The sequence below is a fragment of the Gilvimarinus chinensis DSM 19667 genome (genome assembly GCF_000377745.1).
Taxonomy (GTDB): domain Bacteria; phylum Pseudomonadota; class Gammaproteobacteria; order Pseudomonadales; family Cellvibrionaceae; genus Gilvimarinus; species Gilvimarinus chinensis.
In genome coordinates, this window is record NZ_KB898710.1 from 103059 (window position 1) to 160729 (window position 57671).

Sequence of the window (57671 nt, forward strand, 5' to 3'; positions counted from 1 at the left end):
GAGCTGGAGCTGGAGCTGGAGCTGGAGCTGGAGCTGGAGCTGGAGCTGGAGCTGGAGCTGGAGCTGGAGCTGGAGCTGGAGCTGGAGCTGGAGCTTTGGGGGGGCTCAATTATCGGTGGGGGAAGGCTGCTCGAGCTACTGCTGCTTTGCTCTGAACTCGAGGGGCTTGAAATACTGCTGGATTCTGCACTGCTGGTTGAGCTTGAAAGAGACGACGAGCTAATGCTGGATGAGGCAGGTTCTGAGCTGCTGCTAGACGCTAGACTTGAACTTTGTGAGCTGCTGGAAGTGGGAGTCGAATCCGAGTCTCCCGAGCCGCCACAAGCGCTGAGTGTAGCTAGAGTGAGAAAAATACCGCTGTATTTGTGCATAGGAAACTTTCGATAAGAATAAACCGGTCACCTTAAACCTAAGCGTTCACAACGCAAACGCCAATTCTCCATAGTGTGAGTTGTGCCTCACGCCGCTTCGGCTGCGTTAAAAAAAATCGATATAAACGGTGCTTGCTCACAGTTTAGGTGCGGGTTAGGCTAAGCGGCCAGAAAAACTGCGGAAAATTCGATGGAAGATGTGATTGAAGAGCTTCGTGAGCACAATATAGACGTACCTGTGCCGCTGGAGCTGCCCGAAGACGATACACTGGTGGTCGTAGAGGAAGAGCTCCTACTGCCGTTACCTCGTGAAATGCGTCACTTTCTTTTGACGGTAAGCGATGTCGTGTACGGATCGATAGAGCCGGTAACCGCTGCCGACCCTTACTCTCATACTTATTTACCCGAGGTGGCTTCTGTGGCTTGGGCTAATGGGCTACCTCGACACCTTGTACCGCTATGCGAAGTTAATGGTAACTATTACAGCGTAGAGCCCGAGGGCGAGGTGGTGTTTTGGCGTGACGGTGACTTAACCGATGAACGCTGGCAAAGCGTATGGCATTGGGCGCAAGAGGTTTGGCTGGAAAGTTAAACCGGTTTACCGCTTCTTTCTTTAGAAAAAAGGCCGACGTTGCAGTCGGCCTTTTTATTTTGTGGGGCTTTACCGACTGATTTTAGTACAGAAAAACAGCTCCCGCTGCGGTAGCCGAGTTATCACTGGCATCGGCGTCGCTGCCTGTACCGGCTCCCGCTTCGCGGTAAGCCGCACCGGCTAAGGTGCCACCATCAGCGCTAACAGCCACTGCCTGCCCAAAACGATCTTGATTGTCGCTGTGGCGAGCTTTAATGAAGCTCGTCTGAGACCAGCTATCCATCTCTTGGGTAAACAAGTAGACCGCACCAGAATTCGTGGCGGAGTTGTCTTCTTCATTACCGTTCACACCAATCGTGTTGCTGTCTTCAAAATAAGCGCCCACCGCCAAGATGTGTCCATCGTCTGAAAGGCTGATGGAGTGTCCAAAGCGGTCGTTGGCTTGTGGGTTCGACGCCTTAATGTAAGTCGTTTGCGTCCACTGGTCATTTGCATACTCAAAGAGGTAGGCCGCTCCTGAGCGATAAGCGGTGTCGGGTCTGTCCTCTTCTTCGCGGTTTTCGGTATAGTCAGAGGGGTCGCCGTTAATTCCTGTGGCTAAACTTCCCTCGCCATAGGCGCCAACGGCCAGCATGGTGCCTGCAGCATTGAAGTCAAGAGAGGTGCCAAAAATTTGGTATGCAAAGGTGTAACTGGATTTTATGTAGGCCTCTTGAGACCAGGTGTCTGCCTCACGAGAAAAGACAAATACAGCGCCAGAATCTACGGCCAGAGAATCGGTGGGGCGGTCTTGATTAACCCCTGTACCGGCGTAATCCTCGCCTGGAACACCGGCTGCTAAGCGGTTTCCATCAGCGGAAAGCGCTACCGTGGTGCCGAATCCGACTCCTCTATCAACTACGTCAGGCTTGATGTAGGCCTGCTGCGACCAGCCGGCGTCACTCTTAACAAAAATGTACGCCGCACCAGCGTTGGTCGCGTCATTATCTTGTTCGTCGCCATTGATTTCAGCGGAGGCACTGTCTTCACCGGGAGCACCTACGGCCAGGGTGTTGCCATCACCTGACAAATCCAGCGAGTAACCAAAACGGTCACCATTCGTGTTGGTACCATCATCTTCGCTGCTGCTACTGCTGCTGGATGATGAAGAGGAGCTTTCGCTGGACGAACTGCTTGCCGAAGAGGGGGTGTTAGAGGCTTTTACGTAGGCGGCTTGAGACCATGCATCGCCGTTGCGTTCAAAAATGTACACAGCGCCCGCATCGCTGGCTGAGTTGTCGTCTTCATTGCCGTTAATACCACGGGCATTACTGTCCTCGCGCAGAGCACTTACGGCCAAGGTGTTACCGTCGTTCGAGAGGCTTACATCGTAACCAAAGCGATCGTTGGAAATGTAATATTCCAGTGTTTCGCCATCATCGTTCTCAAGGGTGCGCAAGTTCTCGGTATTTGACGCCTTGATATAGGCCTGCTGGGACCAGCCGTTATCGTCCCGGACAAAAACATAAACAGCGCCGGTGGCGAAGTTGGAATTGTCGGCCTGATCGCCATTAATACCCGTAGCGACTGAGTCTTCTTGAGTGGCACCAACGGCGAGGGTTTTACCGTCGCTGGAAAGATCCAGACTCCAGCCAAACCAGTCATTAGCTTCGGTGTTAGAGGCTTTGAGGTAGCCAATGGCATCGGCCATAGCGTTTAACGCCACTGCCTCGTTGGAATTGCTGCAGTCACCTTCGCTTGCGCAGGCTTCTACCATATAACGGGCTTCGGCCCAGTTGGTTTGATGAACGCTGACGGTATCGTAAAGTTCAGGAGCCGTTAAGTTGCCACCTACTTGAGTAAAGCCACTGCTGCCGTCTGGATCTTTATAAACGCGGTAAAAAGCTGCATTTTCCACCGCATCCCAATAGATGCGCAGGGTTTTGGGTGCTGCACCTTCTATATTAATATCTGGCCAGCTAACGGCAACGCTAGAGCTTGAGCTGCTGCTTGATGTGCTGGAGCTGCTGGAGACACTCGACTGGCTACTGGAACTGCTGTTGGATGAGTCATTGTCATCGTCGCTGCCGCAGGCGGTTAACGCAAGTGCGGCGACCAGGCAAGGAACAGTGCCCAGTGTCTTAATAAAGGGGTACAGCGATTGTCTCATGCAGCAGCTTCCTGATTATTCATGTAAGCGGGGGATTCTGTCCGGTGAGGCTGAGTGTGTCAATGTTTGACTCTGACCCCAGGGCGAACCGGCAGGTATCTGACACAGAGGACGGGTGAAAATTCCCGCAGGGGATACCTGCGGGAAATCTTTGTGAGAGTTACTCATTAATAAAGGTAAATAGCGCCGCTGTCTTCGCCATCTTCATTCTCAGGAGCGCTGGCTGCCGAACTGTCTTCCCCGGTGGCAGAAACCGCTAGGGTGTTGGCGTCAGCTGATAAGGCCAGAGTTCGCCCAAAAGTGTCGTTGGCGTCGGTGTTGGTAGCTTTCAGGTAGTTGCTCAAGGTCCAGTGATCGGCCTCTGAGTACTGATACACATAGGCGGCACCGGCCGACGGTGCGCTGCTGTTACCCCAGTCAGTGTTGACGCCCATCTCTTCCGAGTCTTCGCGCGGCACGCCAATGGCCAGTGTGGTGCCATCTTCGTTGAGTTGCAGGGCCCAGCCAAATAAATCGTCCTCGTCCGCTGCTTCTGCTTTGATGTATCCGGTTTGTGCCCAGGCATTGCCAGCAAAATTAAATACGTAGACGGCCCCAGAGTCAGGCTCACCGTCTTCATTGAAGGGGGTGTTTAGGTTCGCCGTGTCATCGGGAATGGGTGACGAATGAACGCCAGATAGATTGCTGTCATCATAAGGGGCGCTGACAGCTAGGGTATTGCCGTCGCCCGACAGCGCTAGAGCATAGCCAAATTCGTCATCAATACCTGGAGAGCTCGCCTTAATGTAGGCGGTGTGCTGCCAAGCATTATCTTGATATTTCAAGATGTACGCCGCCCCCGAACTCTTAGCTTTAAAATCCCCTTGATCGCCATTTATTTGTCCATCCGACGAATTTTCACCAGGGGCCCCGATCGCTAGAGTATCCCCCGGGCCGTCAAAGGCTAGACCGTAACCGAATTTAGAGGGAGAGGTTTCATCGCACTCGATGCCAGGTGGTCTTGGATCAAAGCAAGGGCTGTCGTCCCAGGATGGAAAACTGGGCTTTATGTAAGCCTTTTGCGTCCAGCTGTCTTGCAAATGATAAACATACACCGCCCCCGCAAGCTCAATATCGTTGTTGGTTTGGTCTCCATTGATACCGGAGGCGTTGCTTGCTTCAAATGGAGCGCTGATGGCAATGCGGGAGGCCTCGTTATTGATCGTTGCTCGAACGCCGTAATAGTCTTGACGATCGGGGTTGCTTGCTTTCAAAAAGGCCTGCTGAGTCCAGCCAGAAGCTGTTTTGGAAAACACGTAGGCCGCACCTGAATCGGCTGAAGTGTTGCTTTGTTCAGAGTTGTTTATATCGGCAGAGCCGGAGTCTTCATAGGGTGCTGTGATGACAAGGTGGGAGCCATCAGCCGAGATATCAAGCGCATAGCCAAAGAAATCGTCTTTTCCGCCATCGCTGGCAGGGTTGTCGATACGCTCTGATTGTACCCAGCCGTCAGTGGATTTGGTGTAAATGTATACTGCGCCCGTGTCGTCGTGTTCGGCTGAATCAAAGCGAGGGCTGCCTACCGCCAGGGTGCTGCCATCCTCTGATATTGCCATGGAAAAACCGTAGGCAGATTTATCTTGAGGTGTGTCGGCTTTTAAGTAACCAATGGCATCCATCGCAGCGCCATCAATATAAACGTCTTCACTTGGGGTGCAGCCGACGCTGTTGCAAGACTCCACTTGAAAACGAATCTCGTCCCAGTTTGTCAGGTGGGCCGCTAAAGGGTACTTAAATTCAGTTGCGGTAAGATCTTCACCGATTTGCTCAAAACCTGAGGCGCCATCAATATCGCGATAGACCCGATACTCTGTAGCATTATCTACCTCGGCCCAAGACAAGTTTATTTGCTTGGTGCTGACTTCGGCGGTTACCTCGGCAGCGGCAGGCGCTGATTCAGGCGCGGTAGAGTTGTCGTCACTATCGCTGCCACATGCGCTCAGCAGTAGCGTACTGGCACTGGCTGCCAGCCAAATACCGGCGTGGCGTGATATCTGTATAGCCATGTTGTTTCCTCAAAGCTTTCATTTGATGACTATTAACTTAACAGCTAAGCCTCGGGAAAGAAGCCGATAATTTGTTAAAAATTTTACGAATCCGCTTACTCTGTTAGATATTCAATACCTGCAATCTTTTCTCCCCAAAACTTTGGTTTGTCGCCGTTGGCGCGGCCAGCTTCAAGCGTTAATCCCGAATTTCCGAAGCCCTGAAAATAACTGAGGGTGAGCGTGTGAGGCCCGGCACTTAATTCCCGGTAGCAGGACTGTTTGCTAAAAGGGCGATCTTTGGGGTAATGGCATAAGCGCTTGCCGTCGATACTCAAACTAAAGCCATCGTCACTGCCCACCATAAACCGATAGCGGTCTGGTTTTTTTACCTCAAATCGAGTTTCTATATCGGCATAGAAATCTTCCGTCCAGCCTAGCATGCCTAGTTTCGGATGCTTAAAGCGGTTGTTGTGGTGCAAATCTAATTTATCGATCATGACCGTGCGAGTAGCGGAAATATCCCGCTTGGCGTTAATGGCTGTTATGTTAATTTGGCTTTTACTGAGTACAAGAGTTAAATTTTCATCGACTGAAGGTGGAAGTACCCGAACAATTATTAATAGCGCGCAGCTGGCCAATAACACCGAAAAAACTGTATTTTTATTCATCAGCGCACGAGCTCCAATTTCCAGTAATTAAACCAGTTGCGCATTTCAAACTGCGACTCCGTAAGTTCCCAGCTGAAGGTGAATGGGGCAAAAAGAAAAAAGACTGCAGCGATTAATGCAATATAACAACCTAAGTTAATGTAGGTGTGGCGGCTGCCTTGCTGGAGCTTGTCGTAGAAAACGTATTGAAAAATCAGCGCTAAATTAATGATGCCAAACACCAGCGGCACAAGATAATGATACAAATACATGACCCGCTCAATTTGCAAAATGGCAATCATGTAGCTGATATACAATCCGCTGAACGCGCAAATCCAATAAAACAAAGCGGTATCTTTTACCGGGTTTTGATACACAAAACGGCTCAAGATAAGACCCGTGGATAACACTATGCCCGCCACGACGCTAAACCAGATGATGGGGTTGGCGACAATGTTGTGGTAGCGCACGTAGGTGACGCCGTCGGTAGTGTGTTTAGACCAACGATAATTAATGGTTTTGCTGCCCAGCGGCCAGTTCATTGCGAAGCTGCCGTTTTCACCTTCCTTGCAGACGTCCAGTCTCGGCACGCCATCGGCGTATTTGGCCATGTATTGCCAATTGTCTTTAAGGCCTTGACTGAATGCTGCAGCGCTCCAGGTTTGCTCGTTTTTTATCAACTCTTTGTACTCACGGCTGGCATCGTAATTCTTGTGGCTGGGCATGGTGCCCCCCAGGCCAATGTGGAGATAAAAAATGGCAAAAAAGACCGCAATAACGGGAAGCACGCCGCTTGGCACCGTTACGGCCAGGCGTTGAATAAGTTCGCCGAAGCGCCAGTTTCTAATCGCGTCCCAACGGTCTGCGCCGTAGAGCATGACAAACAGTAAGAGCAGCACCGCGCCATTGACCTTGACTGACACGGTTAAGCCAATCCAAACCCCAAGCCAAGCGTAATCGGTTAATCGTATCGCTCGGTTGTGGTGTACTTTTAGGGTGATGCTGCGCACGGTTTGGTATATGGCGCCGAGAATAAAAAATAACTGTATGCCCTCTAGCATCGCCGAGCGTGAATGAATCACCAGGGCATTATCAAAAATGAGTAAGAAGCTAAAGGCAAAGGCGAGGTGAGGGTTATCGCTGATTCGCCGAACGATACCGTAAAAAAACAATACCGCAAATGCCATTAGCAAAGCGGAGGGCAGGCGATAGGCAAAATAATGGATGCCGCCTTCAGGCATGTGGTGATCGCGCAGATAATCGGTATTGGAAAACTTGGATTTGTCTTTGTCGCTATTAAGGCCTAATGCCGCTTCACTCCCCGCCATCAATAACTTGCCCAGCGGTGGGTGTGGCTCCATATACATCACGCCATCAATGTATTTTTGCGCCGAGGCGATGTGGTAGTTTTCGTCCCAAAAAAGGGCGTTGGGATGGCCAAGACCAATGGTGTATACACACAATGAGCAAGCCAGCAAAATTGCCAAATACAGTTTGTGAAGGTGCCGGGAAATAAAATCGCGCATAGCTTTTTCGGTCGTTTTTATCTTGTGGTCGTTGTTATCTTGTGGCCATTGTTATATCGGTAAACGTTATGCCGTTAAACGCTGTTGTTTTAATGCGGCAAAATAGTAACCGATTGTCTAGGGTTTGCCCAATGCCTCGGGGTAAAGCTGTGCGCTGCCGCCGATTAATCGACAGGGTGCAAGTGAATTTGCCGCGTATCTATGCCGCGACGGGCAGGTGGCAGCGATGGATAAAGCTTTTGCATGACCTCCCAGGCCGTTGCTCGATAGGTGGTGAGTTTGCCGCCCATGACAGTGAGCACGCGCGGGTTGTTGCGTTGATCCGCCAGCATCATCACGTCGCGGCTGCGCCCAAATGCTGTTCCTTGAGTTTTCGGTAATACCCTAAGCCCCGCTAACGTTTCGGCTGAAGACGGCAGCACATGCAAATGCGGGAAATAGTGTTTGAGAATAGTGAGTAAGTAGTGGGTTTCGTGAGGGTGGCATTGCGCCGTTTCAGGCGCGTCGAAGTGTGGCGTTTCGGTGGTGCCCAGCAGTAATTTACCCTGCCAGGGCAGTGCAAATACCGCGCGGCCATCGCTGGGCGACTCCAGATAATAATGATGATGGAGAACCGGCGGCAGCAGCAAATGGCTGCCTTGCACTAATTCGACAGGTGGCAGCTCTGGTGTTGGGGTAATCCGTTTGTTTAACTCGCTTGCCCAGGGTCCCGCGCAGTTGACCAATACCCGGGTGGAGAGGCTTTGATCGCGCCCGCCATGCTGGTAGGTGACCTCCACATGCTTGTTGGCAATAGTGGCACCGTTAAATCTGGCGGGGTGCATTAGCTCGGCGCCCAACTCGCAGGCCGAGGCCATCACCGCGCGGGTGAGGGCGCGGTCGTCGGTTTGCGCTTCCTGGTAGCGGTATACCGCTTTTAACTGTTCTGTGCGGATGCCATCGAGATCAGGCCATTGAGCTTTATCGAGACGGCTGAACTTGGTGGTTGCATCCCAGCCGGACAATAACCGATAGAGGGACAGCCCTGTGTGAATGGTCAGGGGCGAGCGCTGGCTGTTTTTATAAATCGGTATGTGCAATGGGGCGAGTTTGACAAGCTCTGGGGCGATGCTCAGCAGAATTTCCCGCTCGAGCAACGACTCGCGTACCAGCGAGAACTGGAACGATTCAAGATAGCGTAAACCACCGTGAATCAGCTTGCTGGAGTTACTGGAGGTGGCGCCGCCGACTTCCGATGCTTCAAATACGGCTACCTTGTAGCCTGCCGCCGCGGCCGCCTGGGCAACGCCTGCACCGGTAATACCGGCACCAATGATGGTTATGTCGTAACTCACGGCACACTCCCTGCACGAATGAAGGGCTCACCGAGGCGGTAAGCCTTGCAAGGATGCTAAAAGATTGTGCGCCGGGAGTAAATTGGTCGCGCAGTTTTGCTGCACTTCGAGGTGCTAGCTATCGCTGGGCGCTATACCGCCGAAGGGGAAGGGGGTGACTTTTTCGCCTTTAAACTCGCTGACTTTGGCAGCGCCTTCTTTTTCTACCTCATCGATACGCACAATGGCGTGCATGGGCAGGTAAGAGCGCTTGACCCCGGCAAACTCGGCTTTCAGCTTTTCTTCGCCTGGATCGACCACCACCTGACTGCGCTCGCCAAACACAAACTCTTCTACCTCAATAAAGCCGTACATTTCGCTTTGGTAGATGGCGCGGGCGAAGACTTCAAAGACCTGTCCCTGATTGTGGAAAATCACCTTATAGATAGGGCGTGAATTCATGGTGTAAGACGACTATCTCTGCTGCTGAAAATGGGCGCGAAGAATAGCATATTCGCGCTTTAATGGAAGTTTTTTGCACAAAAAACAATCATTTTCTGCTTGCGGGCTATGGGATTTGCTCGGTGAGCTAGCTATAATGCGCGGCCTTAAATTTCGTCCCAACGCAGGCTTGCATTTATGTCCGCCACCGAGACACCGGTAAAGAAGCTCTACATCAAGACCCACGGCTGCCAGATGAACGAATACGACTCATCGCGCATGCGTGATCTTTTGGGTGAGTCCCACCAAATGGTGGCGACCGAAAACCCCGAAGAAGCCGATGTGGTGCTGATTAACACCTGCTCTATCCGCGAAAAAGCGCAGGAGAAACTCTTTCACCAGCTGGGGCGCTGGAAACAGCTGAAAGAGAAAAACCCGAATATGATTATCGGTGTGGGCGGCTGTGTGGCAAGCCAAGAGGGCGCGGCCATTGCCGAGCGCGCACCTTACGTAGATTTGATTTTTGGCCCGCAAACCCTGCATCGCTTACCCGAAATGATGGAGCAGCCTCGCGATAATGGCGCGGTGGTGGTGGACATCAGCTTCCCCGAAATTGAAAAGTTCGACAAGCTGCCTCAGCCCGATGCCGATGGCGTCAGTGCGTTCGTCTCAATTATGGAAGGCTGCTCTAAGTACTGTACCTTCTGTGTGGTGCCTTATACCCGTGGCGAAGAAGTCAGCCGTCCGGTGGCCGATGTGATGGCCGAGGTTGTGCACTTAGCCGCTCAGGGGGTACGTGAAATCAACCTGCTGGGTCAGAATGTAAATGCCTACCGGGGCGAATCCGACGACGGTATTGTCGATCTGGCGGAGTTGATTACCTTTGTCGCGGCGGTGGACGGTATAGACCGCATCCGCTTTACCACCTCCCACCCGGTGGAGTTTTCCGACTCGTTGATTGACGTTTACGCCGAAGTCCCCGAGCTGGTCAGCCATCTGCATTTACCGGTGCAAAGCGGCTCGGACCGTATTTTGATGGCCATGAAGCGCGGCCATACGGCCATTGAGTACAAATCCAAGCTGCGCCGTATTCGCGCCCACCGCCCGAACATCAGTTTTTCCTCCGACTTCATTATCGGTTTTCCCGGCGAGAGTGAAGACGATTTTGCTCGCACCATGAAATTGATTGGCGATATTGGCTTTGACACCTCTTTCAGCTTTATCTACAGCCAGCGTCCGGGCACGCCGGCGTCGGATTTGCCCGACGACACGCCGATGGAGGTTAAAAAGCAGCGCCTGAAAATTCTGCAGGACCGCATTACCCAGCAGGCTCAGGCGATCAGCCGCCGTATGGTCGGTAACGTAGAGCGAGTGTTGATCTCGGGTTACAGTAAAAAAGATCCGGGCCAGCTGTCGGGGCGTACAGAGAACAACCGTGTGGTGAACTTTCGCGCTGATGATCCGGCTCTCATTGGTAAGTTTGCCGATGTGCATATTGATCAGGCGCTGCCCAACTCGCTATTGGGTACCCTTATCAGTTCTGAGCTTGATGAGGCGTGAGGGTAAAGCGTAAAGGTTTCATGCTATAACCAGAGGTTTGTTGCCCTGATGTGGTAATAAATAATTTGCCGGTTGGTGGGCTTCCCCCGTGCTGGTGAATGGTTTAGGCTCTGAGTTGTCAGGGTTTAGCGATAGAGAAAACCCATGGCAACATCACATTTGTGTAACGCAACAAGAGACATTATCCATCCTTGAATAAACATGTCGTGCCCGATACCTCTCAGATTACGTGTGAGGTGACCTTAGAGCCAAATGACAACCGCCGCCTTGCCAGTCTTTGCGGTCAATTTGACCAGCACCTGCGCCAGATCGAACAGCGCCTGAATATTGAAATCCGCAACCGCGGAAATCATTTTGCGCTTATAGGCAGCCGCGCTGTGGCAGAAACCGCCGCTGAGGTGCTGCGCGAGCTGTACCGCGAAACCAGCGCCATCGAGTTGACCCCCGACGAAATCCATTTGGCGCTGCAAAGCGCAGGAATCGAACAGCTTATGCAACAAAACTCTGCCGACACTACGGCTGATACCGAACATACCGATAAAGACACCGAGCAGGGCGAGGAAAAAATTCCCGCCGGCACGGTGCTGATTCGCACTAAAAAGTGCACCATCAAACCTCGCGGTGTGAACCAGCAGCGCTATGTGCGCTCGGTGCAAACCAACGATATCAACTTTGGGGTGGGCCCGGCCGGTACCGGTAAAACCTACCTGGCGGTCGCCTGCGCCGTTGAGGCGCTATTGCGTGACGATGTAGAGCGCATTTTGCTGGTGCGTCCGGCGGTCGAGGCCGGTGAAAAGCTGGGCTTTTTGCCTGGCGATCTGGCTCAAAAAGTGGACCCTTACCTGCGTCCGCTGTACGACGCCTTATTTGAAATGCTGGGTTTTGAAACCGTTGGTAAATTGCTAGAACGTAACGTTATCGAAGTTGCTCCCCTTGCTTATATGCGCGGCCGCACTTTGAATAATTCCTTTGTGATTTTGGACGAGAGCCAAAACACCACCTGTGAACAGATGAAAATGTTCCTGACTCGAATCGGTTTCGGTTCCACCGCCGTTATTACCGGCGATCCCAGCCAGATTGACTTGCCGCGGGGTCAGAAATCCGGCCTTAAACACGTGATCGAGGTGCTCGATAACGTAGAAGGTATCAGTTTCACGCACTTTGGCTCTAAGGACGTGGTGCGTCACCCTCTGGTGCAGCGCATTGTTGAGGCCTACGACGCCTTTGAAGCGGCCAACCCGGATCGTGAGCGCTGAGCATGACGGTACAGGTGGATATTGATATCCAGGTCGATGACGACCAGTTGCCCAGCGACGACGAAGTCCACCGATGGGTGGCGGCGGCAGTCGCAGGCCATCGGGATCAAGCCGAAGTCAGCCTGTGTATTGTCGACGCCGACACCAGCGCCGAATTAAACGGTCAATACCGGGGTAAGCCATACCCCACCAACGTTCTTTCTTTTCCCGCCGATTTGCCTGCCGAGCTTGAACTGCCGCTTTTGGGCGACTTAGCCGTGTGCGCCGAGGTTGTTGAGCGCGAGGCCCGTGAGCAGGGCAAAACCCTCAAAGCCCACTGGGCACACATGCTTGTACACGGCACCTTGCATTTGCTAGGTTACGACCATATTGACGACGCTGAAGCCGAGCACATGGAAGCGCTGGAGACCGACATTATCACCGGGCTGGGCTTTGCCCCCCCTTACGCTGAAACCGCCACCGACAATGGTGCGCAAAAGTTTAATACGACAACGACACAGGAATCATCAGTGCCATGACGGACGACCCATCGAGTAGCAGCGCGTCGCGCCTCCAGGAGAAACCGGAAAAATCCTGGCTGGATCGAGTGCTCAACGCCTTTTCTGGCGAGCCTAAATCCCGCGACGACCTACTGGAAATTATAAAAGACGCCGCCGATAACAAACTGCTGGATCAGGAGGCGCTGAGCATTATTGAAGGGGCGCTGGATGTATCCAGCCTGCAGGCGCGGGAGATCATGATTCCGCGTACACAAATTGTCGCTGTTAAAATTGACGATAAACCCAAAGATTTCCTGCCCAAAATCATCGAATCTGGCCACTCGCGATTCCCGGTGATTGGCGACTCAATTGATGATATTAAAGGCATTTTACTGGCCAAAGATTTACTGCGCATGATGCTGGAAGGCAACAACGACTTCAGCCTTGAGCAAATTATCCGTACCGCCAATATTGTGCCCGAAAGCAAACGTGTCAATGTTTTGTTGCGTGAATTTCGCGAGCAACGCTACCACATGGCCCTGGTGATCGATGAATACGGCGGTATTTCGGGGCTGATTACCATTGAAGATATTCTGGAAGAGATTGTCGGTGAAATTGAAGATGAAACCGATGAAGAAGTGTCCGATGAGCACATTAAAAAGGTCAGTGAGACCGATTATGTGATCAAAGCTCTGACGCCCATCGATGATTTTAACGATTACTTTGAGGCGGGTCTGTCGGATGAGGATTTTGACACCATTGGCGGTATTTTGATGCAGTCTTTTGGTCACTTACCTAAACGCAACGAAACCACCGAGGTGGATGGTTTTACCTTTCGCGTCCTCTACGCTGATAACCGACAAATTCACTTGGTGCGTTTGACACTTGATCAGCACTGAAACCATCGTTACCGGTACCGTCAGTCGCGGGCTTAATCGCTTGCGCTGGTACAACGCCGCCGCTCTGGCACTGTTTGCCGGAGCTCTGCAGCCCTTGGCGCTAGAGCCTTTTAACCTTTGGCCGCTGGCGCTAGCGGGCCTCGCTTTTTTTCCGTTACTGTTGTTTAAAGTCTCCACCCGACGAGCGTGGACAGTCGCCCTGGCGTTCGGTGTAGGCTTCTACGGGGTTGGCGTTTCCTGGATATATGTGGCGATTCATCAGTTCGGCAATGCCTCTGTGTGGTTGGCCGGCCTGCTGACTTTACTGTTTGTGGTCTTTATGGCCGCTATTTTTGCAGTGCCGTTTGTTATTTGCAGAACGCTTATGGGCCATGGGCGTCTTGGCATCTTATTGGGGTTTCCCGCGTGTTATCTACTGGGTGAATGGCTGCGGTCATGGCTGCTAACAGGGTTTCCGTGGCTGTATCTGGGGTACGGCCATCTGCACACTCCCCTGGCAGGCTGGGCGCCTTTGTTTGGTGTCATGGGGTTGAGTTTTATCGTTGCTTTTACCGCTGCGACGGTGGCGGCCTGGGGCTTTTTTATGCGCCCGTCTGGCAACCTGTGGATGGCGAGCATTATGGCTTGCGCCCTGTGGCTTGTAGGTTGGCAGCTGCATGATGTGCAGTGGAGCACCGTTAACCGCGACCAACCGATCAGCGTTACCATGATTCAGCCCAATGTGGCGCAAGAACTCAAATGGGACCCGGCGTTTGCGCAGCCGACGCTGGATCGCTTGATGGATTTAAGTGAACCCCATTGGGACAGTGACTGGCTGATCTGGCCCGAAGCGGCCGTGCCGCTCACCTATAACCATGCTCTGGAATTTTTAAATCAGGTCAACCGAAAAGCGGCGGATACCAACACCGGCTTAATCACGGGCATTATTTACGATGATCTCAGCCGCCGTCGCTACTACAATTCGGTCAGTGGTTTTGGTGAGGCCATGGGCATTTACCATAAGCGCCGCTTAGTGCCCTTTGGTGAATATGTGCCGCTGGAAGAATGGTTGCGCGGCACCATCGAGTTCTTTGATTTGCCAACCTCTTATATCAATCGCGGTCCAGATGATCAAAGAGGGCTGCTGATTAACGATATCAGCATTGCCCCCAGCGTTTGTTATGAAGTGGTTTATCCTTCATTGGTGGCTGAGAGCGCCAGGCATCGTAACGTTTTGCTAACGGTCAGCAATGATGCTTGGTTTGCTGATTCAATAGGGCCTCTGCAGCATTTGCAAATGGCGCAAATGCGAGCGCTTGAAACCGGCCGGTACTTGCTGCGAAGCACCAACAACGGGGTGAGTGCGATTGTTAACCCTAAGGGTGAAATTGTTGCAAGAAGCCGTCAGTTTGTCAGCGCTACGTTAAGCGGTACTGTTTTTCCTGCTTACGGTGATACCCCTTTCATGCGTTGGCAAAGTTGGCCGGTGGTGATTTTGTCCTTAGGGTTACTGCTGGGGCTTTTGGCCTCGCAAAGGCGCTTTTAAGATGAGCCCTGGCTCGGGTTAATGTTGTATTCGGCCAAAACTGATCTCGTATTTGCCGGCAACGGTTTCGGCCTGAAAAACTTTAGTGTCCGGGTATTTCTGTTTTAACACCGTTAATAACCGCTGTTTGTCCTCTGTCGGCATATAAGCGCCAAAATAAACTGCGCGTAGTTCTTCTGCTGGAAAGGATTTATCGCTGTACCAGTCGCTTTCGTCGGTGGATTTTGCCGCTTCGGCGGCATCGACGTTGAAAAAGCAGCGCCACTCTTGTTCGCCTTTGGCCGCCGGTTGTTTACAGAGAAATTTGTCGGCAAAAAAATCCTGGGTGCGCAATGTTTCGTTGTGCAGTACCACGTTTAATTGCTCTTTGAGGTTGGTAATTTCTGGCCGTGCTGGGACGTACTGCATGGGTTGGGGTGAGGTAAGACTGGTGTTTTCTCCACATTGAAACTTCAAAACGGCTCCTTTGTGGCTGTTGGCGAAATATTGCCAAGCGGTCAGGTTGTCGGCCTTAGCTGAAAAGCTGCAAATACGTAAGCTGCGAGTGTAGCGACGCCAATCGCTCATCATTTCATCCAGTTCGCTCTGGCGCTGGTCGACCATCCGGGCCATGAGCTCTTGCAACACTTCTTCAGCCTCTTCAGGTGAGGCGAAACGCTCTTCATCGCGCCAGCGGCGAATCACCTGTGCCAGAGGGGAGGCGCCACGAGGGTCTTCACGAGCGAAAATCATGCCGCACGCCGTGCGTATTACACTGGTTAACAGGGTTTGCGGGTCAAAGGATAAAGTGGATCGGTGGTTGAGCTCAAAGGGGTCGCGATACAGTGCCGGCGCACTCCAGCGCAGGCGGCGCGATTGCAGTATATGTACCGCAGTGGTTGCATCCGTGTATTTGGAAAGAGTATCGGGGTGTTCGGGCACTTGTTGTCCTTATTGTTGGGGTTAGGGCATTTACAGTGGTATATCGGCCGCAACCCGGTTTTATAAAGTGTTTTAATGCGCCAATCAAGCTGTTTACTAAGATATTAATAGTGCGCAGAAAAGATTTATGCAAATTGATGGAGCAATGGAACACAATGATTCCACCGCGAAGGTAGGGACGCTAGAATAGGCACCCCACCCCAACAGGCAAAGGACATCACGTGATTTTTACTGGCTCTCATATCCTCTCCGTTGAACAATTTGAACGCGCCGACATTGAACGCATCTTTACCGTGGCCGATGCTATGGCGCCGTATGCCCTGCGCCGCCGGGTTACCCGGGTTTTAGAAGGCGCTATCTTGGGTAATATGTTTTTCGAGCCCAGTACGCGCACACGTATTAGTTTCGGGTGTGCTTTCAATCTGCTGGGGGGCGAGGTTCGAGAAACCACGGGCTTTGAAAGTTCGGCAATTGCCAAAGGCGAGTCTCTTTACGACACAGCCCGCGTGTTGTCCGGGTTTTCCGATGTGATTTGTATGCGCCACCCGCAGGAGGGATCGGTGGCTGAGTTTGCCGAGGCCAGTCGTGTTCCGGTACTTAATGGTGGCGATGGAGCCAACGAGCATCCCAGTCAGGCGCTATTGGATTTGTACACCATTCGCAAAGAGCTTGGCTCTAAAAATCGCGGTATAGATGGTCTGCGCATTGCCCTGATTGGCGACTTAAAATACGGCCGTACGGTGCACTCATTGTGCAAGCTGCTTTGCCATTTTAGCCAGGTTCACGTGACCCTGGTTTCACCCACTGAGCTGGCGATGCCGGAGTCAATTGTTGAAGAGATGCGTGCAGCCGGACACACTGTTATTGTCACCGAAGACTTGACCCAAAGTATCTCAAGCGTCGACATCGCTTACTCAACCCGGATTCAGGAAGAACGCTTTGCCTCCAAAGAGGAAGCGGATATGTATCGGGGTCGCTTTCGTCTAAATCAGTCTATTTATACCCAGTACTGTGAGCCCAATACGGTCATTATGCACCCGCTCCCTCGGGATTCCCGCGCTGATGCCAATGAGTTGGATAACGACCTGAATCAAAACCCCAACCTGGCCATTTTTCGGCAGGCCGATAACGGTGTCTTAGTGCGTATGGCCCTGTTCGCTTTGGTGCTGGATGTTGTGGATCAGGTCGACAAGTACGCCCGAGACGTTAACTGGTATAACTCGTTGCGTACTCTGTGACTTCAGGCGTGACTCGCTGTGGCTCAGTGCCCGAGTAATTGCCCGGCCATTTTCTGTAATTCTTCACAGTTGAGGGGTAGATCTACGCTGGGCCTGGGGGTTGGTGGCGGCTCCAACACATGGCCAAGGTAAAGCTGAGCAATGGTTGAGGTACGCTGCTGCTCTGCCAGAGTTTCGGCTAAGTATCCGCCTGCCGCAGTGGTAAGGGTAGGGCAAAGTATGATCAGGTCGGGGCGTATAGTGATGGCCAGCTCCAGGGCTTCATCGGCACTTTCAGCGGTAATAAGATTGTACAGAGGGCGAAGGCAGGCGCTGGCCTCAAGCAATACATGTTCACTGCTGTGAGCAATAATAACCGTTCGGTGCGCCGTCATTTCTTCCAGTGTGTGTTGGTTGCGGCCGGTATGCTTAGCGCGGTACAAAGCTCGGTCGGCGCACTTAATCAATTCTTCTAGGGTGCAGCTGCGAGGTTGCAGGCAGCAAGCGGCACCGATAGAGACGGTTACCCATGGCTCTACCGGCGAGACCTTGTGTTCAAGCTTCAGCTCGGACACCGCATTTTGGATGCAGGCGCACACTCGCTCAGCGCCCGCGGCGTCGGTTTCCGGTAGCAGCACCACAAACTCTTCACCCCCGTAGCGGCCCAGCAAATCGTAGGGTCGGTTTAGGCAGCTTTTGATGGCCCCGGTCACTTCTTTTAAGCAGGCATCGCCCGCGGGGTGACCGTAATGATCGTTGTAGAGTTTAAAGTGATCTACATCGATCATTAGAGCGCAGGTAGGCGTCTGTTTGCGTCCGGCCTGCAACCACTGCTGCTCGGCCTGCTCATTAAATGTGCGACGATTAAGTACTTGCGTCAGACTGTCTAACTGACTCAGCGCCTCCAGTTCGGTATTGAGGCGGTTGAGCTGGTCGCGCATGTCCGCAATACGCTCCATGGCCCGTATTTTGGCCGTAATAATCATTTTACTGACGGGCTTGATTAAATAATCGTCCCCTCCAGCCTCAATGCCCTGACGGTAGTCGTCATCCTCGCTCATGCCCGTAACGAAGATAATAGGAATCCAGTGACTGCCCAGCCATTCCCGGATCAGGGCGGTGGTTTCAAAGCCGTTAAGCCCGGGCATCTCCACATCCATAATGATCATATCCACCGGATTACCTTCCAGCAGCTGCAGCGCTTGCTCCCCACTTTCGGCAAGCAGGGGGGTGTGACCCGCATCGAGTACGTATTGGCTCATGGCATGGCGCAGTGTGGCGCTATCTTCTACCAGTAGTATCTTCATGGTGAGGCTCAGGCAGTGGGTTTTCTTTAGTACAAAGTTTACCCTGTGGTGGCGCTGAAAACATCATTTGTGTTCACAGTTTTAACAACTCGCTCTTTTTAGCGGTGAGCTGGAGGGGTTAGTTGCAATGATCAATGTAGCGCCAGTGGCCACCTTCGCGGCGAAATAAAGACTTTTCAAGATGCTGATGGGTTTGTTGTCCCTGCTGGTAGCGGGCACTAAAGGTAACAGTGCCTGTGTTGTCGTTGATGCCACCGGCTTCACAGCTGAGAATTTCCAATCCTAGCCAGTGGCAGCTGCTGGCCCACTCTCCAATGGCTTCTTTTGTCGTCCGGTTGCGACTGGCACTACTCCAGGTTGACCATACATAGTCAATCGCTAGTAATACATGAGCGGTGTAACGAGAGCGCATAAGACTTTCTGCGGTAGGCGCATGGCGACCTTCAAAAATCAATGGCCCACAGCATTGTGACGTGGGCTTACCCGAGCCGCATGGGCAGATAGTGGGGGCTGTGAGTGGCATTTTGCACCTCTTTTGGGTATGTTGTGCGCCTGTTTCTGGCCTCGCCCGCCTCCCGGCGTTAGTGGCTTCCCTTTTTATTGTGTGGTTCACCAATCTACGACCAAGCCGATGACCGATTTTGACGATATCCGACCCTATAATGATGACGAAGTGCGCCCTGTGCTGGACCGAATTTTGGCCGACCCAGAGTTGGCCGATGCGGTGGCCAAGCTAAAGTTTCCGCGTTTAGCCGGGCCTTTGGGTTTCCTTTTGAGACCTTTGGTGCGCCGGGTAATGACTCGTCAATTAGAAGGTGTGGACAGTGTAGATAAGTTTCAGCTGGTTGTGGAGAAGTACATGCGCCACATGATTGAAACCACGACCACCAAATTGACCAACTCGGGCCTGGATAAACTTGACCCTAACGAAGCCTACCTGTTTGTCAGCAACCATCGTGATATTGCGATGGACCCGGCTTTTGTCAACTGGAGTTTATACCACGCGGGTTTTAAGACCTTGCGCATTGCTATCGGCGATAACCTGCTCACCAAAGAGTATGTATCTGACTTAATGCGCCTGAATAAAAGCTTTATCGTTAAGCGTTCGGCCAAGGCGCCACGAGAAAAATTAAAAGCGGCCAAAAAACTATCGGCCTATATTTTTCACTCGCTGACCGAGGATAAAGCCAATATCTGGATTGCCCAGCGTGAGGGGCGAGCCAAAGACGGTAACGACCTGACCAACCCGGCGGTGGTGGGAATGCTGACCTTAAACCGCCCCAAGACGCAGGATTTTTCTGAGTACGTACGCTCATTAAAAATCGTACCCGTGTCTATCTCCTATGAGCAGGACCCTTGCGATCAGGCAAAAGCCCACGAGTTGCATGCTCAGCGCACCACCGGCAGCTATGAAAAAGGCGACCAGGAAGACGTGCAGAGCATTGCCAAAGGTATCGCCGGGCAGAAAGGCCATGTGCATGTGGCTTTTGGTGATGTACTCAGCGGCGAATACGCCGACACCGAGGCGGTCGCCGCTGAAATTGACCGGCAAGTCTGGTCGAAGCAGGTGTTACACCCCAGCAACTGTTTTGCTTTTGACGCCACCGGTGGCGAGGCGCGCTCTCTGCCGTATTCTGATAAAGCCAAGCCCTTTGAGCCTGGGAATCTGCGTGACGAACGCGCGAGCTTTGAGTTGCATGTGGCTGCCGTGCCCTCTGAATACAGAGACATTGTGATCGATATGTACGCCAACCCGGTGCGTAATAAATTAAAGGCGCAGCAGTCTTAAATGCTCACCGACGCTGTTAAAAAAGAGATTCAGCAAACCTATTCTGAGTTTCTAAAATCCCGCGAACTGGGGCCGCGCCACGGGCAAAAAATGATGATCGCGGAAATCGCGCGCACCCTGGGGGGAATCAGCTCCGATGCCGAAGGCGTGCGCAACAGCGACGGCCATGTGTGCGTGGTTGAGGCGGGCACAGGCACGGGTAAAACCATCGCCTACTTGCTGCCCTCGATTATTATCGCCAAGGCGCTGGGTAAAAAGTTAGTGGTCTCTACCGCTACAGTGGCTCTGCAAGAGCAAATTATTCATAAAGATCTGCCCGAGCTGAAAAATCACACCGACCTGTCATTCAGTTTTGCCCTGGCTAAGGGGCGCGGTCGTTATTTGTGTTTGTCAAAGCTGGATAATTTGATGGGCGAGTTTGCCACGGCCGATGATCCTACACGTGCGCTCTACGAAGACGAACTGCCCAGCGTTGATGAGCAGGGGATAAAACTCTACGAGTCAATGATGGAGGCGCTGGCAGCCAATAAATGGGATGGCGAGCGCGATTCCTGGCCCACCGAACTTGAAGCCGCAGACTGGCAAAGAGTCACCACAGATCATCGCCAGTGCACCGGCAGGCGCTGCTCTAATGTTTCTGTGTGCAGCTTTTTTAAAGCGCGCGATGCGCTGCATACCGCCGACTGTATCGTCACCAATCACGATTTAGTCCTGGCAGATTTGGCGCTGGGGGGCGGAGCGATATTGCCCGACCCGGAAGAAACTATTTACGTGTTTGACGAGGGCCATCATTTACCCGATAAGGCGCTCAATCACTTTGCCTGCCATGGGCGCATGCTCTCTACCAGCCGCTGGCTGGAACAGTGTAATAAGTCGTTGTCTGGCGTGCTGGGGCAAATCAGCGGCGCCGGGCGGGTGGATCACTTTGGCGAACAATTGCCGGGTCAGTTTATTCAGTGCAAGCGCGAGCTGGATATGCTGTACCCAGCACTGGATGAACTGATTCAAACACTTGCAGACGAGGGCCGTGAACGTCGTTCGACCCATTATCGCTTTGAGGGCGGCATTGTTCCCGAAGGCATTCGCGCTCAGGCAGAGCAGTTGCACATGAGTTTTGATCGGCTTAGCGACCTGCTGGGCAAAATGGCCAATGAAATCAACGAGGCCATGGAAGACGCTCACTGCCGTATTCCGAAAGTGGATTTGGAAAATAACTACCCGGTGATCGGTGCCTGGCAGGCTCGCGCCGAAGCGGGTGCCGAGCTGTGGTTGAGCTACGCTCGCACCGATGCCGAAACCAGTATCCCCAAGGCGCGTTGGCTGACGCTGGTGGACTTTAATGGCAACTACGATATCGAGGTGTGTTCAAGCCCCATACTGGCGGCGCGTACTCTGGAGTTCAGTTTGTGGAACCAGTGCTACGGCGCGGTAGTCACCTCGGCCACCTTAACCGCGTTGGGTAAATTTGATCGCTTTCAGATGCGCGCTGGCACACCCAACAACAGTCGCTACGCCGTGGTGCCCAGTCCGTTTGATTTTTCTCGCGGTGTTTTACGTGTGCCCGCCGAGGCGGTGGACGCAGGTGATAGTTATGCCCACACCCGCGCAGTGATCGATTATTTACCCGATTTACTTGAGCCCGATGAGGGGTCGCTGGTGCTCTTTTCATCGCGGCGGCAAATGCTGGACGTATTTGATGAAATGCCCGAGCACTGGCGTCGTAAAATTCAGGTGCAGGGGGTGTCGTCTAAACAGGAGATGTTGGTCGAGCACAAAAAACGCATCGATAAAGGCGAGGGCAGCGTGCTGTTTGGTTTGGCGAGCTTTGCCGAAGGAGTCGATTTGCCCGGCGATTACTGCGCCCATGTGATTATCGCAAAGCTGCCTTTCGCGGTGCCCGACGATCCCATTGAAGCCTCGGTGTCCGAGTGGGTGGAATCTCGTGGCGGCAATCCGTTTATGCAAATTACCATTCCCGATGCGTCCCTTAAATTGATTCAGGCCTGCGGTCGCTTGCTGCGCACCGAAGGCGATACCGGTCGCATTACTCTGCTGGATCGGCGCGTGGTGACTAAACGTTATGGCAAGGCGATTCTGGACTCACTGCCACCGTTTAAACGCCAGATTGAGCACTGAGTGCGCGGAGAGACTTGAGGTATCCTATGGGTGATAAACATATTGCCGTAGCCAACGTGCTGATAGACATTGAAGCGGCAATGCGCGAGCTGCAGCTGTGGCAGGCCGAGCCGCCATCGGCCGAGGCCCTTGCCAGTGACCAGCCCTTCGCTATTAATACACTGACTTTTGTTCAGTGGCTGCAATTTTTATTTTTGCCCCGTTTACAGCAACTGGTTCAGAGCCGAGGTGACTTGCCCTCAAGTTGTAATATCGCGCCGATGGCAGAAGAGTACTTTCGCCCTATGTCCCTCCCGGTTGAGCGGTTAATCATTGAGTTAAAAAGAATTGATACACTTTTAAACCAGTAAACGGCTTGCCTTGTTCAGGGCTTTGGCCTAATTTTGAATGATTAAAAATAGACCTCTCATTGGAGCAACCTTATGAATAAGCTCACCCTTGCGTTACTTTCTGCAGCTTTACTCTTAACGGCTTGTGCCACGCCCCCACCTCCGGTATCTCACGATGGCTTGCACTTGATGGATAACCGGGATTTGGATCAGGTGTACCTGAAGCCAGGAACGGAGCTGGACGTTTACACGGTCATTAATCTGCGCCCCTGTACCGTGGCATTTCGGGACGGTTGGCAGCGCGACCAGAACTCCAGTCGTTATACCGGTCGTTCGCGTGTTACCGAGGAGGATATGGAAGTGATTCAAGAGCGTCTGGGCGAAGCCTGTGACAAATACTTCCGTGAGGCGCTGGCAAAGGCCCCCGCTTATAAAATTGCCGAACAAAGCCAAGATGGTGAACGCGTACTTGATCTTCGCCCCTCGATTATAGATCTCGATATAACCGCACCGGACCTTAATGATGTCGGTATGACCACGACTTATACGACGTCTTCCGGGGAGATGACTCTGTTTTTAGAGGCCTACGATGGCACCACGGGAGAAATACTGGCCCGTGTCGTCGATCGCAAAGAGGACCGCGATGATATGTACCTGGAGTGGACTAACCGCGCAACCAACATGCGCGATGCCAACCGCTTTCTGCGCAGTTGGACCGACGATTTACGCGAGGCGCTGGATAAAGCTCGCGCACTCTAAAGAGCCGATGACAAGTTGATAAAAAGCCGCGTTAATCGCGGCTTTTTTATGGCGGTAGCCGATTAAGAATCGGCGTTAGAAGGGGTTTGATGGTAACGGCGAATGCCTGGCAGTAAGCATAAGCTCAGCGCTACCGAGCACAGCATAGCGATTGCTATGGGGGTTAGCTGGCCATTGTGAAATACACTGCCCGCTAGGCCCATGCCTGAGCCCATAACAAACATGGATACGGTTTGTATGGCGGCGGCGCTACCTCCCTGATGGGGCGGAAACATGCCCATAAAATGGGTGGCCCCGGCGGGGTTAATCACTCCCACACAGCTAACAATGATAATAATTAATCCGGCCGCTAGCGGTAGGTTCAGCCCCTGGGCAAGCGCCAGCAAAGTGAAGGCGAGCACAAGAACGGCCTGCAACAGAATAGTAAACATGAACACATTGAGGGCGCGGTAACGCTTGAGCATTATTGTGCTCAAAGAGTTAGCGGCGATCAGCCCAATGGCAGCCAAGCCAAATAGCACTGAAAAATGGCCTTCGCTGACACCGAAGTAGCTCATGTAAATAAACGAGGCGTGGGTGACATACACCAGCAATACGCCAGCGGCACTGCCCATACACAACGCAAAGCGCGTGGCGATCAATTTACCCTGCTGGCGGCGTAAAACAATCTCGCCGTATTGGCGAAACACCCGTGAGAACGACAGGGGTTGTTTGTCACTCTGTAAGGTTTCAGGAATTAACGGCAGCATAATGGCCAGCAGTCCGCAGGCATAAACAACCTGAAAAATAAAAATCGCCTGCCAGCCAAAAGTCAAAAGGCCGGTACCGATTAAGGGCGCAATCACAGGTGCGACCATCATTATCATCATCACTGTGGCAAAGCGAGGGCCTATTTCCTGTGCTGGATAAGCGTCGCGCACCTGCGCCATGGCGGTAATGCTGGCAAAGCCACCGCCAAAAGCCTGAGCCGCCCGTAACAGGTTGATGAGTCCGGCCGACTCGCTCATAGCAATTGCTGCACTGGTGACAATAAAAAGCACGGTGCCAATCACACACACCGCTTTGCGCCCGATTTGATCCGACAGTGGCCCGCCCAATAATTGCCCGGCGGCAAAGCCCACCAAAAATGTGCTTACCGACGCGCTCAGGGTTGCGATGGATACGCCTAAGGACTTTGCCATAGTCGGTAGCGCCGGTAGGTAGGCATCCATGGCAACGGGCCCTAGCGCAACCAGAGCACCGAGATACAACAAAAAGAAGCGGGGTAATGAGAGTTTCGTCATGGTGATGAGCAGTTTTTATCTTTGTGAGAGCAGAAAATCTAAATGGCAATGCGGATCACTATACAGAATTTGCAGGGTAATGGAGTCCTGCTAGCAAAACTTAATATCACTGCCTGTATGGGCTGTTTGCAAACAAGGTTTGCTGGTTACGCGCGGTGCGATTCGCCCTTGGCAAGCGATGGTGTAATTTCAATTGCGCCTTAACGAATACCGTTTTAATTTCCGGTAATTATCAAAGGTAAAAGCAAGTCACGTTTTTTGTGATTCGTTTTGTGTGCAGAGCGGTGAGATGGTAATTCTACCTATCCCTCTGACAACGTTGTCTTTTTTTGGGGGAGGGGCTCGCTGGGTAAGCCTCGGGCGTGCAGCTTTTTTAGCAAGGTGAATCGATAGGGAAGCGATGAGTGAGAGTACAACAATAAAACGCCACTGAAACCTGTTGCAGTGGTGGTAACCGATGAGGACATTTGAATGAAAAAGACATTATTTCTGAGTGCTGGTTTGCTCAGTTCTGCGTTTTATACAGGCGCGGTTCAAGCTTACGATTGCAGTAATTTAACCGGTTGGAATTCGGCTAATGCCTACCAGGGTGGAGATCAGGTGCAGGATGAAGGCATTGCTTACGAGGCCAAGTGGTGGACCCGCGATGACAAGCCTGCCCAGCATTCTGGCCCCTGGGACGAATGGTTACAGCTAGGTGTGTGCGGGGGCAGCTCGTCCAGCAGCTCGAGTTCGTCCGTTAGCTCGTCCAGCTCGGTTTCTTCAAGTTCAACCTCTTCAAGCTCTAGCACCTCGTCTCTGCCTGCGGATGATTGTACATCGCCGGTTTACAGTGCGGGTACCAGTTATGCCGCGGGACAGTTAGTACAGAATGCTGGCGACGAGTATCGCTGCGACATCAGCGGTTGGTGTTCGTCTAATGCCGAGTGGGCTTATGCGCCCGGCACAGGAGCCCATTGGGCCGATGCCTGGTCAGAGGTGCGCTCTTGCACCGCTTCGTCAAGCTCAAGCAGTTCTTCATCCAGCTCTTCGTCCAGCTCAAGCTCTTTGCCCGGCGGTGGCTACAGTGGCAATTTCCCCGACCACGCGTTGGTGGGTTACTGGCATAACTTTGTCAACGGCGCCGGGTGTCCTATCGACTTGTCGGATATTCCTCCGGTATGGGATGTGATTGATATTGCTTTTGCCGATAACGATCCGGCCAGTGATGGCACCGTACAATTTAATTTGTTCGACGGTTCTGGCACCAGTTGCCCCGGGTTAGATGCTGCGAAGTTTAAACAGGATATGGCCGACCTGCAGGCGCAGGGCAAAATTTTCGTGCTGTCTTTAGGCGGCGCCGAAGGCACCATTACCCTGAACAATGATTCGGATGAAGCGAATTTCGTCAGCAGCCTTACTGCGCTGATTAACGAATGGGGGTTCGATGGTGTTGATATCGACTTGGAAAGCGGCTCGCAGTTAGTGCACGGTTCGCAAATTCAAGCGCGGCTGCCAGGCGCTTTGCGTCAAATTGACAGCAACGTGGGCGGTATGGCGTTAACCATGGCACCGGAGCATCCGTATGTGCAAGGCGGGCACACGGCCTACAGCGGTATCTGGGGGGCATACCTGCCCATTATTGATCAAACACGAGATTTGTTGGATCTATTACATGTACAGCTGTACAACAACGGCGGCTTGCAAACGCCTTATGCCAGCCAGTCTTACCCGGCAGGTTCGGTGGATATGATGGTGGCTTCGGCGCGCATGTTGATCGAAGGCTTCCAAACCGCTGGCAGCTTGTACTTTGCTGGCCTCGACCCGCAGCAGGTTTCTCTGGGCTTGCCGTCAGGGCCATCATCGGCTGGCTCAGGTCAGGCGACCAATCAGGCTATTATTGATGCACTCGATTGCATCACGGCGGGGACGGCATGTGGCTCAGTGGATGCTGGGGGTGTGTACCCTGATTTTAGCGGGGTGATGACCTGGTCCATTAACTGGGATATTCACGATGGCTATATTTTTTCTGGCCCAATTGGGGATAAGGTCCACAGCCTGCCTTAACAGCTGTATTCATTGTGTAAAAATAAAAAAAGCGCCCCATCGCTGGGGCGCTTTTTTATTTTTGCGATGATGCGAGCGTGGTTGCTACATCTGCTCTGATACTTCAATGCCCAGCATATCCAGGCCGGTAGCGATGGTGCGTGCTACTAAGTGGCACAGGCGCAGGCGGCTGTCGCGGGTGGCGGGCTCTACGTCTGATTTTAAAATCGGGCAGGCTTCGTAAAAACGCATGTACAGGCTGGCAACGTCGTATAGGTAATTACACAGCACATGGGGCAGGGCATCTTCGGCCACTTGCGCCAATACTTCGCCAAACTGCAGCAGTTTAATGGCCAGCGCTTTTTCCTGCTCGGTGCCAATTACCACCGGGGCGCTGACGCTCTCGGGGCTGACACCGGCTTTGCGGAAAATGCTTTGTACCCGTGTGTAGGCGTACTGCAAATAAGGCGCGGTATTGCCTTCAAAGCTGAGCATGGTATCCCAGTTGAAAACGTAATCGTTGGTGCGGGTTTTACTTAAATCCGCGTATTTAACCGCGCCTATTCCCACTTTGCGGGCTACCTCATCGGCGCCTTCAAGCTCCGGGTTTTTCTCGGTAATCACCGCGCGGGCGCGTTCAACGGCTTCGTCCAACAGGGCCGAGAGCTTAACCGTGCCGCCGCTGCGGGTTTTAAAGGGTTTACCGTCGGCGCCCATCATGGTGCCAAAGGCGTGATGCTCCAGACTCACCTGATTGCTGACAAAGCCGGCTTTGCGCGCCAGGGTGAACACCTGTTGCATGTGCAATGACTGACGGGCATCAATAAAGTACAGAATGCGGTCCGCGTTTAAATCCACCGCGCGATAGCGCAGCGCCGCAAGGTCGGTGGTGGCATACAGAAAGCCGCCGCCTTTTTTCTGCACAATCACTGGCGAGGGGTTGCCCTCTTTGTCGGCCAGCTCTGACAAAAACACCACCTGCGCGCCCTGATCTTCGGTGCATAGGTTTTGCTCTTGAAGCTCTTTGACAATGGGCGCGAGGTCGTTGTTGTAAAAGCTTTCACCGCGCACGTCAGCATCACCCAGGGTGACGTTCAACTTTTGATAAATCTCGGCGCTGTGCTCAAGAGATACCTGCTTAAATTGGCGCCACAGTTTCAGGATCTGCTCGTCGCCAGACTGCAGCTTGACCACATACTCGCGGGCCTTATCGGCAAAGGTTTCATCGGCGTCAAAATGAGCTTTAGCCTGCTGATAGAAGACTTCTAAATCGGACAGCGCCATGCTTGCGCTTTCGTTTTCTGCCAGCTGCTCTTCCAGCTCGGCGATCAGCATACCGAACTGTGTGCCCCAGTCGCCAACGTGGTTTTGGCGGATGACGGTGTGACCCAAACGCTCCAGCACCCGCACAAGCGCATCGCCAATAATGGTGGAGCGCAAGTGGCCCACGTGCATTTCTTTGGCGAGGTTGGGTGATGAATAATCCACGACAATGGTTTGTGGTGCTTCGGCAGGGCGAATCGCCAGTGCAGAGTCACGCTCAGCGGCGCCGGTTTGCTCGGCCAGCCACTCGGGTTTTAGGTGAATATTGATAAAACCCGGGCCGGCAATTTCAATCTTCTCGGCCAGCTCGTCAATGCTCAAGTGCTCGACAATCTTGCCGGCCAGCTCACGGGGGTTGGTGCCCATTTTCTTTGCCGCACCCATGGCGCCATTGGCTTGATAGTCGCCAAAGCCGGCCTTTTTGGCGGCGGCAACCATAGGTTGGCAGTCGTCCGGGATGCCGGCGGCGGTCATGGCGGCGCGGACTTTTTCACTGAGTAATTCGCGGATATTCATAGTGTCAGATTCAGTAGTGCAAAAGCATCGATTGTATCACGGCGGCTAAGCCGCCGTGGCAGGCAAAAGAGAGTTAAAACTCGTAACTGACGCCTACGGTGTAGCGAAAGTCGTCCTGCTCGGGGAGGACACCATCGGCATCCGCCTGTGGGTACTTTATACGATCCCAGTAGGCGCTCATGCTCAAATCCAGTTTGTCGGTTAAGTCAATGTATAAACTGACCACGCCGTGATGCTTATATTTGCCCGACTCGTCATTGGTGGCCGTAAGTTGGTAAGTGGCGCTGACGTCCATGTAGTCTGTCAATTCTTGGTCGTAGATCGTATTTAAATAGAATGCGCCGGAGTCGACCGTGTTGTCCTGACCCTCGGGTACTTCTTTGTATTTGGTGTACATGTAGCCAGGGCCCGCCGAGGTGGTCCAGCTGGTATCGTCGTTATCGATTAAATAGACACCGGCGCCCATACCCGCCGTCCACTGGCTGGATATGTTTTGCAGTGGGGCGCTGTAAAATTCAAACTGCACCGGTTGCCAGAACCAGCGCTCAGAGCGGCGAATATACCAACTGCCAGTGGCGCGGTGTTCATTACTGGTTTCTTCGCCTTCGTCGTAAAACACATCGGCAATGTAACTTAAGCGTACGCTGGAGCGGGCCGTACGGCGCAGTAAGCTGGCGTTTGCGTTAAAGTCTTTTTGGTCGACGTTGCCAGTGCGGTAATTGACCCCGGCGCCAATTTTACCGCTCCAGCGGTCCAGTTCGCGCTTGCTGGTGCTGGCAACACGCATGACATCCTGAATCTCAAAAGGCCCCTGGTCGCCGATGTACAGCTTGCCGTCAACGGTTTCCAGTTTCCCCGTGTATAGCTTCTGGTTGGTCAACAAGACGTTTACCGACTTGGTGGTGTGTATCGCTGCAACCGACTCCCAGTCGATGGTTTCATCGCCCAGCTCGTCGCTGTCAAATTCCAGAGAGTCTTTTTCCATGGCGGTCAGCTCACCTTTAAGCCACTCACCGGAGGTGAGTTTTACCCAGTCCCAGGGGGCGTCAATTTCAATGGTCGCCAGGGTGGGTGAGTCTGAGTTTGGTGCAGCTAAGGCGGTGCTCGAGAATGCAGAGCAGGCGAGAACGAAAGCAAGGGCGTGGCGAGACGATGATCGGTAAATAAGGTTGTTCACAGTGAGGTCCTTGGTAAAACGTGTCCAAAGTGTTGATGCCTATCACAGAGGGCGCAGCTGGGCGGGATAAGCGTGCTAACAGTATAAGGTATCTGTTGTCTCAAACACACATGGGGCAGACAGTGTCACAAAAAAGTGGCTACACTTTTGTGGGTATCCATCGCTTTTCAATCTATAAATGACATAACTTTGATACTGCAGAACCGTTTTGCTTAGGAGAGATAACTTGAGCTTGCCAAATCTTTGTTCTCACATCAGCGCCGAATGTTCTCGTGGTCAGCTGCGCCTGACATTAAACCGTGAAGCGCAGAAAAATGCGTTATCGCTGGCAATGTACCAAAGTCTAACAGACGCGTTGCGCTGGGCTGCCTCCGAGGCGGAGGTTCGAGTCGTACGGCTGAGTGGCAGTGGTGACAGTTTTACCGCCGGTAATGATCTGGCGGATTTTATGAGCGCGGGTGAGTTAGACAGCCATCACCCTGCGGTGCAGTTTATGCGCGCTGTGCGCGAGCTTCCCCAGCCGTTGCTTGCTGAAGTGAACGGTCTTGCGGTAGGTATTGGCACGACTTTATTGCTGCACTGTGATCTGGTTTACGCCAGTGAAGATTCCTACTTTCAGCTCCCGTTTACCCGCTTGGGGTTGTGCCCCGAGTTTGGTGCCAGCACTTTGTTGGCCAAACGTATCGGCCACGCGCGCGCGCGCGAGCTGTTACTGTTGGGCGAGAGGCTGGAGGCGCTTGAGGCCGAACGCCTGGGGCTGGTTAACGGCGTGTATCCGCTGGAACGGCTGAGCGAAGAAGTGGACTGGGTGTGTGGTGAGCTGTGCAAGGTGCCACCTCAGGCGGTCGCCAGAACCAAAGCGCTGCTCAATGAGGTGGAAACCTGGCCGACGGATAAAGTGATTGAACGCGAACTCGCCGTATTTGCTGAGTGTTTGCAAGGTGATGAAGCTAAACAGGTGATCAGCCAAATGATGAAGAAGGGTAAATCATGAAATTGAACGGAGATTTTGCCGGAAAAACCGTGCTGGTAGTCGGCGGCACCAGTGGTATTTGTCGCGGTATTGCCGAGCGCTTTGCCGGCTTGGGTTGCAGTGTGTGTGTGATCAGTCGCTCACAGGATAAAGTGGACACCACTGTCTTAGCATTAACCGAAATGGGGGCGCAGGATGCCTGTGGTTACAGCGTCGATGTGCGCAAGGGCGACGAAATGCGCGAAGCGGTGAGTCAGCTGCACGCGCGCTGGGGCGCTCTGGATATCGTTGTCTCCGGCGCGGCGGGAAACTTCCCCGCACTGGCCAGCGGCTTGTCCGACAACGGTTTTGGCGCGGTGGTGGACATTGACCTTAAAGGCACCTTTCATGTCATGAGCGCCATCTATCCCTACTTGCGTAAGCCGGGCGCTTCGGTCATTAACATCTCTGCGCCGCAGGCTCAGTTAGCCATGGCCGGTCAGGTGCATGTGTGCGCCGCTAAGGCTGGGGTCGATATGATTACGCGAACGCTCAGCATTGAGTGGGGTGGTGAAGGCGTGCGAGTTAACTCTGTTATCCCGGGGCCTATCGACGGCACCGAGGGGATGGACCGCTTGGCACCGGGAGAGGACATGCGTAAAAAAATCGTGCAAACGGTGCCGTTAAAGCGGATGGGACGGGCCCGGGATATTGCCGACTGCTGTGTGTTTTTAAGCTCCGATCTTGCCAGCTATATCACCGGTGCGGTAATCCCTGTGGACGGTGGTTGGAGCTTGGGCGGTGCGGCCAGCATCGGTACTGGCATCGCGCAAATGCTGCAACAGCAGCAATAAGGCGTGGTTTGCAGCCAGATTCTAATGCGGGCGCTAAAGCGCCCGCTGTTTTTTAATAGTTACCTAAAGCATCCACAGGTATAATTCACCAAACCCTCAATGACAGGAAAACACTTTCCCCGTGTCTGATAAGCAATCCCAGTTCTCCCGCCTCGGCCTGCAACCACAACTGCAACACAATCTTAAATCCCTCGGTTACACCTCCATGACGCCTATTCAGGCCGAGAGTTTGCCTGCCATCATTGCCGGTAATGATGTTATCGGCCAGGGCAAAACAGGGTCGGGTAAAACCGCGGCCTTTGGCTTGGGGGTGCTGAACGCTCTTGAAGTTAAGCGCTTTTGTGTGCAGTCGCTGGTGCTGTGTCCAACGCGCGAGCTGGCCGATCAGGTGGCCAAAGAAATTCGTCGCCTGGCGCGGGCGATTCACAATATTAAAGTGCTAACGGTTTGCGGCGGCATGCCTTTCGGCCCGCAAATCAATTCGCTGGAGCATGGCGCGCACATTGTGGTGGGCACGCCGGGGCGGGTGGAAGAGCACATTCGCAAAAACAATTTGGATTTAAGTCAGTTATCGATGCTGGTGCTGGACGAAGCCGACCGTATGTTGGAAATGGGCTTTGCCGAGGCGCTGGACTCGGTGATTGCAGCGGCCCCGGTCAAACGTCAAACGCTGCTGTTCAGTGCGACTTACCCGCCCAAAATTGAACAGATTGCTAAGCGGGTGATGCGCGATCCGCTGCTGATAAAAGTAGAGTCCAATCACGATACCTCTAGCATTCAACAGAGCTTTTATGCCGTGACTGATGAGCCCTCGCGCTTGCGCGCTGTACAGTTGTTACTGCTGCAGCACCAACCAGAATCCGCAGTGGTGTTTTGCAATACCAAACGTGAAACCCAGCAAGTGGCGGATGCGTTATCGGCTGAGGGGTTCAGTGCTTTGGCTCTGCATGGTGATTTGGAGCAGCGTGAGAGGGATATAACCCTGGTGCGGTTTGCCAACAAAAGTGCCACGGTACTGGTGGCCACCGATGTGGCGGCTCGCGGCCTGGACATCGAAAATCTGGACATGGTGATTAACTATCAACTGGCCCGCGACAGCGAAGTGCATGTGCACCGGGTGGGGCGCACGGGTCGTGCGGGCGCGAAAGGTATTGCCTGCAATCTGCACAGCGATAAAGAGCACTATAAGCTGCTGTTACTGGAAGAAGAGCAGGGACTTGATGTGTCCAATACACCTTTACCTAAGATAGACGTGACCAATGCCCAGGCGCCGCAACCGGCCATGGTGACACTGCAAATAGATGGCGGTAAAAAGCAGAAAGTTCGCCCCGGCGACATTCTGGGTTGCCTGACCGGAGACAAAGGTATCGACGGCAGTGCCGTGGGCAAAATTAATGTTGCCGATAACTCATCGTTCGTGGCGATTAAGCAGGCGCAGATGAAAAAAGCGCTGGACAAGATTCGTAACGGTAAATTAAAAGGTCGGCAGTTTCGGGTGCGAGTGGTAAATTAAGTAGAGCTTAATAAGTAGGCTGTTTTTTATCGCCGCATTTTGTTTTGGCTGCGCAGTGAATAGACTGCGCAGCTTAGGGTTTATTCGCTGCGGTAGGGCGTAAAAATCATTTCAATATCATCCAGCAAACGGTCTAACTGTTTCACGTCGGGCGAGCTTTGAGCAAAAGAGCGGACGCCCATTACCTGAGTTTGTAACAGCCGCGCGAGACGCGCGCAGTCCACGTCTGCTTTTAGTTCACCGGCATTTTGGGCTTGCTCTAAGGCGGCCGTAAAACACTGCTCTACTTGCTGCAGCAAATGGCGCGCTTTGCTGCGCAGCGGGTCGGCGTCATCGGTGGATTCCAGCAGCGTTTTCACCACCAGGCAGGCGGGCGTTTCTGCCAGGGTGGATTGGTCATCGCCGAGCAAAAGCCAACGCAAATAGGCCATTACACCACTGATAACGCCGCTTTCGCGTTGAATGAACTCTTGCACATCAACTCGCATTTGATCGGCGTAGGTGTCGATAGCCGCATCAAACAGTTGCTGTTTATTACCGAACGCGGCGTACAGGCTTCCAGGGCGCATATCCAGCGCTTTCTCAATATCTTTCAGGCTGGTGGCATAAAAGCCGCGACGCCAAAACAAATCAACGGCGGCTTGCAGGGCGTTGTTGCGATCGTATAAAGCGCTTCTTGGCATGAATGATTCCAAATTCTTGAGTAATCACTCAATTATATCTTGAATGATTGCTCAAATACAGTTATGGTGGAGATCAATTTGAGCAATTGCTCAAATATAAACCCAATTGATAGGAGGTTGTATGACTGACTTTACTTTGCATACGTTAGAGTCCGCACCCGAAGAAGCGAAAAGCCTGCTCGAGGCGTCGCAGAAAAGCTTCGGCATGATTCCCAACTTGCACGCCGTAATGGCAGAGGCGCCAGGGCTACTGGAAGGCTACCAAGTGCTGCACCGCCTGGTGCTGGAGTCGAGCTTTGATAACGATGAAAAAACCGTGGTTTGGCAAACCGTTAATGTTGAACACGAGTGCCACTACTGCGTGCCCGCGCACACAGGCATCGCCTACTCCATGAAAGTAGACGAAGCCATTGTTGAGGCGCTGCGTAACAAAACCGAATTGCCTGCCAAGCTGGAAGCGCTGCGCGAATTTACCTTAGATGTGGTACGTAACCGCGGTAATGTTGACGATGCGAAAGTCAGTGCGTTTTTAGAGGCGGGTTTCACCAAGCGTCAGGTACTTGAAGTGGTGTTGGTGGTTTCACAAAAAGTCATGAGTAACTATGTAAACCACCTGGCAGAAACGCCTGTTGATGAGCCGTTCAAAAAGTTTGCCTGGGAAGCCAAATAAACCCGTTTGGCATAAACTTTCTTGAGGGAATAACGGGGACGAGGGATAACTTCGTCACCCGTCTCTCGTGACCTTCACCCCCGCTTTTACCAATACCCACTCCGCCAGCTGCCAAAGCAGTAACCCCAACAGAATGCCGACTGTATTCGCCGCTATATCTTTAAGCTCAAAACTGCGCCAGGGTAGGGTGTACTGCACAATTTCTACCAGCGTAGAAAAACAAAATAACTGGAAGAATCTCAGCCAAATAGTTTGCCGGGCAAAGGCAATGCTGACCGATACGCCCGCCACCAGATAACCGGCAAAATGCATCAGAACATCATTGTAATCGCCTACAACCTGCTGAGGCTGTTTGGCGGTACCCATTACCAGGTACAGCGCTAACAGCAGCAGGTATTGACCGATAAACAGAACTCGCATTAACCCAGCACCTTAACGCAACATTTTAACGCAACACGAGCATAGAGGTTTTACAGCGGCAGATCATGGCGGTAGTGGTGCTGCCAATAATAAAGTGACGAATACGCGAGTGACCGTAAGCGCCCATCACCAGTAAATCGATAGCGTTATCGCGCTGGAATGCTTCCAGCGCAGTGTCCGGGTCGCCGCCTATAATATGCTCGGCCGCCTCAATACCCGATTGCTGCAGTTGAGTTTTGGCCCAGGCTAATGAGTCGCGATTGTCGGCTGTGTCTTTGCCCACCATTACTAAGTGACACACGCTGTCTTTTAATAACGGACTGGCAGCAATCATTTCGATGCCTTTACGAATGGTGGGGCTGCCGTCGTAGGCAATCATCAATTGCTTCGGTGCGCTAAAGCCCTGCTGCACAATTAAAATGGGCTTGTGCATGGTGCGAATAATTTGCTCAATGTGGCTGCCAATATGGCCGTGGGCACTGGCGCTTTCGGCGCCACGCTTGCCCACTACCAGCAGGCGGGTTTCGTCGGCCAGGTCCACCAGAGTGTCCGTCAGCTCGCCGTGGCGCTGGCGGGTTTCAGCATCGTTAATACCGGCTTGTGTCACACGCTCAAGGGCGGCGGCCAGCATTTGCTTGCCTTGTTCCATGGCGATTTTGCCGCGTTTTTCATCCAGCTCGGCCAGCTCTTCCAGCAGGGTTTCCTGGGCGCCAAAGCCCAGGGTGCCGGATAAATTGCGCTCACCCAGGCCGTGTACATAATCCAGCACGTGCAGCAGGTGCAGTGGCGCTTGCAGTTTTTGCGCCGCCCAAGCGGCACCATCGCAGACGGCCAGGGCGTAGTTGGAGTCGTCGATACAGGCGATTACATTGTTAGCCATAATATGGTCCTATTAATGCCCCATTAACTTTTCAACTTCTTCGGGCTTATTGTGTACGGCAAATTTGTCCACCAATGTGGCGCTGGCCTGGTTGAGACCAATTAAGGCTACCTCGGCCCCTTCGCGGCGCAATTTAATCACCACCTTGTCCAGTGAGCTGATGGCGGTAATGTCCCAAAAGTGCGCGCGGGATAGATCGATGGTGACACGATCCACCGCCTCTTTGAAGTCAAAGCCGCCAATAAACTGTTCAGCCGAGGTAAAAAATACTTGTCCCACCACGGTGTAGGTGCGGTGGCTACGATCGCCGCTTAGCTCAGAGCCGACGTACAAAATTTGCCCCACTTTGTGAGCAAAGAACAGGGCGCTTAGCAGTACCCCCAAGAGCACGCCCAAGGCGAGGTTATGAGTGGCAACCACTACGGCCACCGTGGCAATCATGACCACCGATGAGCTTTTGGGGTTGGTTTTAAGCGCGGCAATGGAGGCCCAGCTGAAGGTACCGATAGAGACCATGATCATCACCGCTACCAGCGCGGCCATGGGGATTCGGCCCACCCAGTCGCCTAAAAACACCACCAATATCAACAGGAATACGCCCGCGACTAAAGTGGATAAGCGGGTGCGACCCCCGGATTTTACGTTGATAACCGACTGCCCAATCATGGCGCAACCGGCCATGCCGCCGAGAAAACCCGCGCCAATATTCGACAGGCCCTGGCCGACGCACTCGCGGCTTTTATTGCTGCTGGTATCGGTTAAATCGTCCACGATGGTGGCCGTCATCATCGACTCCAATAAACCTACCACGGCCAGGGTGAGGGAGAAGGGGAAGATGATTTTTAAGGTTTCGAGGTTGAGCGGCACATCGGGCAGCAAAAATACGGGCAGGCTATCGGGCAGCTCGCCCATGTCGCCCACGGTGCGCACATCAATACCAAAGTACAATGCCACGGCGGTGATCACCACAATGCACACTAAGGGTGATGGCACCGCGCGGGTAACGTAGGGCAGCAAGTAAATGATGCCCAGCCCGCCGATTAACAGCGCGTACACCGGCAGGGTGAAGTTAGCGCCGGTAATTTCCGGCAACTGAGCGAGAAAAATTAAAATCGCCAAGGCGTTTACAAAGCCCGTGACCACCGAGCGCGAAACAAAGCGCATTAAATTTCCCAGCTTTAAAATACCCGCAATAATTTGCAGTACGCCTGTCAGTAATGTGGCTGCCAGCAAATATTCCAGACCGTGATCTTTAACTAAATCCACCATCACCAGCGCCATGGCGCCGGTAGCGGCGGAGATCATGGCCGGGCGGCCGCCTGCGAAGGCGCTGATAAAAGCGATACAAAAGGACGCGTAGAGACCGACCTTGGGGTCTACCCCGGCAATAATGGAAAAGGCGATTGCTTCGGGAATAAGGGCAAGAGCAACGACAGTGCCGGAAAGTAAATCGCCGCGTACATTGCTCAGCCAATTTTGGCGCAGAGTATCAAGCATAAAACGAATGTCCGTGTTAGAAAAAGTAACAGGTATAAGCAGGCTACCCGAAACAGGTTTCAGGCAAATAATGGTTAGGCAGAAGCCTTGAAGGAGAGGCGTCCTATGGTGGACTGATTTTGGCTGGCTGGGTCATGAGCCGAGTCTGGGCCTGTTTATTTGAGTCTGTAGAAAGGGCGCAGAGTCTAGCAGACTGGGTGAAAATTGCCAGTTACCTTAAAGCGTCTGATGCACTGCCAGAAGATCTTCTGCGGCGTACAGATCCTGCGGTGTGTTGATGTTAGTAAATGGGTCAAAAGGATCGCAGGAAAAGTCCACCTGTGTGTGCGGGTGTTTGGCAATCCAGTGTTGTAACCAGGGAATGGAACCGCTTTGCAACGTGGTTGCCAGGTCCTGCAACAGGCTTTTATGCCACAGGGCAAATACGGGCTGCAAGCGTCCATTTGACGCTGCAACAATGATTTTACTGTGGGGGTGCGCGGCGGTTTGCAGCTGTTCGCACATATCTTTGGGGAAGAAGGGCGTATCGCAGGCAAAACTTGCCAGCCATTCACTGTCGGGTTGCTCGCGACACATCCAATCCATCGCGGCGTGAATGCCCGCCATAGGGCCGGGAAAATCGGCAAAGACATCGGGTACCACGGTGAGCTTGGTTCGGGCAAAACGTAACGCATTGCCATTGGCGCTCAATAACAGCGGCGCTACTTGGTGTTGCGCGCGTTCAACACTGCGGTTAAGCAGGGTTTTGCCTCGTAATGGCAGCAGGCATTTATCACCACCGCCCATTCGGCGGGCCTGGCCTCCGGCGAGCAGTACGCCTGTGGGGCTTACAGTAGATGTCATGGAGCCTCGCAGCTTGAAGATAATTGCGCCAATTATAGGTGTTCTTATGTGACGATTGTAGTCTTAATGCGCTGCAGTTGCTTTACATCAAGAGGTGATTTTCGAAAGCACATTACCATAGCTCTCTGAGAGGGATTCTTCGGCATTTTCTATTAAGGCTATTCTTTTTATTAATTTCAACAAATTGGTAAAAGCTATTAGCATTGGTTTTGTGATTGGGAGGTTGAGGTTCTCAGCCAGCCGTTAGCCAAAGAAGAAGGAAACACCAGATGAGTAAAACCACTTTAACCAGTTCAGCCGGCGCTCCGGTGATTGATGACAATAACAGCATCAGTGCGGGCGAGCGGGGCCCTTTAACTTTCGACAATCATTACTTATTCGAGAAGCTGGCCCACTTTAATCGCGAGCGCATTCCAGAGCGTGTTGTGCACGCCCGAGGCTCAGGTGCCTATGGCACATTTACCTTGAGCAAAGCCATGGGTGATTACACCATCGCGAACTTTCTGCAGGAAGTGGGTGAACAAACCGAAGTGTTTGTGCGCTTTTCTACCGTGGGCGGTGGTCAGGATTCCAGCGATTACGCCCGTGATCCGCGCGGTTTTGCGGTGAAATTTTACACCCAGCAGGGCAACTTTGATGTGGTGGGTAACAATACGCCGGTGTTCTTTTTGAATGACCCGATTAAGTTTCCGGACTTTATTCACTCGCAGAAAAAGAATCCGCGCACGAACCTGCCGGACCCGCAGGCGATTTATGAATTTTGGGCCAATCACCCGCAGTCGCTGCACCAGATGACTATTTTGATGAGCGATCGGGGTATTCCCGCCAGCTACCGTCACATGCACGGTTTTAGCTCGCACACTTTGAGCTTCTGGAACGATAAGGGTGAACGCTACTGGGTGAAATGGCACTTTAAATCCAATCAGGGCATTAAAACCCTGAGGGAAAAAGAAACCGAGGGTTTGCCCGCTTTCGGTGCCCAACAGGATTTGGTGGAGTCCATCGACAAGGGCGACTTCCCGAGTTGGACGGTGAAAGTACAAATTATGACCGAGGAGCAGGCGCAGAGTTATCACATTAACCCGTTCGATTTGACCAAAATCTGGCCCCATGCAGACTTCCCGTTAATGGAAATTGGCCAGTTGGAGCTGAACCGTAACGTTGATAACTATTTTGCCGAAACCGAACAGGCCGCCTTTGCACCCAGTAACCTGGTGCCAGGTGTGGGAGCCTCGCCGGATAAAATGCTGCAGGCGCGCTTGCTCGCCTATCAGGATGCGCACCGTTACCGGGTGGGCGTCAACCACAATCAGGTGCCGGTTAACCGGCCGCGCTGTCCGGTCAATCACTACCAGCGCGATGGCGCCATGGCCGGTTGCCCGATGAGTGGCGGATCGAGCGGGCAGGCCAATTGGGTGCAGGGCAGTGGGGCAAACTTTTACCCCAATGACCGAGCTGCCCAGGGCGCGCCGGATGTGAGTAATCACACACCCGAGCCACCTTTGGCCTTGGCTGGGTCTGCCGCTAAGCGTTACGACCAGTCGGACGCGGATTACTACTCTCAGGCCGGTGATTTATACCGCTTGATGAGTGAAGACCAGAAAAACCAGTTGGTGAATAACATTGCCGGTGGTTTGAGTCAGGCAGACAGCTCGGTTCAGGCTCGTATGGTGGCACTGATCAGCCAATGTGATGCGGACTACGGTCAAAGGGTGCAAGCCGCCATCGCTTAAAACACTTTTCCAACCCCCAACTTCGGCGCCTTCGGGCGCCTTTTTTGTACGGTAGTGTTTTTACTTGGGTGTTGGCATCGAAGAGCCGAGCCTTTGCGTATAATACAGCTCAGAAAAACGAGGTGTGTTTATGAGCAATATGTACGAAACCAAGCGGCGCGAGTATACCCAGGGCGGCCTGCGCCGTGCCGATCTAGCCGATTCCCCATACACTCAGTTTGAGCGCTGGTTTGATCAAGCCGAAGCCGGTGGCGTGAGTGACCCAACGGCCATGGTGCTGGCCACCGTTTCCCCCTCAGGCCAACCCTCCCAACGCATAGTGTTGTTAAAACAATTGGACGAGCGCGGTTTTGTGTTTTTTACCAACTACAACAGTCGTAAAGGCCGCGAACTGGCCGCTACCCCAAAAGCCAGCTTGTTGTTTCCCTGGCAGATGTTTGAACGCCAAGTGAAGGTGTGCGGTGTGGTAGAAAAGCTGGATCGTGAAGTGTCACAAGCCTACTTTTCGTCGCGCCCACGCACCAGTCAGTTGGCGGCCTGGGCCTCCCCTCAAAGCGATGTGATTGCGTCGCGTGAACAGCTGGAAGCGAATTATCGTGAGTTGGAAGCACGTTACAGCGACGGCGATATCCCAACGCCCGAGCATTGGGGGGGCTATCGCCTGGTACCCAATGAAGTAGAGTTTTGGCAGGGCGGTGCGCACCGTTTGCACGATTGTTTCCGTTATCGCTACGAGAACAACCAGTGGGCTATTGATCGGGTGGGGCCTTGATGCCACAGAGCGAAGTTATGCGTGCGATTGTCCATCAAGGTTGCGAAGCCAGCGACCTAACCGTACAGGCGCTACCCACGCCTCGTCCGGCCAGCGATGAAGTGCTAATTCGCGTCGCCGCGTGCGGTGTGAATCGGCCCGATGTGTTGCAGCGCCAGGGCTTGTACCCGCCACCGCCCGATGCGAGCGAACGCTTGGGGTTAGAGGTGGCCGGCGAGGTGGTTGCCCTGGGCGATAGTGTGAGCGGCTTCGAGATTGGGCAGCGGGTGTGCGCGCTGGTTAACGGTGGCGGCTACGCCGAGTATTGTGTGGCCAAAATGGGGCAAACTCTGCCCGTGCCCGAAGGGTTTACGAATGTACAAGCAGCTGCGTTACCAGAAACGTTTTTTACCGTTTGGCACAATGTCTTTGAGCGCGGGCAATTAAAGCCAGGCGAGACATTACTGGTGCATGGAGCGGCCAGCGGTATTGGCACCACGGCGATTCAGCTGGGCAAAGCCTTTGGCGCGCAGGTGATTGCCAGCGCCGGTAGTACAGAAAAGTGCCAGGCGGCAGTTACATTAGGGGCTGAGCGCGCGATTCATTATCGCGAAGAAGATTTTGTCAGTATCGTGCGAGAGGTCGGCGGCGCCGACGTTATTTTGGATATGGTGGGTGGCGAGTACATAGCCCGTAATATCAAAGCCGCAAAAGTCGATGGTCGTATTATCAATATTGCCTATTTGCAGGGCAGTAAAGTTGAGCTGGATTTTATGCCGCTTATGCTCAAACGACTGACCCTAACCGGGTCAACATTACGAGCTCAAAGTGGCGAGCGGAAAAAACAAATTGCGCAACAATTGTATAAAAACGTTTGGCCTTTACTGGTGGCAAAAAAAGTGGCTCCCGTCATCGCTGCCACATTCCCACTTGAGAATGCAGCTGATGCCCATCGCTTGATGGAATCAAACCGACACATTGGCAAAATTATTTTAACTACAAAATAAAAATACTATGGAAGAAAAGCGCAAACCCTTACAAGGCATTCGGGTAATTGAATTTGGTCAGCTGATTGCTGGCCCTTTTGCAGGAAGTCTGTTGGCTTACTTCGGTGCTGAGGTCATCAAGATTGAGCCGCCCGGTAAAGGCGACCCGATTCGCGGCTGGCGTGCGCTGGAAAACGGCACCTCTTTCTGGTGGCGCTCTATCGGGCGCAATAAAAAAAGTGTCACGCTCGATTTAAAACAAGAAGAAGGCGCGGTGTTGGCGAAAAACTTGTGCCGTGATGCCGATGTGTTAATTGAAAACTTTCGCCCGGGTGTGATGGAGTCTTGGGGCTTGGGGCCGGATGTTATTAAAGCTGATAACCCCAATTTAATTTACGCGCGCATTTCCGGTTATGGTCAGGATGGTCCTTACAGTAACAAGCCCGGCTTTGCTTCTGTGTGCGAGGGCTTCAGTGGCTTTCGCTATGTGAATGGACATCCGGGCGAGGCTCCCGTGCGGCCCAATTTAAGTATTGGTGATTCCATTGCTGGGTTACACGCGGCATTTGGTGTGGTGATGGCTCTGTTGGGGCGAGAGCGTGGTCAGTCGGAAGGCCAAACCGTGGATGTTGCACTCTACGAATCCATGTTTAATTTAATGGAGGCCGTGGTGCCCGAGTATTCCGGCGCTGGCATTGTGCGCGAGCCATCGGGCACAACGGTCACTGGAATCGTACCCACCAACACCTATCGCTGCGAAGACGGAAAGTATGTTGTGATCGGCGGCAATGGTGACTCCATTTTTCGTCGTCTGATGTCGGCCGTAGGCCGCGATGATTTAGCCAATGACCCGCGCATGAGCGATAACGCCGGGCGGGTCGAATGTGAAAATGAAATCGATCAAGTGCTGGCAGACTGGTGTCGCTCGCAACGTTGCGAGCATGTGTTGCAGGTACTGGAAAAGGCGCGGGTACCCTCGGGCCCAATCTATAGCGTCGCTGACATGTTTAACGACTCTCATTACCGGGCACGCGGTATGTTCGAGCGGGTAGAGATCGATGGACGAGCCTTGGAGATTCCTGCCATGGTGCCAAAGTTACAAACCACTCCGGGTGGTACCGAGTGGCCTGGCGGCGCCGTAGGTGCACACACGGAAGATGTACTGCAAAAGCATTTGGGTTTATCAGCGTCTGAGCTGGACGCATTAAGAGCGAAGGGCACAATTTCATAAATCTTGGCCACGTCTGGTTTTCTCTGCGTTGTATTACGTTGTTGTGATGCAACGCGATCCTCATAGGTTGTCTTGTTTTATTACATCAGTAACAGATGCTTAGCTTGTGCAAGCCAAGCCGCCTTGCTTTGGTGCGGCAGTGAAAGACGCTGCGCGTTTTCTTTTGGGGCACCGGTTACATTCTCTGCGGCAAATCAGTGCGACAACTTCTTTTTTTACCGGGATGTCAAACGTGAGTTGACAACGTTGTCTGTTCGGTAGTAAAAATAATATCTTGAAAATGTCCAATGTATGAAAATAAATATCAGGGTGTTTTCAATATCAGCACGTTTCCTTTTGTTACGGATAATCTGGGGTTGTGTTTATCGGTAACGAAAGCGGTAAGGGTTATCAATAAATTCAATAGTGGATCTTTCGGAGCACCGAAAACATTCGTAAAGGGGTGATGTGACTATGCAGTTCAGTAAAAAGCTATTAAGTCTCGCGGTTTGTACAGTGGTAACGGGCGTAACCGTGCCGATGGTTTATGCACAAGATGCAACTGTCGACGAAGCCTTAGTGGAAGAGGTGGTTGTACGCGGGATGCGTCAGAGTATCGAAAGTGCGCAGGACATGAAGCGCTTTGCCGATACGGTTAAAGACGTTATTACAGCATCAGATATCGGTGCGCTGCCAGATAAAAGCGTGACCGAGGCGCTGCAGCGTGTACCGGGCGTAACGATTGAACGCTTCGCCTCGTCGGATGACCCAAAACACTACGCCGATGAAGGTACCGGTGTACTGGTACGCGGTTTGGATCGGGTGCGCTCCGAAGTAAATGGTCGCGATGCCTTCAGTGCAAACCCCTATGGCGGCCTGAATTACGAAGATTTTCCGGCCGAGCTTTTGGGCGCGGTGGAAGTTGTTAAAAACCAAACCGCCGATAAAATCTCGGGCGGTATTGCCGGTACCGTCAACCTGATTTCTCGCAAACCGTTTGATTCTGACGATCAGATAATTTCCTTCACTGCCAAGGGTAACTACGGCGATTACCGCGAAGAGTGGACGCCCTCTTTCTCTGCACTGTTTTCGGATTCCTGGGAGACCAGCGCCGGTCGTTTTGGTTTTTTAGTCTCTGGCGCATACTCTGAATATAAAACCCGTGGCGACGGTGTAGGCTTGGGTAACTTCCATTCGCGCAGCGATGAATACTATCGCGGCTCTTGGGATGAGTGGGGCACCTTGCAAGGCGCGCCGGGTAAAGTTGAAGGTTATTACGACGGACCCTGTGTACCTAACGCCCTGGGTTGGATGCCCGAGTGTGATGGTGTGCCGGCCGACTTGATTACCGCCGAAACGGCCGAAGCGCCACCGGTTGATGGTGACCCCCTGCCAGGCCAACCCGCTGGTGAAGTGTGGTATGTGCCGGCAAACTACCATCTCAGTACCGCGGAAAATGACCGTGAGCGTCAGGGTTTGACGGCGTCTTTGCAGTGGGCTAATAACGATGAAACCATTGTTACTACCTTAGAGCACATCAGCTCTGAAGCTTCCCTGGAGTGGCGCGAGCGGGTTATTGCCTCGGGCGATCGCGGCTTTGTCAGCGGTACGGGTAACGCTGTGGTGTGGACGGAAGAAGATGGCCGTCCTATCACCACCACCGAAGATGGGTTTTTGACCTCTGGGGTCGGGGCCAACGCGGATATTAACTTCCCGCTGCAGTTCCGCAGTCGCTGGAATTACAACGAAGATACGGTGGAAGATACCTCGTTTAATGTCGAGTTAAACCCCACTACCCGTTTAAAAGTGGTACTGGATTATCAGCACGTGGATTCCACCCAGACCACTCACAACTACAACTTAACCAGTCGGGTGCGCGGCGATCTGACTGCCGAAGTGGCGCCGTTTTTCCTCGATTTGCGCGGCGATACACCAACCATTGAGTACTTAAATTCGCGCGTATCCGACCCCACTATCAATACCGTGGGCGACGCGCCCAACCCGGATTTATACCTGGGTAACGGTATGCAGCAAGAGGTGCGCTCCGACGCCTCTATGGATGCCTTTAAAATTGATCTGGAGTACACCTTTGACGGCCCGCTTACCGCCATTAAAGGCGGTGTTTACTACTCGGATAAAGAGTTGGAAATTGGCGATACCGAGTACTCTAACTGGACCGCGCTGGGTACTCCGTGGGTACAGGGTGATCGCTACAATGCTTCGCCCCAGCAACAGCCAGATCTGTTTGAGCGGGTGAGCTTTGCCGATCACTACAATGGTGAAGTGGTGCAGGGTGAGTACAACAGCTTCCTGTTCCCGCGCATGGATTTGGTAGAGGATTTTGCCAATACTCTGCGCGATGGCTGTGGGGTGTGGAATGCTGTGGGCAATGCCAGTGATGGCAGTGGTCGCTGTGGTATTCCCTACGAAGATATGAACAACCGGATTGACGGGCCTTTCTCGGTTTATCAATTAAGCTCGTCAGGTGAAGAGCGCACCGAGGCGTATATTCGCGGCGACTTTGAGTTCGACAATATGGCCATGCCACTTCGAGGTAATATCGGTCTGCGCTATGTAAGTTATCAGCTTGAGTCTACCGGTTTTGAAGTGCTGCCGCCGGTGGATAAGCGCGGCACTGACTCTCTGGCCGACGTGATTGCAAACGATTATCCGGATTTGTACGCGCTGGCCGACGGCAGCGCCGAGCAGAGCACGGTACAGGGCACGGACTATGACACGGTGCTGCCAAGCTTGAACTTAAGCTTGGGGTTAACCGACGACTTGGTGCTGCGCTTTGCCGCGTCTAAGGCGCTTTACTATCCCAGCCTGCTGGACAGTCGCAACAGCATGGTGGTGAGCCTGGACTATGAAAATGTGCTGCAAGATCCATCCTCGGGCCGCGATGAAGAAACCAACCCAGTGGTGGGGCTCGAAGATATCGAAATTACAGCGGTCTCTCGCAACCCCTATCTGGAGCCGGAAGAATCCGTTAATTTGGACTTAACCTTGGAGTGGTACTTTGCTCCAGTGGGCTCGGTGAGTCTGGCATTGTTTCAGAAAGACCTGGATAACATTATCCGCAATAAGACCTTTGCCTACGAACTGGAGCACGCCGGTTACACTTATCCGGTCTCGGCCTACGGCCCGGATAATACCGGCTCGGGTACCATTCGCGGAGCGGAATTCTCTTACCAGCAGTTCTACGACTTTTTACCCGGCGCCTGGAGTGGTTTAGGTCTGCAGTTCAACTACACCTATATCGACCAGGACGGGTTGGAAGATCCGCTGAACGAAAGCCCCGCGGATTTGATTTTCAACAACGACGGTTCTCAGGTAACGGATAACCGCAACAGCTTCCGCGTATTTTCGGGCTTGCCGCTGCAGGGTTACTCGGATGAAAACCTGAACATTGTCGGTATGTACGAGTATGGTGATGTATCCTTGCGGGTTGCCTACAACTGGCGCTCAGAGTATCTGCTGACCCGTCGCGAGTCGGAAGAGTTTGTACCGGCCTACGCCGAGCCTGTGGATCACCTGGATGCGAGCTTCTACTACACCATTAACGATAACTGGAAAGTGGGTATCGAGGGTAGCAACTTGCTTAACTCGGAAACCAAAACCCAGTACCAGTTGAACCAAGAGGGTGATAAAACCCAGGCACTTAGCTTTACCACAGATCGTCGCTACGCTCTGAGTGTACGTGCCACCTTCTGATAAGTGTGAGAAAGTGACGAAAGTGAATGCGCGCGATAGCCTCTATCGCGCGCATTTTTCGCTTAACGTGTCGCTTTTCCTACGCACATGCCGTAAAGCAATTTCGCTATGCAGAAGTTTTTAAGTTTTCCCGAGTATCGTGGTGTAAGCCGCGAGCAGTTTTTTAACGACATAGTGCCGCAGCAAAAGCCAGTGGTCATTCGCGGTCTTGTGAGCGAATGGCCGCTGGTTGAGGCATCATCCCAGTCGGATGAATATTTTTGTCGTTATCTAGCGCAATTTTATCGCGGTGAGCACGTTAATGTAGTGCTCGGCCATCCCGCTATTGAGGGGCGCTTTTTCTACAACGATAATTTTGACGGCTTTAATTATATTGAGGGTGGCGAGCGGCTGGACTTGTTCTTGGGGCGACTGCTGGAGTTGGCCGATCGCGACGTGAAACCTTCGGTGGCGGTACAGGGGGTGGCGGTGGATAAGATTCTGCCAGGGTTGTCCGCCGCCAATCAGGCCGCTTTATTCGCCGAGCCAGTGGCACCCAAGCTGTGGGTGGGCAATAAAGTGTCCGTCTCCGCGCACTATGACGGCTCCGATAACCTCGCCTGTGTCGTGGCCGGTAAACGGCGCTTTGTTTTGTTCCCTCCCGAGCAAGTGGCCAATCTGTATCCCGGGCCACTGGATTACACACCCGCCGGTGCTCCGGTGAGTTTAGTGTCGCTGCATAAGCCTGATTTTGATCGCTACCCGCGTTATCGCGAGGCCCTAAAAAACGCCTACAGCGCAGTGCTTGAACCCGGTGATGCGATTTTTATTCCCATGCTCTGGTGGCATCACGTGGATTCGCTGGCCGAAGTTAACGGCTTGATGAATTACTGGTGGAATGGTTCGATCGGTAAACCGCAACAAAAGCCTACGCCGTTACAAAGTTTAAATTTTGCCGCTATGGCGATGCGCGATTTAACCCCCGCGCAGCGCAACGCCTGGCGAGCCATGTTTGATCACTATTTGTTTAAACAAGGGGAAGACCCCCAGTCTTATATTCCCACCCATAAACAGGGTGTGCTGGGGGAAATGTCGCCGGAGTTCGAGCGCCAGGTTAAAAACTGGTTTATCAGCTTGTTGAAGTGAGTTGCACAGTATGAAGATAAAAAAAATCGCTATTGTCGGCGGCGGTACCGCCGGTTGGCTGGCGGCGAATTATCTGGGGCTATCCGCCGGCCGCGACCCAGAGGTAGAGATCTGCCTGATCGAGTCCAAAGATGTGCCCACCATTGGCGTTGGCGAGGGCACTGTGCCCAATATACGCGCTACTTTGCAACGCTTTGGTATCGACGAGCGCGAGTTTATGGCCAAGTGTCAGGCCACCTTTAAGTTGGGTATCAAGTTTGCCAACTGGATGGATGCTGACAAGTACGGGGCGGATCATTATTACTATCATCCGTTTGTAGCGCCTTTTCCTGTGGGGGTAGATATCAGCCACTACTGGATGCACCACCAAAAGCAAATGGTATTTTCTGAACTCTCGGCTATGCATGCGCTGGCCGAGCACAATATAGGCCCTAAGCATTCTTCGTCGTCTCCCTACGATGGGGTGGTGCACTACGCGTATCACTTTGATGCGGGAAAGTTTGCGCAATTGCTCGCCGATAATGCCCTCACTCGCTTTGGCGTTCGTCAAAAGTTTGCAACCATCGAACAAGTGCTGTTGGACGATGATGGCAGTATTGAGCGGTTGCAGTTTGCCTCGGGCGGTGAAGAGGCGTTTGATTTTTATATCGACTGTTCAGGCTTCGCCTCGCGTTTACTGGGGCAGGCTTTGCAAGTGCCGTTTTTAGCGAAAACTGAGCAAATCCCAACGGACACGGCGTTGGCCGTACAGGTGCCGACTGAACCCAGCGATGAGGTGCAACCTTACACCACCGCTAAAGCCCACTGTGCAGGATGGGTTTGGGACATTCCCCTGCCTCATCGGCGCGGCACGGGCTTTGTGTATTCATCGTCGCACATGACTGAGTCGCAAGCCGTGGCAGAGTTTTCCCGCTACCTGGGGTTTGATGCCGAAACGGCGAATTTGCGCAAGGTACCTATGCAGGCGGGGTATCGGCAATATTTTTGGCATAAAAACTGCGCCGCGCTGGGGTTGTCCCAAGGGTTTGTTGAGCCTTTGGAGGCCACCTCGATTATGGTGACGGATTTCTGTGCGGCGCTGTTGGCGGACCATTTTCCTCGCGACACCGACGATATGTCGCTTTTATCGCGTCATTGCAACAAATGGGTGGAGTATATCTGGGAGCGCACCATCGATTTTATTCAGTTGCACTATTGTATTTCCGACCGCCGAGACTCGGATTTCTGGGTTGATTGTACCGACCACGCCAAGTTATCGGATGTGCTGGCCGAGCGATTGGCGCTGTGGAAAATTGCTTCGCCCAAACGCACCGACTTTTTTAGCACAGTGGATTTATTTAGTCAGCAAAGTTATATATACGTGCTCTACGGCATGTATTTTCCCACCCGTTTACCTGCCCTGAATCCGTCAGAAATTCCGCTGGCTGAGACGAAAATACGCGAGCACAACGCCTGGTGTGAGAAGGCGCTACAAGCGCTCAGCTCACACCGCGCCTGGTTAAATCAACTGCACAGCCGCTAATGTCGGACAGCCTTAAAAAGAGGTACAAGTGGTGGGCGAATCACAAAAACCGAAAACCCTACTCATTGTTGGCGGTGGTACTTCAGGCTGGATGGCCGCGACCTTGATGGCGTCCCGCTGGCCGGATATTAAAGTGCGTTTGCTCGAGTCTGAGAATATTGGCACGGTAGGGGTGGGCGAGGGCAGTACGCCCCATCTAAAAATTTTTTTTGATACCTTGGGAATTGCTGAGTCCGAGTGGATGCCCCGTTGCAATGCCACGTATAAAAACGGCATTTATTTTTCCAACTGGTCATCGGTGCCGGGCTTCGAGCGTTATTTTCATCCGTTTCCAGCGCAAACCGATGATTTGACCATGCCTCTATTTTTTAAACATATTCAGGTGCGGCGCCGCGGCAGTCCGGTAACCCCTCACCCAGATCACTATTTCCTTGAGTCTTACTTAACCCGCAACAACTTAGGGCCTATAGCCGCCGAGAGTTTCCCTTTTAACATGGCTTACGGTTACCACTTTGATGCAGCACTTTTGGGCAAATTTCTGGCTGCCAAGGCAGAGGCCTTAGGGGTTGAGCGTATTGAGGGCGCTGTGAGTCAGGTGCAGCTAAACGAGGTAGGAGACATTAGCCGTTTACAGCTGGACGATGGCCGCACTGTAGCCGCTGATTTTTTTATCGACTGCACCGGCTTTAAATCTCTGCTATTGCAGGATGCTCTGCAAGTGCCTTTTACCCGCTACCGTGACAATTTGTTTAACGATGCAGCGGTTGTATTGCCCACTGACGCTGCGCTTGAAATCACCCCGGCCACTGAATCTATTGCCCTATCTAACGGTTGGGCTTGGCGAATTCCTCTGCGTAATCGTTGTGGCAATGGTTATGTTTACAGTTCGGCGCACTTGAGTGCAGACCAGGCTGAAACCGAATTACGCCAGCACCTCGGGCTGCAGGATGGCGTGGTTAGCGCCCGGCACTTGCAAATGAAGGTGGGGGTGGTGCAGAAGCATTGGCGCCACAACTGTGTGGCGGTAGGGCTGTCGCAGGGGTTTATCGAGCCTTTGGAAGCCACGGCTTTGGCGCTGACGTTCAATACTATTATGCAGTTTATTAAACGTTTTGAAGACGGCGATTTTAGCGGCCGATATCAGGATGAATTTAATCGTGAGATCGGCGCAAAGTTCAGTGGTATTCGCGATTACATCGTCTGCCACTACAAGGTGAATCAGCGCACGGACACGGCTTATTGGCGTGATAATGCGGCGAATAACGCACTGTCTGACTCGTTACAGGCGGTGCTGCATCTGTGGCGCCACAGCGATAACTTTGCCGCTGATATGCGTAAGTACAACCTTGAGGGCAGCTATCAGGCAAAATCATGGGCCTGCCTGCTGGCCGGTTACGGCCTTTTCCCCGAACTGGATGCCAAGGCGAGCTTGGCCCCTGAAAACGGCCGCGGTGAAATGACCGAACTGGCAGAGTTTATTCGCCGCTGTGGCCTTAACTTTACCAACCATAATCAATTGCTTGCCGCCCATGGCGTTACCTAAACCTAGGCTCTAAAATAGCGGCTTTTTCCAGCCCAGAGTGTTTATGCAAATTAGCCCCGGTTTATACCGCCATTACAAAGGCAATGAGTACTTTGTCTACCGTATTGCCACCCACAGTGAAACCGAAGAGGCGTTGGTGGTGTACCGCTGCCTGTACGGGGATTACTCTTGGTGGGTGCGCCCGCTGGCAATGTTTACCGAGTCGGTCGAGCGCGATGGGCTAGCGATGCCGCGCTTTGCATTTGTCGCCCCTATGAGTGTGGACGAAGCCGAGCGCCGCGCCCGCGGTGAATCAGCGCAAATGCCCGCCAGCGACGACGACCGCCATTGGATGCGTGAGGCCATGGCCCTTGCCGAGCGGGCCGGAGACAACGACGAAGTGCCTGTGGGAGCCTTGGTGGTACGCGATGGGGTAGTGGTGGGGCGCGGCTATAATCGACCCATCGGTGCCTGTGACCCCACAGCGCACGCTGAAATGATGGCGCTGCGCGATGCGGCGCGCCAGCTGGGTAATTACCGTCTGGCCGATTGCACTTTGTACGTTACCCTGGAGCCCTGCACTATGTGCACCGGTGCGATTGTGCACAGTCGAATTTCTCGCTTGGTATACGGTACGGTAGAGCCTAAAGCCGGGGTGGTGGAAAGCCAGGCGCGTTTGTTAGACGCGCCCTATTTTAATCACTCCATTAGCCTCACCCCTGGGGTTGAGCGCGAGGCCTGCCAGCAACAGTTGCAAGCCTTTTTTAAACGCAGGCGCGCTGAGAAAAAAGCTTTAAAGCGTTAACAGCGGGCTTTACCATTTATTGGTTGTGCTGTTTGGTGCTTAGCGCATTTGGTTGAGCGTGCGGTCACTTGCTTTAAGGGGGTTGCAGTTTTTCAGTGTCACTTTGCCTTGTAAAATGTTGCCTTTAGAATACTCGTTGAAATAGCAGGTATTGGTTTTCGGATCGTAATTCTCTATCCAAAGGTTATCGTCTTTCCAGGTGGCGGCTATATGTTGTTGGCCTTCTGGAACCGTTACCGTCATTACGCCACCATAGCGTTTTACAAAGACCTGCTCAAAATGAAAGTAATACGCTGCCCAGCCCACAATAAACACGATAAGCGCACTGCCAATCGCACTGCGCCAAAAACTGTTTTTGCCCAAAAGTATAAGCGCCGCCATGGCCAGGGCGATAACGGCGCCCCAATACAGATACGTAATCATAGATAAACACCCCTTTGCAGAACCTGCGACATTAATTGTGGCCTACAGTGTAGCGTAAACGGCTTTTGCCTGATCAAACTCTTTGTGCAGGGTCTAGTTGTGGCTGTTTGGCTGGCGTTGATGCTACAGAATAGAAAGAGGCGCCAGGTTGGCGTCGTTGGGAGGCGTAGAGCTGTCAGCGTCTTCTTCGTTATTGACGGGCTCTTCAGGGCTTTCTGTATTTTCTGCTATCGCTAATCGACGCTGTTCTTGTTGGTCGTGCCAGACAATAATATCGCGGTATTTGAGAATGTTATTGACATAGTGCACCGGTTCCCAGCCTCGGGCATAGCCGTGTTTAACGGTGCGATAATATTTTCGTTTTGCCAGCAGAGGTAAATGCTTTTCAACATCCGTCCACAAATCCGGGTTGCCGCCGTGACGCTCGGTAAGAATTCGGGCGTCTTCTAAATGTCCCATGCCCACGTTATAAGCCGCCAGGGCCAGGAGGGTGCGGTCCGGGTCAAGTATGCGCTCGGGTAAGCGGCCGTAAAGGTTTTTAAAATACATCGCGCCGCCACGCATACTTTGCTCTGGGTCCTGGCGGTCCTTAATTCCAAGCTCGCGCGCAGTGGTTCGTGTCAGCATCATTAAACCGCGTACCCCGGTATGGGAAACAGCGTCGGCATCCCAGTGGGACTCCTGATAGCTCATGGCGGCTAGCAACTGCCAGTTCATATCCACTTCGTCGGCTACGTCTTGAATCAACGTTTGCCATTGCGGGAGGCGGGTATCTACCCGGTGGGTGAACAGCAGAGCGCCCCCTGTGCTTACCGGAGGGGGGGCGTGAAACAGCTCTGCTACCAAGGTTTCTAGCGAACCATTGGCTCTAATTTCATCTAGATACGCTTCGGCTTTGTCATAGAGTGATGTGTCGAGCCTGTAGGCAAAGGCCCACCCCAGTTGTTCTGGTTCGCCCAAGTCAAATGCGACCCGGGCTTTGGGGAATATATGCGCATTGGTTTGATACGCATTGGAATCCACAATGGCGTAATTCACCTCGCCCCTGTGCACCATTTCCATCAGGTCTATCATTTCCAGGTTTTCTTGTTCGTGCCATGTCAGTTCTGGAAAATCATGTTGTAACGTTTCCAGCCGCTCGGCGTGAGAAGAGCCCGCAATAACCAGTAAGTCGCCGTTGGTGATATCGGCTAAGGAATCCGGCTTTGGGGCTCCCCGGCGATACAGCAGTTGTTGAGTTACGTCGAGATAAGGCTGGGTGAATTTGACCGTTTTAGCTCGTTGAGGGGTGATGCTCAGCCCCGCCGCTGCCAAGTGGGCTTGGTCTGCCGCTACTTGCTGCAACATTTTGCTCAGGCTCTCTTGCTCCAGAATTTCCAGCTCTACCCCCAAATAATCGGCAAAGCCCTGCAAGAGTAAAAATTCAAATCCCGTTCTTCCCTCTGGCCCTTCGTAGTAAGTCGTGGGGCCGTTGCGGGAGATGGCCACCAGGGTGCCGGTTTGCAGTAATTGCTCAAGAGTGGTGGGAGGGCGGCTGCTGTTTAAAGCCAAGGTCAGGGTGAGCAGAAACACACTGAACAGCAAGCGCTTAGCGCGTAGTCGCGCCGGTAGCCTGTACAGATATAGCCCTATGGTCTGTTTCAGCATCAATTCCGCCTTCCGGTGTGGGCCGGATTCAGCCTGTGCCCCCTACTAGAATGTGCTGGCCACTGGGGGAGTGCATAAAATTTGCGCGATTTTATACACATCGGCGTCGATCTACCAGTTTGAAATTGTTCTGTTGTTTCGAGCCAGATTCTCCTGTTTAGGTTAGCTCATCATTAGAGAGGGACTTACTGTTATTCTAGCGGGCGTAAAAATAGAGGTCTAAAGCCCTTTAGTGATAAGAACGGCCAGCGAATGCCCCAGTTGGCTATAGTCCGTGGACCAAGCGTGGGCTGGTAGCATGACACCTTGCCAGAATCGCAACGACCGGATCTGGCTTGCTTGAATAACCGCCATAACGCCAGGAGCGTTATTCACCTCTGCCCGAAACGCTCAGGCGCAAAAAAGTCTTGTACCAGCCAGGCTTGGCGAGCTGGCTGTAACCCCCCTTGCTCTATTAACCAGAGGCCGCCAATGGTTGGCTTTCATTAGAGTTAACAGGCCCTAGGCAATTGCAGTACAATAGCCGCCCTTTTAGGGTCGGACGATTCACCTCAGCGGACGGGGTTATCGGCGATCTGTGTGTACACAACTCAACCCCGCTAGCTTGAGGCTCAACCCGCTATGCTGATTTTGCCCGGTGCCCCCGCACTTTCTCCTTTCCGTACGCAAAAACTACTTGCCAGTTTGCAAGGCGTTGCCCCCGGTGTCACCGGCGTGGCCGCTGAATACACGCACTTTATCGATCTGGCTGCGCCGCTGTCAGACGACGAGCAGGTGGTACTGGGTAAACTGCTTACCTACGGCCCACGTATGGATGAAGTGTCCCACGAGGGGCGTCTGTTTTTAGTGGTCCCGCGCTTTGGCACCATCTCGCCCTGGTCCTCCAAGGCGACCGACATAGCGCATAACAGTGGGCTGTTTGAGGTAAAACGCATTGAGCGTGGCATTAGCTACCATGTGCAGGGCGACATCGCCGATACTGAACGCGAAGCGGTTGCCGCGCTGTTGCACGATCGGATGGTTGAGGCTGTATTACCCAGCGTTGAGGCGGCCGGTGGTCTGTTTGACCATGCAGAACCTGCGCCGCAAACCAGCGTAGACATTATTGGCGGCGGGCGCGAAGCCTTGGCAAAGGCCAACGGTGAGCTGGGCCTGGCTCTGGCGGACGACGAAATTGATTATTTGGTAGAAAACTTCCAAAAACTGGGCCGCAACCCGGTGGATGTTGAGCTGATGATGTTCGCCCAGGCCAACTCTGAGCACTGCCGCCACAAAATCTTTAACGCCAGCTGGACCCTGGATGGCGAAGAGCAGCCACGCAGCCTGTTCAAAATGATTAAAAACACCTTTGAGTGTGGCGGCGAGCAGGTGATGTCGGCCTACGCCGATAACGCCGCTGTCGTGGAAGGGCCTGAGGGCGGACGTTTTTACCCCGACCCGGAAACCGCCGAGTACCGCTACAGCAGCGAAAACGTCAACCTGTTGATGAAAGTGGAAACCCACAACCACCCCACGGCCATTTCGCCATTTGCTGGCGCGGGCACAGGCGCCGGTGGTGAAATCCGCGACGAAGGCGCGGTAGGGCGCGGCTCAAAGCCCAAAGTGGGGCTGACGGGCTTCACCGTTTCCAACTTGCAGATTCCCTCGTACATCCAACCCTGGGAGCAGGATTACGGCAAGCCCGGGCGCATCGTCAGTGCGCTGGATATTATGCTGGATGGCCCCATCGGGGGCGCGGCCTTTAACAACGAATTTGGCCGCCCGAATATTTGCGGTTATTTCCGTACCTTTGAAGAAAACTACGACGGCGAGCGCCGCGGCTACCACAAGCCGATTATGTTGGCAGGTGGTTATGGCAACATTCGCACCGAGCACGTGGACAAGCCACCCTTTGCTGCGGGCTGTAAACTGGTGGTGCTGGGTGGCCCGGCCATGTTGATTGGGTTGGGTGGTGGCGCCGCGTCCTCTATGGACTCTGGCAGCTCCTCCGAAGACTTGGACTTTGCCTCGGTGCAGCGCCAGAACCCGGAAATCGAACGCCGCTGCCAAGAGGTCATCGACCGCTGCTGGCAGCTGGGTAATGACAACCCCATCGCCTTTATTCACGATGTGGGCGCTGGCGGTCTTTCTAATGCTTTCCCCGAGCTGGTTAAAGACGGCGGCTGTGGCGGCAGCTTTGAGCTGCGCAACGTGCCCAACGATGAGCCCTCCATGAGCCCGTTGGCCATTTGGTGTAATGAATCCCAAGAGCGCTATGTGCTCGCCATTGCGCCTGAAAACCTGGCCCGTTTTGAGCAAATGTGCGAGCGCGAGCGCGCCCCTTACGCGGTGGTGGGCGAATCCACCAGCGAGCAACACCTGGTGGTGAACGACAAGCACTTTGATGCCAAGCCCGTGGATCTGCCCATGTCGCTGTTGTTTGGCAAGCCACCCAAAATGCACCGCGAAGCCAGCCGTTACACCCCGGCATCGGATGAATTTAATACCACTGACATCGATATTCACGAAGCCGCTGAGCGGGTGCTAAAACACCCCACTGTGGCCAGCAAAAACTTTTTGATTACCATTGGCGACCGCTCGGTTACCGGCATGGTGGTGCGCGATCAAATGGTAGGTCCCTGGCAGGTTCCGGTGGCTGATTGCGCGATTACCACGGTCAGTTACGACTCCGTTAAAGGCGAGGCCATGAGCATTGGTGAGCGCACCCCAACCGCGCTGCTGGATGCTCCTGCTTCGGGCCGAATGGCGGTAGGCGAGGCGTTAACCAATATTGCCTGCGCACCCATCGCCGACATCAAAGACATCAAACTGTCGGCCAACTGGATGTGTGCAGCGGGCCATAAAGGCGAAGATGAAAAGCTCTACCGCACCGTAGAAGCGGTGGGTATGGAGCTGTGCCCGGAATTGGGTATCACCATCCCCGTGGGTAAAGATTCTATGTCGATGCGCACCGCCTGGAATGAAGATGGTAAAGACAAAGCCGTTACCGCGCCTCTGTCGCTGGTGATTTCGGCCTTTACTCCGGTAACCGATGTGCGTTTGTCGGTGACACCTGAACTTCGCAGCGATCAAGGGGACACCGAGTTACTGCTGATCGATCTGGGCGCGGGTAAAAACCGTTTAGGTGGCTCTATTTTGGCGCAAACTTACAACCAGCTGGGTGATACCCCAGCGGATGTGGACAGCGCCGCGCAGCTCAAAGGCTTTTTTGAGGCGACGCAAAAAGCGCTGGCCGAACAGCTGATTATCGCTTACCACGATCGCTCTGACGGCGGCCTTTTCTCCACCTTGGCGGAAATGAGTTTTGCCGGTCATTGCGGTATCGACATCGATATCGACGGTTTGGGTGAATGCCCACTGGCGGTGTTGTTCAACGAAGAGCTGGGCGCTGTTGTACAGGTGAAGCGCGGTAATGTTGAAAGCGTTAAAGCGCTTTACCAAGCCGCTGGGCTCGGCGATTTGGTACACAGTATCGGTACGCTGAACGAAGACGATTGGTTGCGTATCACGCAAAATGGCGAGCTGGTGCTCGATCAAAGCCGGGTGATTTTGCAAAGCCTGTGGAGTGAAACCAGCTACCAGATGCAAGCACTGCGGGATAACCCCGACTGCGCACGTCAGGAACTCGAAACCATTATGTCTGCTAACCCAGGCTTGAGTGCCGAGTTGACCTATGACATTAACGATGACGTTGCCGCACCCTTTATCAATAAAGGCGAACGGCCTCGTATTGCCGTATTGCGCGAGCAGGGTGTGAACGGTCATGTGGAAATGGCTGCTGCGTTTGACCGCGCGGGTTTTGCTGCCGTCGATGTGCACATGAGCGACCTGTTGGCCGGGCGTGTGAGCCTGGAAACCTTTAAAGGTTTAGTGGCCTGCGGTGGTTTCTCCTACGGTGACGTACTGGGCGCCGGTGAAGGATGGGCGAAAACCGTATTGTTTAACCAGCAGGTGCGTGATCAGTTTGCCGGCTTCTTTAACCGAGCTGACACTTTCAGCCTGGGGGTGTGCAACGGTTGTCAGATGATGTCGAACTTGAAAGATCTGATTCCCGGGGCTGAGCATTGGCCGCGCTTTGTTCGCAACTTATCCGAGCAATTTGAAGCGCGGGTATCGCTGGTAAAAATCCAGGAGTCGCCCTCGGTATTGTTTAACGGCATGGCGGGCTCACACATGCCGGTGGCTGTTGCACACGGAGAAGGTCGCGCCGAGTTTGCCGATGCTGATGCGTTAAATACTTGTGATACCAGCGGCTTGGTTTCCATGCGTTATCTCGATAACAGTTTGCAGGTGACAGAGCAGTACCCGGCCAACCCCAATGGCTCGCCTCAGGGGATTACCAGTGTGACCAGTA

Annotated in this window: 46 protein-coding genes (1 of these 46 only partly in view); 27 read left to right on the forward strand and 19 right to left on the reverse strand. The window is 53.1% G+C overall.

What is annotated here, in order from left to right:
* Together D568_RS22175 and D568_RS0113950 are read left to right on the forward strand one after the other, a co-directional pair.
* A partial coding sequence (locus D568_RS22175; protein ID WP_040516847.1) for a hypothetical protein occupies positions 1-387 on the forward strand: 387 nt, incomplete at its 5' end.
* Between the two features lie 174 nt (positions 388-561).
* Entirely contained in the window at positions 562-963 is a 402-nt protein-coding gene (locus tag D568_RS0113950; RefSeq protein WP_020210224.1) for an SMI1/KNR4 family protein, read from the forward strand.
* A gap of 82 nt (positions 964-1045) precedes the next feature.
* On the opposite strand, the gene D568_RS20235 is transcribed toward D568_RS0113950, so the two are convergent.
* The 6 genes from D568_RS20235 to D568_RS0113980 form a co-directional block, all read right to left on the reverse strand.
* Positions 1046-3112 carry an FG-GAP repeat protein gene (locus D568_RS20235; RefSeq protein ID WP_020210225.1) on the reverse strand — a complete coding sequence of 689 codons (2067 nt, stop codon included), beginning with the start codon at positions 3110-3112 and terminating at the stop codon, positions 1046-1048.
* Positions 3113-3279: 167 nt separating this feature from the next.
* Entirely contained in the window at positions 3280-5157 is a 1878-nt protein-coding gene (locus D568_RS0113960) for an FG-GAP repeat protein (RefSeq protein ID WP_020210226.1), read from the reverse strand.
* 95 nt (positions 5158-5252) lie between these two features.
* On the reverse strand, positions 5253-5807 hold the full coding sequence (locus tag D568_RS0113965) for a PA14 domain-containing protein (protein ID WP_020210227.1): 555 nt from the start codon (positions 5805-5807) through the stop codon (positions 5253-5255).
* Positions 5807-7312, reverse strand: a complete 1506-nt coding sequence (locus D568_RS0113970; protein WP_020210228.1) for a phospholipid carrier-dependent glycosyltransferase — start codon at positions 7310-7312, stop codon at positions 5807-5809. Before D568_RS0113970 ends, D568_RS0113965 begins: the two co-directional genes overlap by 1 nt.
* 164 nt (positions 7313-7476) lie before the next feature.
* Entirely contained in the window at positions 7477-8646 is a 1170-nt protein-coding gene (locus tag D568_RS0113975; protein WP_020210229.1) for a glycerol-3-phosphate dehydrogenase/oxidase, read from the reverse strand.
* 114 nt (positions 8647-8760) lie between these two features.
* Positions 8761-9087 (reverse strand): DUF1820 family protein, encoded by a 327-nt coding sequence (locus D568_RS0113980; RefSeq protein WP_020210230.1) that lies wholly within the window; start codon positions 9085-9087, stop codon positions 8761-8763.
* A gap of 177 nt (positions 9088-9264) precedes the next feature.
* Here D568_RS0113980 and miaB point away from each other — a divergent pair, with 177 nt between their 5' ends.
* The 5 genes from miaB to lnt all read left to right on the forward strand — a co-directional run bounded on the left by miaB (position 9265) and on the right by lnt (position 14785).
* On the forward strand, positions 9265-10626 hold the full coding sequence (miaB, locus tag D568_RS0113985) for a tRNA (N6-isopentenyl adenosine(37)-C2)-methylthiotransferase MiaB (RefSeq protein WP_020210231.1): 1362 nt from the start codon (positions 9265-9267) through the stop codon (positions 10624-10626).
* 206 nt (positions 10627-10832) lie between these two features.
* Complete coding sequence (locus D568_RS0113990; RefSeq protein ID WP_020210232.1) at positions 10833-11882, forward strand: PhoH family protein; 1050 nt, start codon at positions 10833-10835, stop codon at positions 11880-11882.
* Positions 11883-11884: 2 nt separating this feature from the next.
* Positions 11885-12400 (forward strand): rRNA maturation RNase YbeY, encoded by a 516-nt coding sequence (ybeY, locus tag D568_RS20240; RefSeq protein ID WP_020210233.1) that lies wholly within the window; start codon positions 11885-11887, stop codon positions 12398-12400.
* Positions 12397-13260: a CorC family transporter gene (locus D568_RS0114000; RefSeq protein ID WP_020210234.1), complete on the forward strand. Its 864-nt coding sequence runs from the start codon at positions 12397-12399 to the stop codon at positions 13258-13260. The genes ybeY and D568_RS0114000 overlap by 4 nt, the downstream gene beginning before the upstream one ends.
* The gene (lnt, locus tag D568_RS0114005; protein WP_020210235.1) at positions 13247-14785 is read left to right on the forward strand and encodes an apolipoprotein N-acyltransferase; all 1539 of its coding nucleotides are present in this window, start codon (positions 13247-13249) and stop codon (positions 14783-14785) included. Before D568_RS0114000 ends, lnt begins: the two co-directional genes overlap by 14 nt.
* A gap of 18 nt (positions 14786-14803) precedes the next feature.
* Here lnt and D568_RS0114010 read toward each other — a convergent pair whose 3' ends face one another.
* A complete protein-coding gene (locus tag D568_RS0114010; protein WP_020210236.1) occupies positions 14804-15706 on the reverse strand; it encodes a hypothetical protein in 903 nt (300 codons plus the stop codon).
* 221 nt (positions 15707-15927) lie between these two features.
* On the opposite strand from D568_RS0114010, the gene D568_RS0114015 reads away from it, so the two are divergent.
* Positions 15928-16944, forward strand: a complete 1017-nt coding sequence (locus tag D568_RS0114015; protein ID WP_020210237.1) for an aspartate carbamoyltransferase — start codon at positions 15928-15930, stop codon at positions 16942-16944.
* Between the two features lie 23 nt (positions 16945-16967).
* Here D568_RS0114015 and D568_RS0114020 read toward each other — a convergent pair whose 3' ends face one another.
* Complete coding sequence (locus tag D568_RS0114020; protein WP_020210238.1) at positions 16968-18230, reverse strand: diguanylate cyclase domain-containing protein; 1263 nt, start codon at positions 18228-18230, stop codon at positions 16968-16970.
* A gap of 118 nt (positions 18231-18348) precedes the next feature.
* Positions 18349-18753 carry a YchJ family protein gene (locus D568_RS20245; protein WP_157497880.1) on the reverse strand — a complete coding sequence of 135 codons (405 nt, stop codon included), beginning with the start codon at positions 18751-18753 and terminating at the stop codon, positions 18349-18351.
* 108 nt (positions 18754-18861) lie between these two features.
* On the opposite strand from D568_RS20245, the gene D568_RS0114030 reads away from it, so the two are divergent.
* The 4 genes from D568_RS0114030 (at position 18862) to D568_RS0114045 (ending at position 23243) form a co-directional block, all read left to right on the forward strand.
* On the forward strand, positions 18862-20019 hold the full coding sequence (locus D568_RS0114030) for a 1-acyl-sn-glycerol-3-phosphate acyltransferase (RefSeq protein WP_020210240.1): 1158 nt from the start codon (positions 18862-18864) through the stop codon (positions 20017-20019).
* Positions 20020-22155, forward strand: a complete 2136-nt coding sequence (dinG, locus tag D568_RS0114035; RefSeq protein WP_020210241.1) for an ATP-dependent DNA helicase DinG — start codon at positions 20020-20022, stop codon at positions 22153-22155.
* A 26-nt stretch (positions 22156-22181) separates the two neighbouring features.
* Positions 22182-22505, forward strand: a complete 324-nt coding sequence (locus D568_RS0114040) for a YqcC family protein (RefSeq protein ID WP_020210242.1) — start codon at positions 22182-22184, stop codon at positions 22503-22505.
* Positions 22506-22577: 72 nt separating this feature from the next.
* Positions 22578-23243, forward strand: coding sequence for a DUF3313 family protein (locus tag D568_RS0114045; RefSeq protein WP_020210243.1), 666 nt, complete (start codon positions 22578-22580; stop codon positions 23241-23243).
* Positions 23244-23305: 62 nt separating this feature from the next.
* Here D568_RS0114045 and D568_RS0114050 read toward each other — a convergent pair whose 3' ends face one another.
* The gene (locus D568_RS0114050) at positions 23306-24526 is read right to left on the reverse strand and encodes a multidrug effflux MFS transporter (RefSeq protein ID WP_083915372.1); all 1221 of its coding nucleotides are present in this window, start codon (positions 24524-24526) and stop codon (positions 23306-23308) included.
* Between the two features lie 471 nt (positions 24527-24997).
* Here D568_RS0114050 and D568_RS0114055 point away from each other — a divergent pair, with 471 nt between their 5' ends.
* Positions 24998-26572 carry a carbohydrate-binding protein gene (locus D568_RS0114055; protein ID WP_020210245.1) on the forward strand — a complete coding sequence of 525 codons (1575 nt, stop codon included), beginning with the start codon at positions 24998-25000 and terminating at the stop codon, positions 26570-26572.
* Positions 26573-26656: 84 nt separating this feature from the next.
* Here D568_RS0114055 and argS read toward each other — a convergent pair whose 3' ends face one another.
* Positions 26657-28390 (reverse strand): arginine--tRNA ligase, encoded by a 1734-nt coding sequence (argS, locus tag D568_RS0114060; RefSeq protein WP_020210246.1) that lies wholly within the window; start codon positions 28388-28390, stop codon positions 26657-26659.
* A 73-nt stretch (positions 28391-28463) separates the two neighbouring features.
* Entirely contained in the window at positions 28464-29567 is a 1104-nt protein-coding gene (locus D568_RS20250) for a DUF481 domain-containing protein (protein ID WP_020210247.1), read from the reverse strand.
* A 226-nt stretch (positions 29568-29793) separates the two neighbouring features.
* Between D568_RS20250 and D568_RS0114070 the strand changes: the two genes are divergently transcribed.
* The 3 genes from D568_RS0114070 (at position 29794) to dbpA (ending at position 32886) form a co-directional block, all read left to right on the forward strand.
* Entirely contained in the window at positions 29794-30561 is a 768-nt protein-coding gene (locus D568_RS0114070) for an enoyl-CoA hydratase-related protein (RefSeq protein ID WP_020210248.1), read from the forward strand.
* Positions 30558-31373: an SDR family oxidoreductase gene (locus D568_RS0114075; protein WP_020210249.1), complete on the forward strand. Its 816-nt coding sequence runs from the start codon at positions 30558-30560 to the stop codon at positions 31371-31373. Before D568_RS0114070 ends, D568_RS0114075 begins: the two co-directional genes overlap by 4 nt.
* A gap of 121 nt (positions 31374-31494) precedes the next feature.
* On the forward strand, positions 31495-32886 hold the full coding sequence (gene dbpA / locus D568_RS0114080) for an ATP-dependent RNA helicase DbpA (RefSeq protein WP_020210250.1): 1392 nt from the start codon (positions 31495-31497) through the stop codon (positions 32884-32886).
* A gap of 80 nt (positions 32887-32966) precedes the next feature.
* Here dbpA and D568_RS0114085 read toward each other — a convergent pair whose 3' ends face one another.
* Positions 32967-33569 carry a TetR/AcrR family transcriptional regulator gene (locus D568_RS0114085; protein WP_020210251.1) on the reverse strand — a complete coding sequence of 201 codons (603 nt, stop codon included), beginning with the start codon at positions 33567-33569 and terminating at the stop codon, positions 32967-32969.
* 121 nt (positions 33570-33690) lie between these two features.
* On the opposite strand from D568_RS0114085, the gene D568_RS0114090 reads away from it, so the two are divergent.
* The gene (locus tag D568_RS0114090) at positions 33691-34239 is read left to right on the forward strand and encodes a carboxymuconolactone decarboxylase family protein (RefSeq protein ID WP_020210252.1); all 549 of its coding nucleotides are present in this window, start codon (positions 33691-33693) and stop codon (positions 34237-34239) included.
* 54 nt (positions 34240-34293) lie between these two features.
* Here the strand turns inward: D568_RS0114090 and D568_RS20255 are convergent, their stop codons facing one another.
* The 4 genes from D568_RS20255 to mobA all read right to left on the reverse strand — a co-directional run bounded on the left by D568_RS20255 (position 34294) and on the right by mobA (position 37879).
* On the reverse strand, positions 34294-34659 hold the full coding sequence (locus tag D568_RS20255) for a VanZ family protein (protein WP_020210253.1): 366 nt from the start codon (positions 34657-34659) through the stop codon (positions 34294-34296).
* A gap of 25 nt (positions 34660-34684) precedes the next feature.
* Positions 34685-35539, reverse strand: coding sequence for a universal stress protein (locus tag D568_RS0114100; RefSeq protein WP_020210254.1), 855 nt, complete (start codon positions 35537-35539; stop codon positions 34685-34687).
* Between the two features lie 12 nt (positions 35540-35551).
* Positions 35552-37036: a SulP family inorganic anion transporter gene (locus D568_RS0114105; RefSeq protein ID WP_020210255.1), complete on the reverse strand. Its 1485-nt coding sequence runs from the start codon at positions 37034-37036 to the stop codon at positions 35552-35554.
* Between the two features lie 216 nt (positions 37037-37252).
* Entirely contained in the window at positions 37253-37879 is a 627-nt protein-coding gene (gene mobA / locus D568_RS0114110; protein WP_040516848.1) for a molybdenum cofactor guanylyltransferase MobA, read from the reverse strand.
* A gap of 269 nt (positions 37880-38148) precedes the next feature.
* On the opposite strand from mobA, the gene D568_RS0114115 reads away from it, so the two are divergent.
* The 9 genes from D568_RS0114115 to tadA all read left to right on the forward strand — a co-directional run bounded on the left by D568_RS0114115 (position 38149) and on the right by tadA (position 51247).
* The gene (locus tag D568_RS0114115; protein ID WP_020210257.1) at positions 38149-39612 is read left to right on the forward strand and encodes a catalase; all 1464 of its coding nucleotides are present in this window, start codon (positions 38149-38151) and stop codon (positions 39610-39612) included.
* A 130-nt stretch (positions 39613-39742) separates the two neighbouring features.
* On the forward strand, positions 39743-40384 hold the full coding sequence (gene pdxH / locus D568_RS0114120; protein WP_020210258.1) for a pyridoxamine 5'-phosphate oxidase: 642 nt from the start codon (positions 39743-39745) through the stop codon (positions 40382-40384).
* A complete protein-coding gene (locus tag D568_RS0114125; protein ID WP_020210259.1) occupies positions 40384-41370 on the forward strand; it encodes an NAD(P)H-quinone oxidoreductase in 987 nt (328 codons plus the stop codon). The genes pdxH and D568_RS0114125 overlap by 1 nt, the downstream gene beginning before the upstream one ends.
* Before the next feature lie 7 nt (positions 41371-41377).
* Positions 41378-42580: a CaiB/BaiF CoA transferase family protein gene (locus D568_RS0114130; protein WP_020210260.1), complete on the forward strand. Its 1203-nt coding sequence runs from the start codon at positions 41378-41380 to the stop codon at positions 42578-42580.
* Positions 42581-43033: 453 nt separating this feature from the next.
* Entirely contained in the window at positions 43034-46273 is a 3240-nt protein-coding gene (locus D568_RS0114135; protein ID WP_020210261.1) for a TonB-dependent receptor, read from the forward strand.
* Between the two features lie 108 nt (positions 46274-46381).
* Positions 46382-47398, forward strand: a complete 1017-nt coding sequence (locus tag D568_RS0114140) for a cupin-like domain-containing protein (RefSeq protein ID WP_020210262.1) — start codon at positions 46382-46384, stop codon at positions 47396-47398.
* A 10-nt stretch (positions 47399-47408) separates the two neighbouring features.
* A complete protein-coding gene (locus D568_RS0114145; protein ID WP_020210263.1) occupies positions 47409-48920 on the forward strand; it encodes a tryptophan halogenase family protein in 1512 nt (503 codons plus the stop codon).
* A gap of 28 nt (positions 48921-48948) precedes the next feature.
* Positions 48949-50463, forward strand: a complete 1515-nt coding sequence (locus tag D568_RS0114150) for a tryptophan halogenase family protein (protein WP_020210264.1) — start codon at positions 48949-48951, stop codon at positions 50461-50463.
* A gap of 43 nt (positions 50464-50506) precedes the next feature.
* The gene (tadA, locus tag D568_RS0114155) at positions 50507-51247 is read left to right on the forward strand and encodes a tRNA adenosine(34) deaminase TadA (protein ID WP_020210265.1); all 741 of its coding nucleotides are present in this window, start codon (positions 50507-50509) and stop codon (positions 51245-51247) included.
* Between the two features lie 39 nt (positions 51248-51286).
* Here the strand turns inward: tadA and D568_RS0114160 are convergent, their stop codons facing one another.
* The gene (locus tag D568_RS0114160; protein WP_020210266.1) at positions 51287-51670 is read right to left on the reverse strand and encodes a hypothetical protein; all 384 of its coding nucleotides are present in this window, start codon (positions 51668-51670) and stop codon (positions 51287-51289) included.
* 123 nt (positions 51671-51793) lie between these two features.
* Positions 51794-53317 carry a membrane-bound lytic murein transglycosylase MltF gene (gene mltF, locus D568_RS0114165; protein WP_020210267.1) on the reverse strand — a complete coding sequence of 508 codons (1524 nt, stop codon included), beginning with the start codon at positions 53315-53317 and terminating at the stop codon, positions 51794-51796.
* A gap of 621 nt (positions 53318-53938) precedes the next feature.
* On the opposite strand from mltF, the gene purL reads away from it, so the two are divergent.
* Positions 53939-57671, forward strand: partial view of a phosphoribosylformylglycinamidine synthase gene (purL, locus tag D568_RS0114170; RefSeq protein WP_020210268.1) — the 5' portion only. The gene runs 140 nt beyond the window's last position; the window shows 3733 of its 3873 coding nt (coding positions 1-3733); the start codon lies at positions 53939-53941; its stop codon lies off the right edge, out of view.

Excerpts from the sequence above, each read along its gene's own strand:
- D568_RS0113950 (WP_020210224.1), top strand. The coding sequence starts at position 562 with ATGGAAGATGTGATTGAAGAGCTTCGTGAGCACAATATAGACGTACCT.
- D568_RS20235 (WP_020210225.1), bottom strand. The coding sequence starts at position 3,112 with ATGAGACAATCGCTGTACCCCTTTATTAAGACACTGGGCACTGTTCCT.
- D568_RS0113960 (WP_020210226.1), bottom strand. The coding sequence starts at position 5,157 with ATGGCTATACAGATATCACGCCACGCCGGTATTTGGCTGGCAGCCAGT.
- D568_RS0113965 (WP_020210227.1), bottom strand. The coding sequence starts at position 5,807 with ATGAATAAAAATACAGTTTTTTCGGTGTTATTGGCCAGCTGCGCGCTA.
- D568_RS0113970 (WP_020210228.1), bottom strand. The coding sequence starts at position 7,312 with ATGCGCGATTTTATTTCCCGGCACCTTCACAAACTGTATTTGGCAATT.
- D568_RS0113980 (WP_020210230.1), bottom strand. The coding sequence starts at position 9,087 with ATGAATTCACGCCCTATCTATAAGGTGATTTTCCACAATCAGGGACAG.
- miaB (WP_020210231.1), top strand. The coding sequence starts at position 9,265 with ATGTCCGCCACCGAGACACCGGTAAAGAAGCTCTACATCAAGACCCAC.
- ybeY (WP_020210233.1), top strand. The coding sequence starts at position 11,885 with ATGACGGTACAGGTGGATATTGATATCCAGGTCGATGACGACCAGTTG.
- D568_RS0114000 (WP_020210234.1), top strand. The coding sequence starts at position 12,397 with ATGACGGACGACCCATCGAGTAGCAGCGCGTCGCGCCTCCAGGAGAAA.
- D568_RS0114020 (WP_020210238.1), bottom strand. The coding sequence starts at position 18,230 with ATGAAGATACTACTGGTAGAAGATAGCGCCACACTGCGCCATGCCATG.
- D568_RS20245 (WP_157497880.1), bottom strand. The coding sequence starts at position 18,753 with ATGCCACTCACAGCCCCCACTATCTGCCCATGCGGCTCGGGTAAGCCC.
- D568_RS0114030 (WP_020210240.1), top strand. The coding sequence starts at position 18,862 with ATGACCGATTTTGACGATATCCGACCCTATAATGATGACGAAGTGCGC.
- dinG (WP_020210241.1), top strand. The coding sequence starts at position 20,020 with ATGCTCACCGACGCTGTTAAAAAAGAGATTCAGCAAACCTATTCTGAG.
- D568_RS0114040 (WP_020210242.1), top strand. The coding sequence starts at position 22,182 with ATGGGTGATAAACATATTGCCGTAGCCAACGTGCTGATAGACATTGAA.
- D568_RS0114045 (WP_020210243.1), top strand. The coding sequence starts at position 22,578 with ATGAATAAGCTCACCCTTGCGTTACTTTCTGCAGCTTTACTCTTAACG.
- D568_RS0114050 (WP_083915372.1), bottom strand. The coding sequence starts at position 24,526 with ATGACGAAACTCTCATTACCCCGCTTCTTTTTGTTGTATCTCGGTGCT.
- D568_RS0114055 (WP_020210245.1), top strand. The coding sequence starts at position 24,998 with ATGAAAAAGACATTATTTCTGAGTGCTGGTTTGCTCAGTTCTGCGTTT.
- argS (WP_020210246.1), bottom strand. The coding sequence starts at position 28,390 with ATGAATATCCGCGAATTACTCAGTGAAAAAGTCCGCGCCGCCATGACC.
- D568_RS0114075 (WP_020210249.1), top strand. The coding sequence starts at position 30,558 with ATGAAATTGAACGGAGATTTTGCCGGAAAAACCGTGCTGGTAGTCGGC.
- D568_RS0114085 (WP_020210251.1), bottom strand. The coding sequence starts at position 33,569 with ATGCCAAGAAGCGCTTTATACGATCGCAACAACGCCCTGCAAGCCGCC.
- D568_RS0114090 (WP_020210252.1), top strand. The coding sequence starts at position 33,691 with ATGACTGACTTTACTTTGCATACGTTAGAGTCCGCACCCGAAGAAGCG.
- D568_RS20255 (WP_020210253.1), bottom strand. The coding sequence starts at position 34,659 with ATGCGAGTTCTGTTTATCGGTCAATACCTGCTGCTGTTAGCGCTGTAC.
- D568_RS0114100 (WP_020210254.1), bottom strand. The coding sequence starts at position 35,539 with ATGGCTAACAATGTAATCGCCTGTATCGACGACTCCAACTACGCCCTG.
- D568_RS0114105 (WP_020210255.1), bottom strand. The coding sequence starts at position 37,036 with ATGCTTGATACTCTGCGCCAAAATTGGCTGAGCAATGTACGCGGCGAT.
- mobA (WP_040516848.1), bottom strand. The coding sequence starts at position 37,879 with ATGACATCTACTGTAAGCCCCACAGGCGTACTGCTCGCCGGAGGCCAG.
- D568_RS0114115 (WP_020210257.1), top strand. The coding sequence starts at position 38,149 with ATGAGTAAAACCACTTTAACCAGTTCAGCCGGCGCTCCGGTGATTGAT.
- pdxH (WP_020210258.1), top strand. The coding sequence starts at position 39,743 with ATGAGCAATATGTACGAAACCAAGCGGCGCGAGTATACCCAGGGCGGC.
- D568_RS0114125 (WP_020210259.1), top strand. The coding sequence starts at position 40,384 with ATGCCACAGAGCGAAGTTATGCGTGCGATTGTCCATCAAGGTTGCGAA.
- D568_RS0114130 (WP_020210260.1), top strand. The coding sequence starts at position 41,378 with ATGGAAGAAAAGCGCAAACCCTTACAAGGCATTCGGGTAATTGAATTT.
- D568_RS0114135 (WP_020210261.1), top strand. The coding sequence starts at position 43,034 with ATGCAGTTCAGTAAAAAGCTATTAAGTCTCGCGGTTTGTACAGTGGTA.
- D568_RS0114140 (WP_020210262.1), top strand. The coding sequence starts at position 46,382 with ATGCAGAAGTTTTTAAGTTTTCCCGAGTATCGTGGTGTAAGCCGCGAG.
- D568_RS0114145 (WP_020210263.1), top strand. The coding sequence starts at position 47,409 with ATGAAGATAAAAAAAATCGCTATTGTCGGCGGCGGTACCGCCGGTTGG.
- tadA (WP_020210265.1), top strand. The coding sequence starts at position 50,507 with ATGCAAATTAGCCCCGGTTTATACCGCCATTACAAAGGCAATGAGTAC.
- D568_RS0114160 (WP_020210266.1), bottom strand. The coding sequence starts at position 51,670 with ATGATTACGTATCTGTATTGGGGCGCCGTTATCGCCCTGGCCATGGCG.
- mltF (WP_020210267.1), bottom strand. The coding sequence starts at position 53,317 with ATGCTGAAACAGACCATAGGGCTATATCTGTACAGGCTACCGGCGCGA.